Source organism: Kitasatospora sp. UYEF31, from assembly GCF_057291755.1.
In genome coordinates this window covers 1-48,461 of record NZ_JBXAWK010000049.1, presented here as the reverse complement: position 1 = coordinate 48,461, position 48,461 = coordinate 1, and the positions used below count along the sequence as shown (strand labels likewise).

Sequence of the window (48,461 nt, the reverse complement as noted above, 5' to 3'; positions counted from 1 at the left end):
TCACGATCCGGTACAACGCCACCGCGGGTCCCATTGCCTGGAAGTACGACGCACGGGCTGAGCACGCTCGTTACCAAGCCCGCCGTGCACGGGAGCGGGCACTGCGGGACGAGTACCACCGGGCGGCTTGACGGCCACAGAACGTGACCGTCAAGCCCCCGAAGGACTTATGAATCGCTGCACTAGGGCCTGTGTTGGGTCTCCCGCCGGATCAGGCCGCGTTGGCCGGCGCCGTGCGTCGCAAGGCGCCGGATCCGAACTCGTATCGGTCATACCTGGAGGATCCGGCAACGCCGCGAGGGGCGGTGCCGGGCGGCGCGGCCCCGGCGGGAGACCCAGCACAGGCCCTAGCGCGAGCCCAGGGTCTTCATCACCCGCAGCGACAGCGTCAGCGCGCGGGCCCACTGCTCGTCGCTCATGCCGAACGGCGCGGCGATCGGGATGAGCCGCTGGATCGCGACGGTCTGGCCCTCGGTGTACTTGGTGATGCCCTCGACGCCGTGGCGGCGGCCGAGGCCGGAGTCTCCCATGCCGCCCATCGGGGCGCCCGGGCTGCCGTACGCCGCCGCGTAGCCCTCGTTGACGTTGACCGTGCCGGCCTTGAGTTGCCTGCCGACGGCCATGCCCCGTTTGGCACTGCCCGTCCACACGCTGGCGTTGAGCCCGTACGACGTGGCGTTGGCCAGTTCGATCGCCTCGTCCACACTGTCGATCTTGTAGATCGACACCACCGGGCCGAAGGTCTCCTCGGCGCACAGCGTCATGTCCGCGGTGACCCCGGTCAGGACGGTCGGCGCGTAGAAGTACGGGCCTGCCTCCGGCCGGGCCTCGCCGCCGATCAGCACCGTCGCGCCCAGTTCCTTCGCCTGCTCGACGTGCCGGACGACGGTGTCCAGCTGGCGCTTGCCGGTGAGGGACCCCATGTCGGTGTCCCAGTCGTATCCGGCGGCGATCTTCATGCCCGTGATGCGGTCGAGGAAGCGCTCGATGAACGCGTCGTAGACCTTCGCGTGGACGTACATCCGCTCGATCGAGATGCACAGTTGCCCGGAGTTGGTGAAGCACGCGCGCACCGCGCCTTCGGACGTGCGCTCCAGGTCGGCGTCGTCCAGCACGATCATGGCGTTCTTGCCGCCGAGTTCGAGGGACGCGCCGATCAGCCGGGCCGCGGCCTGCTGGGCGATCTCCCTGCCGACCCGGGTGGAGCCGGTGAAGCCCACGTAGTCGGCGTTCGCGACGATCGCCGGGCCGATCACCGGGCCGTCGCCGACGACGACCTGGACGAGATTCTCCGGCAGTCCGCACTCGGTGAGCAGGTCCAGGGCCCAGAGGCAGGTCAGCGCGGTCTGGGTGTCCGGCTTCAGGACGAGGCCGTTGCCCGCGAGGAGCGCGGGGACCGCGTCGCCGACGGCCAGTGCGAAGGGATAGTTCCACGGCGAGATCAGGCCCACCACGCCCTTGGGGACGCGCAGCTCGATTGCCTTGGTGAGCACCGGCAGGGCACCCGCGCGACGGCGCGGCCGCAGGTAGCCGGACGCCCGGCGCGCATAGTGCCGGGTGGTGTTCGCGATGTCGAGGATCTCTTCGAACGCGTGCTTGCGCGCTTTGCCGGTCTCCGTCTGGATGATGTCCAGGATTTCATCCTGGCGGACCAGGAGGGCGTCGTGGAACCGCAGGAAGACGGCGGCACGGTCGCGCGGCGTGCGCTGGGCCCAGGCCTTCTGGGCCACGCGGGCGCGACTGAAGGCGGTCTGGACGTCTTCCGGAGTCGACTCGGGCATGTCAGCCACTGGTTCACCAGTGAAAGGGGCGCGAGTAGTCACCCGCGTTGGCATCGGGCCGGTGACCACGCGTCGGACGAGTCGCCCGACGGGGATCTCGGGGGTGGAGAGACCGGTTTCAGGGCGCAGCGTGTCCGTCATGCGCCCACCCTAGGCGTGGCTACTTTGCAGTAACAAGATCCGCTGATTGTGAGGTCGCGTTGATCATGGGAATCCCGCGGAGCGAAACAGGACAATTCGGGCGCACCGTCCACCGGATCCCCATGATCAACACGGCCGGGGGTGCTCAGCGCAGGTCGTGCAGCGCGGCTTCGATCGCCCGATGGAAGGTCGGGTACGCGTAGATCATGTTCAGCAGCACCGACACGGGGACCTTGGCGTGGACCGCCACTGCCAGGGCGCTCATGACCTCGCCGCCCACCGGGCCTGCTGACGACGCGCCGACCAGGGTGCCGGTTGCGCGGTCCTCGATGACCTTGATGAATCCCTCCGCGCGGTGGATCCAGCCGCGGGTGGAGCCGGCGAGATCGCTGATGCCGATCCGTACGTCCAGACCGGCGTCCCGGGCTTGACGCTCCGTCATGCCGACCGCGCCGACCTCCGGATCGGTGAACGTGACGCGGGGCAGTGCGTGGTACTCGGCGTCAGGTCCGGGTTCGCCCCGGCCGGCCGCGTGCAGGACGGACTTGGCGACGATCGCCGACTGGTACATCGCCACGTGGGTGAACGCGCCGCGCCCGGTGACATCGCCCAGCGCCCACACCGCGGAGGATGTGCCATCGGATGTGACCCGGCACTGGCCGTCGACCGGCAGCGCGCGGGCGTCGCTGTGCACGCCGATCGTGTCCGCGCCGATCGCCGCGAGGTCGGTGCGGCGGCCGGTGGCGACCAGGAGCTTCTCGGATTCGACGACGGAACCGTCGTCCAGGGTGAGGGTGAACTGCCCAGCCGCGTAGGAGACTTGCTGGGCGTGCTGGCCGACCCGTACAGCGATTTCCGCACGCTGGAACACCTCAGCCAGCAGCGCCGACGCTTCGGGGTCTTCCACCGCCAGGATGCGGTCGGAGCCCTCGATGACTGTGACTCTGGTGCCGAACCGGCTGAAGACCTGGGCCAGTTCGAGCCCGATCGCACCACCGCCGAGAACGGCGAGGGAGGCCGGTGCTTCAGTCGCCCTGACCGCCTCCTGATTGGTCCAGAACGGCGTGTCGGACAGGCCGCGCAGCGGCGGGACGAACGGGGCGGTGCCGGTGCCGATGACGATTCCGACGCGGGATTGGAAGGTCAGACTCCGGCCGGTCCCGGCGTCGTTGACTGCGACGGTGCGCGGACCGGTCAGGCGGCCGCTGCCGCGGATGAAACGCATGCCCTTGGCGGTGAGCCGGTCGACCGCGACCTTGTCGGACCAGTCGTCGGTGGCCTCGACGCGGATGCGCCGGGCCACCTGGGTCCAGTCGGGGCGTACGACGGCCGAACCGGCGAGGCCCCGGATGCGGTGCCCCTCGGTGAGCAGGTCGGCGGCGCGGACCATCATCTTCGACGGGACGCAGCCGTAGTACGGGCACTCCCCGCCGACCAGGCGCTGCTCGATCCCGACGACACTCAGCCCGGCCCCGGCGAGCAGCCCGGCGACGGCCTCGCCGCCCACACCGAGGCCGAGGACTACGACATCGACTTCTTCGAGCGGAGGCATTGAAACCCTTCTGAGCAGCGAAAATACTTCGGTTCGGGCCGGTACCCGGCCCGTGGGGCGGTCAATCGGCGCGCGTCTACCTGCCGCGGAACTCCTGCACCGCCGGGTTGAACACCGCTGCCTTCGCCGCCTCGAAGTCACCCTCGAAGGCGGCGAGGTAGATGGCGTAGTCCACGCCCGTGTTCGTGGTCACCATCAGGTCGATGGCCCGCGACGGGCGCTTCTCTGAGGTGTAGCCCTCCAAGGGGTAGCCGGTCCAGGAGAACTCGTACACCGCGGCCTTCCACCCGGCCTTGTAGTCGAACGGGGCGAGTTGCCACTTCACGTACCCGGCCCGGTCCTTGGACAGCGCTTTGTCGACGACCTTCGCGTTCCCCAGTGGGTCGTTGCCGAACTGGGTCAGGCCGATCCGCAGCAGTTGGTTCTTGTTCGGCGAGGTGTAGTCGATCTGGTCGCCGCTCACCTGGCGGGTCCAGCCGTTGGGCACGAAGAGGGAAAACCCCTTGGGGTCGGCGGTCCAGGTGTACCCGGCCCTGACCGGGCTGGTCGCGGTTGCCGTCCCCGCGGGTCCGCCCACGGCGGCCGGTACGGAACCCTGGTTCTGCGGCACACCTGTCGACGAACTGGACGTCTGCGCGCCGGGCGTCTGGTTCTGGGTCGTCGGCGCGCTGGGGGCGTTGTTCTGCGGGCCCGGGGCCACCAGACCGGGGGTGCTCGGGACGGTCGAGTCCTTGGCTTGGTTGTTGTTGTTTCCGTTGCCTTGCAAGGCAAGGGTGATCGCGACCCCGGCGGCGATGATCGCCAGCACCAGGCCGACCACCGCGAGGATCATCGGTCTCCGGGAGCCGGGGGCGGGGGCCTGTCGCGCGGCGTGGCCACCGCTGCCGCCCGGCGGCGGGCCGACCGGGTAGCCGTACGGGGCGTACGACGGGCCGCTCACGTTCGGCGGCGGAGACACGGTGCCCGGGTACGGCGTCTGGGGCGTGTGCGCCGGGTGCGCGTGGGCGCCACTGTCGTAACCGCCGGAGGACGGGATGTGCTGCGGCGGCGGGGTGTCCGACGTGCCTGTCGGCGCTGCGTAGAACTCCTGGGCGGCGGACTGCTGCTCGTGCGCCCGCGGGGAAATCCCGGTGGGCCCGGCGCCGTGCGGGATCACCGGCGGCCGCACCTGGGTGCCCTGGGCTATCCGCGCCAGGATCCCCCGGGCCTCCTCCGTGCTCATCCGCTGCCGGGGGTCCTTCCGCAGCCAGCCGTCGATCACCGGGCCGAGGGGGCCCGCGTGCCGGGGCGGGTCGTAGGTCTCCAGCATGATCGCGTTCAGGGTGCTGATCATCGACGTACGGTGGAACGGATTGCGGCCGTCCACCGCCATGTACAGCACCAACGCCAGCGACCACAGGTCGGCGGCCAGCGCCGGGGCGCGGCCCTCGGCCCGCTCGGGCGCGAGGAAGTCCGGAGTCCCGGAGAGCATCCCGGTGGGCGTGAGCGTCGCCGAGCCGACGACGGTCGCGATGCCGAAGTCGGTCAGTACGACGCGCCCGCGCGTCGTGATCAGGATGTTGCTGGGCTTGACGTCCCGGTGCAGGACCTCCTTCTCCTCCGCCGCGCACAGGGCGTCGAGGACCTTCAGGCCCATCGCGGCGGCCTCGTACGGCGGGAGGGTGCCGCGGCTGCGCAGGATCTCGTCCAGCGCCTCGGCTTCGACCAGTTCCATGACGATCCACGGGATGCCGCCGTCCTCGACCACATCGTGGATGACGATCACGTTCTCGTGGGTGACCCTGGCGGCCGTACGCGCCTCGCGCATCGTGCGCTCACGCTGGAGCTCGAGTTCCTCCTCGTCGAGATGCTCGGGGAGGCGCAGTTCCTTCACCGCCACATCGCGGTGCAGCAGTTCGTCGACCGCCCGCCACACCGTCCCCATGCCGCCGCGCCCGAGTACGGCGACCAGGCGGTAGCGACCCGAGACGATGCGGCCTTTGGTCCCGCCGATGTCGGTCAACGTGTTCTCCCCCACCTGCTGTTTTGTACCCGGCTGACTCGACTGGTGCGCGCTGTCCGGCTGTGTCCGGCTGTGTCCGGCTGTGTCCGGCCGATTCGGCCAAGGTGTCCGACGCGCACTTGAGCGACCGGCTTGGCCTACCGTCGGCCGCTCTCAGCCTAGAGACCGGCCGTAGCCGCTGAGCGGGCCGGTTCCCCCACAACTCCGCATCGGTCCCATGTCGGGTTCGACGCAGGGGAGTCCGGGTCGGATCCCGGGTAGCCCGGACAATTTGATTCGGTACGGCTTTGATTCGGTACGGCTTTGATTCGGTACGGCTTTGATTCGGTACGACTTCGAATCAGTACGGCGTAGCCGGGTTGGGGGAGGACCCGGCCTTGTTGTTGCCCGGATTGGCCGCGTTACCTCCGGCGGGGGCCCCGGAACCGCCGCCACCGTTCGCCGACGGGCTCTTCGGCGGCGGAGACGAAGCCGGGGGAGGCTTGCTGGATGCCGGAGGTTTGCTGGACGTCGGCGCACTCGACTTCGGGCTCGGCAGGCAGTTCCCGTGGCTGTCGCGGCCCCACTGGCAGTTCTTCGGCGTCGTCACGGTCGGTACGTAACCGCCACCACCCGGAACCGTGCCCGTGTTCTGCGGGGTCGGGGTGTCCCCGCCCCCGTCGTCGGCCCCGCCGGCCGGCTGCGAGGGGCTCTCGGACGCTGTGGTGCTCTCCGACGTGGCCGCGCCCGATTTGTCGGTGTCGCCTCCTGTGCCGCCACCGTTCGTCGGCTTCCACGGTGCCCAGATGAAGATCCCGGTCAGGAGCCCGATCACGACCAGCGCGCACAGCAGCGCCCGCAGTGTCCTGGTCCGCTGCCGGGACGGCAGTGGCGCGGTGGCGCCGAGACCGAACTCGGCCTGGGGCGAGTGCTGTTGTTGCTGTTGCTGCCCCTGTGTCGTCGCCGGGGTGTGCCCGTACGGAGGACCGGGCGGCGGCGCGGCCGCGTAGTGCTGTTGCGGCTGTTGCTGTTGCTGTTGTGATCCGGTGTCCCGGGTCGGGTGGCCGCCGGTGCTCCCCGGACGCGGATGGGTGCCCGAGTCGGCCGTCGACGGCTGCTGGTGGCCGTACGATCCGCTGGCGTAACCGCCGCCCCCGGCCGCAGGTGGTGGGGGCTGCTGCTGTGCCGCGAACCCCGGGTCCCCGGCCGAACCGACGGTCCCCCGCTGCCACGTCGGGATGGTTCCGGCGGTGGGCGGGTTGAGGCCCTGCGGGTTGTCGACGGTGACTTCGCCCGAGCCGTACGGGCCGGACTGCGGCAGCGGAGCGGGGATGCCGGGCCGGACTGCGACCGCGAGCAGCCGCTCCGTGGCCTCTTCGTCGGGCCGTACGGCCGGATCCTTGGTCAGCAGCGCCTCAATCGCCGGGCGCAGCGCCCCCGCGTGCCGGGGCGGGTCGGGGTCCTCGGTGAGGACGGCGTTGAGCGTGTCTATCGCGTTCGTACGGCGGAACGGCGAGCGCCCTTCGACCGCCTGATACAGCGTCACGCCGAGCGACCACAGGTCGGAGGAGGGCCCGGGGCGACGGCCCAGGGCGCGTTCGGGGGCGAGGTACTCCGGCGACCCGACGAGCATCCCGGTGGCGGTCAGCGTCTGCGACCCGACCACGGTGGCGATGCCGAAGTCGGTGAGGACCACCCGGCCCTGTGGGCCGAGGAGGATGTTGCTGGGTTTGACGTCGCGGTGCAGGACTTCGGCGTCCCGGGCGGCCTTGAGCGCCGCGACGACCTGCAGGCCGATTCCGGCGGCCTCCTCCGGGGACAGCCGCCCGTCCTCGTCGAGCACGTCACCCAGCGAGCGGGCGCGGACGAGCTCCATCACGATCCACGGCCGGTCGTTGTCCACGACCACGTCGAAGATGGTCACCACGTTGCGGTGCGAGACCCGGGCCGCGGCCCGCGCCTCACGGATCGCCCGGTCCTGCCGGATTCGCTGATCGACCTCGTCGAGGTCGTCGGGTATCCGTACTTCCTTTATCGCGACGTCGCGGTGCAGGAGTTCGTCCACCGCCTGCCACACCACGCCCATGCCGCCGCGGCCCAGTTCTTCGACCAGCCGGTAGCGTCCCGCGATCACCCGGTGCTGCGCCCCGCCGCCTGTTCCTGTCACGTCGCCCTCCCCGCGATTCCCCCTGGGGTCACGATAGGGACGGAACGGTCATCCCGGGAGTTCCCTGCGGGAAAGGAACACGGACGTAACAGGAACAGGTCGACGGGGACGGGACCGTAACTGATCGTCAGGCTTGACCGACCGGTTTTGGCGGTCGGGTCCGGGTTCGGGTCGGGTCCGGGTCGGGTCCGGGTTCGGGTCGGGTCCGGGTCGGGTCCGGGTTCGGGTCGGGTCCGGGTTCGGGTCGGGTCCGGGTCGGGTCCGGGTTCGGGTCGGTTCGGGTCCGGGCAGTCAGGCTTTGATCGTCAGCCGTTCGAGCGCGTGGTCGTAGTAGGACCCGGCGGTCACCCACAGCTCCTCGCGGCAGCGGATGGTCAGCCAGTAGCGCACTCCCCCGCCGGTCAGAGCCACAAGGTCCTTGCCGTGGAAGGCTGTTCCGTCGGGACCGTGCCAGACGTACTCCCACTCGGCGGCCTCCTGGCCGTCGTGCCGGAGGGTGCGCAGTTCCACCCGCCGGTAGTCCTCGCGACCGAATCCGTCGGGACGCTCCTGAACGCCGCGGGTGCTGCCGTGCTCGCGGTGCAGCACCGACTCCCCGGGGGACATGACGATGCCCCGGTCGACCGTGACGGTCAGCGATATCAGCCGGTCCGGGTCGGTGACGGAGATGCCGCCCTCGTCGTCGCGCGACCTCCAGCCCTCCGGTATGGGGAGGCTGAAGCCGACACTGGAGCCGCGCCGCAGGCGGGGCACCACCTGGCCGTCGACGAGCGGGCCGAGCAACAGTGCGACGCCGAGCACACCGAGGACCGGCAGCAGGTCCGGGTTCGTGTCAGTGAGGACCATCGCGCCGCCGCCGAGGACCCCGACGAGCATCGCGCCGGGCACCGCCCGCGCGATCCGCCGGTTCGGCAGGAACATCCACACGCACAGGGCGAGCCCGAGCAGCACGATTGTGTACATGCCGGCCCAGTTGCCCAGGTCGGCGAGCCAGCGGGCGGCGGCGGCGCTCGCGATCGCGAACAGCACGAGCACGGTGGCCCAGTGCCGGGACAGCCAGCGCGGCCAGCGCCTGACCTTGGACCGGAAGGTCGTGTCGGCCGCCGGCTCCTGGGGGATGCGCAGGTTGGTGACCGTGTCACCGGTGCTGCCGCGGGTGCCGTCCCGGGCTGGGGAGTCGGTCCCGCCGCTCTCCCGCAGGGCCGCCGGCGCCGCTTCCGCTTTGCGGAAGGACTGGTACGGGCTGCGACCCGGGTGGGGCTCGTGGGGCCGGTCGGACCCCGGCTTGCGGCGCGGCGCGGCGGGGGGCGGCCGTACGGCCTGGTCGTTGTGTCCTCCGCTGTGCACCACATGCCTGGTCCGCGTGCCGAGGGGGCGCAGCCGGCCGGGCCGCGTGCGGTCCCGCGGGTCCTCGGGCTGCGCCGCAGAGTGGGATTCGGCCGCCTCGACCGCGTCGAGCAGCCGCTCACGGACCCGGTCGGGCCCGGCCCGCCCGGCCGGTTTGCGGACGAGGAGGGCCCGCAGGACCGAGGCGAGCGGCCCGGCGTTGCGCAGTTCGGGGAAGCGGGCGGTGGCCACCGCCGCGAGGGTGGCCGCGTGGGTGGTCCTGCGGTAGGCCGGACGCCCTTCGGCGGCTTCGTACAGCGTCACGCCGAGCGACCACAGGTCGGCGGCCGGGCCGGGCGGCTCCCCCGCGACCTGTTCGGGGGCGAGGTACTCCGGGGAGCCGACGATGGTTTTGGTGTGGGTGATTGTGGCGCTGTCCTCGACCGAGGCCACCCCGAAGTCGGTGAGGACGACCCGGCCGTTGCGGGCGAGCAGCACGTTGGCCGGTTTCACGTCGCGGTGCAGGACCCCGGCGTCGTGGGCGGCCTCCAGCGCGCCGAGCAGCCGCAGGCCGAGCTCGGCCACCAGGCCCGGGGGCAGGGGGCCGTCCTTCTCGACCGCTTCGGCCAGGGAGGGGCCGCGGACCAGCTCCATGACGATCCACGGACGGTCGTCCTCCTCGGCGACGTCGAAGATCGTGACGACGTTGGGGTGGTCGATCCGGGCGGCGGCCCTGGCCTCGCGGAGCATGCGCGCGCACATCCTGGCGCGTTCGGCGTCGTCCACATGGCCGGGGACGCGCAGTTCCTTGACCGCGACCGACCGGCCCAGAACGTCGTCGACCGCCCGCCAGACCGTGCCCATGCCGCCGCGACCGATCACACCGACCAGTCGGTAGCGGCCCGCGATCACGCGCTGGTCGGGGTCCGGACTCGGGTCGGTCATCAGCTCGGGTCTCCCGCCTCACAGCTTCCGGGCCACCGGCCGCCCGTACGGGGTGGTCCACGGCAACACCGGAGTTGTCCTGCCATCCATCCTCAGGGCATTGCCTGACCAGGTCCACCGCTTCGGCGTTTTCCACCGGACGGCCGAGTCGCCCATCACCCGTACGGCCCGGTCCGAATGTTCTACGGAAGGCCCGTCGAAAGAAGGCTTCACAAAAACTCCGTCAGGCGAAAACTCCGTCAGGCGAGAGCGCCGTCAGACGAGAGCGCCGTCAGGTAGAAGCGCCGTCAGGCGAACGGCACGATCTCCTCGGCACCCATCCGGACAGCGTCCGCCGTGTGGTCGTCGGGCTGCTCCTGCGACTCACGCTCGGCCTCGACGCGCTTGAGGTAGTAGTCGACCTCGCGGCGCACCTGCTCGCCGGTCCAGCCCAGCGCGTCGGCCATCAGCCCCGCGCAGTCCTCGGCGGCCCGGACGCCCCGGTCGAAGGTCTCGATCGAGATGCGGGTGCGCCGGTCCAGGACGTCGTCCAGGTGCAGCGCGCCCTCGTGGGTGCACGCGTAGACCACTTCGGCGCGCAGGTAGTCGTCCGCCCCGTCGAGGGGCAGGCCCAGCTCCGGGTCCTTGGCCACCATGTCGAGGAGTACGTCGACCTGCGCGCCGTACCGGCCGAGCAGGTGTTCCACCCGTTCGGGGTGCAGCCCCGCCCGCTCACCCAGCGTGCCGCGCGCGTTCCACATGGCCTGGTAGCCCTCCGCCCCGGCCAGCGGCACGGTCTCGGTGCAGCTCCGGGCGACCCGCCGGTCCAGGCCGTGCACTGCGGCGTCAACCGCGTCGGCCGCCATCACCCGGTAGGTCGTGTACTTGCCGCCGGCCACCACCACCAGGCCGGGGACGGGGTGCGCGACCGTGTGCTCGCGGGACAGCTTGCTGGTGGCGTCGCTCTCCCCGGACAGCAGGGGCCGCAGGCCCGCGTACACACCTTCGACGTCCTCGCGGCTGAGCGGCACGGCGAGCACCTGGTTGACGTGTTCGAGGAGGTATTCGATATCCGTGCGGCTGGCCGCCGGACGGGCCTTGTCGAGGTCCCATTCGGTGTCGGTCGTGCCGATGATCCAGTGGCGGCCCCACGGGATCACGAAGAGTACGGATTTCTCCGTACGCAGGATGATCCCGGTGGACGAGTGGATGCGGTCCTTGGGGACGACGAGGTGGATGCCCTTGGACGCGCGTACGTGGAACTGGCCGCGTTCGCCGACCATCGCCTGGGTCTCGTCGGTCCACACGCCCGTGGCGTTGACCACCTGTTTCGCCCGTACGTCGAAGGTCTCGCCGGTTTCCTGGTCGCGCACATGGACGCCGACCACACGTTCGCCCTCGCGGAGGAACCCCGTCACCTTCGTACGGGAGGCCACGTGCGCGCCGTAGCCGGCGGCCGTCCGCGCCAGAGTCATCACAAACCGCGCATCGTCCACCTGCGCGTCGTAGTACTGGATCGCCCCGACCAGGTAGTCCTTGCGCAGCGCGGGCGCGGCCCGCAGCGCCTGCTTCTTCGACAGGTGCCGGTGCCGGGGCAGCCCGCGGGAGTTGCCTGAGGAGATCCCCATCGTGTCGTACAGCGCGACACCCGACCCCATGTACACCCGCTCCCACACCCGGTGCCTGAGCGGGAAGAGGAACGGCACCGGTTTGACCAGGTGCGGGGCCAGGCGTTGCAGGAGCAGACCGCGTTCCTTCAGGGCCTCCTTGACCAGCACGAAGTCCAGCATCTCCAGATAGCGCAGCCCGCCGTGGATCAGCTTGCTGGACCGACTGGAGGTGCCCGAGGCCCAGTCACCCGCCTCGATGAGCGCGGTGGACAGCCCGCGCGTCACCGCGTCCAGGGCGGTGCCCGTGCCGACGACCCCGCCGCCGACCACGACCACGTCGAGTTCACGTTCCGTCATCGCGCGCAGCGCCGCCACGCGCTCGTCCGGTCCAAGCGCTGTCGTCCGCACGTCAGGCCCCTTCTCTGTTTTTGGGTTCCGGGTACAAATGTGGCAGACCTCACGCGGCCCGCCACTCCACGGTGTGCCTGTCCGGTGGCACGAGTGCGCATCCGGACACCCCGCCGCCGCCCGAAGCGGCCAGGATCGGCCTCGACGTCCTGTCCGCGCTACGTGCCGTCCACGTCTGTGACGTCCTGCACCGGGACGTCGAACCGGCCAACGTGCTGATCAGGCCGGACGGCCGGACCGTACTCACCGGATTCGGGATCACCACGGTCGCCGGAAGTGCCACGATCACCGCGACCGACTCGCTCATCGGCTCACCGGAGTACGGCGCGCCGGAGCGCGCCCGCGGACATCAAATACATCTGCGAGCCCGCGCCGAACGGCGGAACCACCGGAGTGTGCCGCCGTTCCTGAAAACGCCGGAGGGCCCCGCCGCAGCGGGGCCCTCCGGGTGTACGGGATTACTCTCGCGTTGGAGAATTCCGTACGGAAAGACTCAGTTCGTCGGTGCGACGGTGACGCCGACCTGCTGGAACTTCTTCAGGTCGGTGTAACCGGTGGTCGACATCGCCCGGCGCAGCGCGCCGAACAGGTTCATCGAGCCGTCGGTGGCGTGCGACGGGCCGAGCAGCACCTCTTCGAGGGTGCCGACGGTGCCGAGGTCCATCCGGCGGCCGCGGGGCAGCTCGGGGTGGTGCGCCTCGGACCCCCAGTGCATGCCGGAGCCGGGGGTGTCGGAGGCGCGGGCGAGCGCCGAACCGATCATCACCGCGTCCGCGCCGCAGGCCACCGCCTTGGCCAGGTCGCCGCTGCGGCCCACGCTGCCGTCGGCGATGACGTGCACGTAACGGCCGCCGGACTCGTCGAGGTAGTCGCGGCGGGCCTCGGCCACGTCGGCGACCGCGGTCGCCATGGGCACGGCCACGCCGAGCACGCTGCGGGTTGTGTGCGCCGCGCCGCCGCCGAAGCCGACGAGGACACCGGCCGCGCCGGCCCGCATCAGGTGCAGGGCGCCCTGGTAGGTGGCGCAGCCGCCGACGATGACCGGCACGTCGAGGTCGTAGATGAACTGCTTGAGGTTCAGCGGCTCGGAACGACCGGACACGTGCTCGGCCGAGACGGTGGTGCCGCGGATGACGAAGATGTCGACGCCCGCGTCGATGACCGTCTTGGAGAACTCCGCGGTGCGCTGCGGGGACAGCGCGGCGGCGGTGATCACGCCGGAGTCGCGGATCTCCTTGATCCGGGCGCCGATCAGCTCTTCCTTGATCGGCTCGGCGTAGATCTCCTGCATGCGGCGTGTCGCGGTCGCCTCGTCGAGGTTGCGGATCTCCTCAAGGACCGCGGTGGGGTCCTCGTAGCGGGTCCACAGACCTTCGAGGTTCAGGACGCCCAGGCCGCCCATCCGGCCGACGGCGATGGCGGTCTGCGGGGAGACCACCGAGTCCATCGGGGCGGTGAGGAAAGGCAGTTCGAAGCGGTACGCGTCGATCTGCCAGGCCGTGGAGACTTCCTGCGGGTCGCGTGTCCGCCGGCTGGGGACGATCGCGACATCATCGAAGTGGTACGCGCGACGGCCGCGCTTGCCTCGACCGATCTCGACCTCAGTCACGGATACGCCTTCCTAACCTGTGGGACAGCTCTGTACAGCGGGGTGCCGTACAAGGGTAAGGGCGGCCGGACCATTGTGGTCCGGCCGCCCCGATGCTGAGATCAGCGCGCGCTGTAGTTCGGCGCTTCGACCGTCATCGTGATGTCGTGCGGGTGCGACTCCTTGAGCCCGGCCGAGGTGATGCGGACGAACCGGCCGCGCTCCTGGAGGTCGCCTACCGTCGCCGTGCCGGCGTAGCCCATCGACGCGCGCAGGCCGCCGATCAGCTGGTGCACTACCGCGCCGAGCGGGCCGCGGTAGGGCACCTGGCCCTCGATGCCCTCGGGGACGAGTTTGTCCTCGGAGAGCACGTTGTCCTGGAAGTAGCGGTCCTTGGAGTAGGAACGCGCCAGGCCGCGGGTTTGCATCGCGCCCAGCGAACCCATGCCGCGGTACGCCTTGAACTGCTTGCCGTTGATGAAGATCAGGTCGCCGGGGCTCTCCTCGGCGCCCGCGAGCAGACTGCCGAGCATGACCGTGTCGGCGCCGGCGGCGATCGCCTTGGCGATGTCGCCGGAGTACTGCAGGCCGCCGTCGCCGATCACCGGGACACCGGCGGCACGGGCCGCGAGGGACGCCTCGTAGATCGCGGTGACCTGCGGGGCGCCGACACCGGCGACCACACGGGTGGTGCAGATCGAGCCGGGGCCCACGCCGACCTTGATGCCGTCGGCACCGGCGTCGATGAGCGCCTGCGCGCCGTCCCGGGTGGCGATGTTGCCGCCGATGATGTCGATCTTGGTGTTGGCCTTGAGCTTGGCGATCATGTCCAAGACGCCGCGGGAGTGTCCGTGCGCGCTGTCCACGACCAGGAAGTCCACCCCGGCGTCGATCAGCGCCTGCGCGCGGACGTACGCCTCGTCGCCGGCGCCGATCGCGGCACCGACCACCAGACGGCCGTTGGCGTCCTTGGTCGACAGGGGGTACTGCTCGCTCTTGACGAAGTCCTTGACCGTGATCAGGCCGTGCAGCTTCCCGGCCTCGTCGATCAGTGGGAGCTTCTCCACCTTGTGGCGGCGCAGCAGTTCCATCGCCTGCGGGCCGCTGATGCCCACGTGCCCGGTGACCAGCGGCATCGGGGTCATGACCTCCCGCACGCGGCGGTTGTGGTCCACCTCGAAACGCAGGTCGCGGTTGGTGACGATGCCCAGGAGCCGGCCGGCCTCGTCGGTGACCGGGACGCCACTGATCCGGAAGCGCGCGCACAGGGCGTCGGCGTCGTGCAGGCTCGCGTCCGGACCGATGGTGATCGGGTCGATGACCATGCCGGCCTCGGACCGCTTCACCAGGTCGACCTGGCCGGCCTGGTCCTCGACCGGCATGTTGCGGTGCAGCACGCCCACACCGCCCTGGCGGGCCATGGCGATCGCCATGCGCGCCTCGGTGACGGTGTCCATCGCGGAGGACAGGAGGGGAACGCGCACGCTGATGTTGCGGCTGACCCGGGAGCTGGTGTCCACCTCGCTCGGAACCACGTCGGAAGCGCCCGGGAGCAGCAGGACGTCGTCGTAGGTCAGTCCCAGCATCGCGAACTTCTCGGGTACGCCGTCGGCCATGACAGTCATGACACCTTCCGATGTGTGTTCCGTCCGGCGCCTGCGCCATGGCCGGCGACCCGTACGGGTACGCCACAGCCGGGAACGCGCCACTGCGGAGCGAAGGTGACGGCTGACAGGGTTCGCAAGAGGAGAACGAACCCGGTAGGGCGTGGCTTCGCGGAGCAGATGGGACCGCGGGGCTCGGAGCGGGTGGGATGTGTCCCCCAATGCTACTGGGCAGCGGGGGGTCGTCCGGTCCGGACTGCGGTTCTCCGGAAGGACCGGGGGCCGGCCCGCCGGTCACAACAGGCGGGCTACGCGGTTTGTTCCGCCTCGGCCAGGGCGCGCAGCCGGTTGAGCGCGCGGTGCTGGGCGACCCGGACTGCACCCGGGCTCATGCCCATCGCCCGCCCGGTCTCCTCTGCGGACAGGCCGACGGCGATCCGCATCAGCAGCAGGTCACGCTGGTTGTCCGGGAGTCGTTCGAGGAGCCGCCGGGCGTGTGCGGCGTCACTGCGCCGCACCACCTGGTCCTCGGGCCCCGGGTGGTCGTCCACGGCTTCGGGGAGGTCGCAGGTCGGCACGGCGGCCCGGAAGGCGGCCCGCTGCACGTCCACGACCTTGTGCGCGGCGATGCCGAACACGAAGGCTTCGAACGGACGGCCCTCGTCGCGGTAGCGCGGAAGCGCGGACAGGACGGCCAGGCAGACTTCCTGGGCCACGTCGTCGGCGGCGTGCTCGGCACCCGCGACCCGGCCGAGCCGGGCCCGGCAGTAGCGCAGCACCATCGGCCGCACGTAGGCCAGGAGTTCGTCAGTGGCTTCGACGTCACCCTGCACCGCGCGCAGCACAACGGCACGCATGACGTCCACGCCGCCGTCACCGTCAGCGTGCACGCCAGCTCTCTCCGGTGTGTCCGGCATGCGCTCGGGGGTCCCGCCCATGCAATCAGTATGCCGGGCGTCGGGCCGTAACGAGTCCGGACGGCAGTCCGGAGTTCTGCGACCTCGCGGCCGCACGGCCCGACACCCCTGTGACCCGCGTCCCGGAGAGCCTTCGAAAATCTTCGAAAGCCTTCCGGACCACAAGCCGTTTGCCGGTTCAGCGCACGAGACCCCACCGGAAGCCCAGGGCGACCGCGTGTGCGCGGTCGGACGCCCCGAGCTTCTTGAAGAGCCGTCGCGCGTGGGTCTTGACCGTGTCCTCGGAGAGGAACAGCTCACGCCCGATTTCGGCGTTGCTGCGCCCGTGGCTCATGCCTTCGAGGACCTGGATCTCGCGGGCCGTGAGGGTCGGAGCGACCCCCATGTCCGCGGACCGCAGCCGTCTGGGGGCGAGCCGCCAAGTAGGGTCGGCCAGCGCCTGGGACACGGTCGCGCGCAGTTCCGCCCGCGACGCGTCCTTGTGCAGGTATCCCCGGGCCCCGGCGGCGACCGCGAGGGCCACCCCGTCGAGGTCCTCGGCCATCGTCAGCATGATGACCCGGGCGCTGGGGTCGCCGGTGAGGAGCCTGCGCACCGCCTCGACACCCCCGAGCCCCGGCATCCGGACGTCCATCAGGACAAGGTCGGACCGCTCCGCACTCCAGCGTCGCAGCACCTCCTCACCGCTGGTGGCGGTGGTTACCCGCTCGACTCCGGGGACGGTAGCGACCGCACGCCGGAGCGTCTCCCGGACGAGTGGGGAATCGTCGCAGACCAGGACGGTAGTCATCGCAGGCCTCCGCAGCAGATCCGCGTCACGTTGAGCCTCCACGCCTGTTGCATGTTCATGTCGTATATGGCCGATCCCAGGTCCGGGAGGCACCCCGGCTCGCTCTCGTCGACCGCCTCACCCACCACAACGAGCATCACTCGAAAGGGTTACGGGGGTTGTTCCAGAAGCCCCGTCCGTGTCATCCGGCACCGACGGTCCCGCGGATACCACAGCGAGCGGCCCCGAAGCGGGACACGCCGACCCGGTCAACGGGTTGGGCGGAGCGCGCGGCACCACCTCCGGAATTTCGGCGCGGACCAGGGGTCGAGTCCATACAACAAGTAGGGCCGGTTGGGCCGATTCGACCAACTTTTTCCCACATGTACGCATAAGACAGATATCTGCATGGAATTGATCACTTCGTGACGCAGTCTGGAGACCTTTCGATCGCCGGTTCTCGACGGGTACGTGTACGCACCCGTCGGCCCCGCGCCCGGCGTCCTCCATCGGCACTGGCTCCACCGGCTCCGCCTGCACGACCCGTCCGGCAACAACCCACGGAACGCCCCTGACACCCAAGGGACCAGTCATGGCAGATTTCTCCCGACTCCCCGGACCGAACGCCGACCTGTGGGACTGGCAGCTGCACGCCGCCTGCCGCGGAGTCGACAGCGCGCTGTTCTTCCACCCCGAAGGCGAGCGCGGCGCGGCGCGGATCGCCCGCGAACAGTCAGCGAAGGAAGTGTGCACCCGCTGCCCGGTACTCGAGCAGTGCGCCTCCCACGCCCTCAAGGTCCGTGAGCCCTACGGCGTGTGGGGCGGCCTCACCGAGGACGACCGGGTGGAAATGGACCTCAAACGCCGCACTCTCAACCGTAAGGAGATGGTGGGCCTCATGAAGAACACCCCCGTACGCCATTGACCCTGGCAAACCCCCACGAAGGCACCCGGGCGGCCCCGGGCACGCCGACGGCCCCGGAGCGCACAGCCAGTGCGCGCCGGGGCCGTAACGGCCGTTGTGCGGCCGGTGAGGCTGCGCTGACCCGAAGCGGGGGCCGCCTCGGAGTACGGGGCTGATCAGCCCTACAGGCCCGCCATGTCGAGCTCCCACATCTTCGGCCACTCGGTCGTACGGAAGGCGGCGTCCATGCCGCCGTCGCAGAACAGCACCGAGCCGACGAAGAACGTGGACTGGTCACCGAGCAGGAAGGCCGCCAGGTCCGCGATCTCCTCCGGGCGCCCGCCCCGCCCGGCCGGGATGACCGCCAGGAACTGCGCCATGCCGTCAGCGGTCAACGGGTCGACCTTGCCGGCCGCCGTCATCGGGGTCTCGATCAGGCCCGGTGCGATGGCGTTGAGCCGGATGCCCTGCTGGATGTACTCGGCGGACTTGGCCCGCGCGTACCAGGCCAGGGCGGCCTTCGCCGCCGGGTACGACTGCACGCCCGCGTAGTCGCCGAAGACCTCAAGACCCCTGACTGCCGCGGCGAAGTCGCCGGCGAGCAGCGCCTGGGCGACCTCCACCGGCCAGTTCGGCTGAGTGGTGGTCGAGTTCGAGCTGACCAGCACCACGGAGGGGTTCTCACCCCGCGCGAGGGCCGGGCGCAGGCCCTCGGCCAGTTCCACCGCGCCGAGGAAGTTCACCGCGAGCATGAGCTCCGCCGAGCGGCCGGTCGCCGCGGCCAGACCAGCGAACGGGATGAAGCCGTCGAGCGTGCCCGCGCACAGCTCGGTGACCGTGGCGACCGCCTCCTGGCGGCCGCCCGCGGTGCTCAGGTCGACGTTGACGTCGGAGCCCTTGAGGTCGACACCGATGACCCGGTGGCCGTCGGCCTCAAGGCGGGCCTTGGTGGCCGCGCCGAGTCCGGATGCCGCACCGGTGATCGCGTAAGTCGCCATGGTGTTCCTCACTTCAGCTCAGATGGGGGCAGGTCGGACGGGCACAGGTCAGCCGGGCACAGGTCAGCCGGGCACAGGTCGGACAGCGGCAGACCAGACAGCGGCGGATCAGTCAGGGCCAAGCCGGACAGGGCCAAGCCGGGCAGGGCCAGGCCGGACAGGGCCAGGCCGGACAGGTGCAGGCAGCCGACAGCGTACGCCGACGTATGGTCGAAAAAGGAGCAGGCCCGGCCCCCTTACGGGGACCGGGCCTGCTACTCGTTCAGCTACCGGTCGGGCTACCGGTCCGACTACTCAGCGACTAGTGCGAGTGGCCGTGGCCACCGTGACCGGCCGGTGCTTCCTCATCCGCCGGCTTCTCGACGACGAGAGCCTCGGTGGTGAGCAGCAGGGCCGCGATGGACGCGGCGTTCTGCAGCGCGGAACGGGTCACCTTGACCGGGTCGATGACGCCGGCCTGGAGCAGGTTGACGTACTCGCCGGTGGCGGCGTTGTAGCCCTCACCGATGTCCATCGCCTGAACCTTGTTGACGATGACATAGCCCTCCTGGCCCGCGTTCTCCGCGATCCAGCGCAGCGGCTCGACCATGGCGCGGCGGACGACCGACACGCCGGTGGCCTCGTCGCCGGACAGACCCAGGTTGTCGTCGAGCACCGAGGTGGCGTGCGCCAGAGCGGCGCCGCCGCCGGCGACGATGCCCTCTTCGATGGCCGCGCGGGTCGCCGAGACGGCGTCCTCAAGACGGTGCTTCTTCTCCTTGAGCTCGACCTCGGTGGCCGCGCCGACACGGATGACGCACACGCCGCCGGCCAGCTTGGCCAGGCGCTCCTGGAGCTTCTCGCGGTCCCAGTCCGAGTCGGTGTTCTCGATCTCCGACTTGATCTGCTTGACGCGGTCCGCGATGCCCTCGGCGGAACCGGCACCGTCGACGACCGTGGTGGCGTCCTTGGTGATGGTCACGCGACGGGCACTGCCGAGCACCTCAAGACCGGCCTGCTCCAGCTTGAGACCGATCTCCGGCGCGATGACCTGGCCGCCGGTGAGCACGGCCATGTCCTCCAGCATCGCCTTGCGGCGGTCGCCGAAGCCCGGGGCCTTGACCGCGACGGCGTTGAACGTGCCGCGGATCTTGTTCACGACGAGCGTGGACAGGGCCTCGCCCTCGACGTCCTCGGCCACGATCAGCAGCGGCTTGGAGCCGCCGGCACCGATGACCTTCTCAAGCAGCGGCAGCAGGTCGGCGAGTGCGCCGATCTTGCCCTGGTGAATCAGGATGTACGGGTCTTCCAGGATCGCTTCCATGCGCTCCTGGTCGGTGACCATGTACGGCGACAGGTAGCCCTTGTCGAACTGCAGGCCCTCGGTGAACTCCAGCTCGAGGCCCATGGTGTTCGACTCTTCGATGGTGATGACACCATCCTTGCCGACCTTGTCCATGGCCTCGGCGATGAGCTCGCCGATCTTGCGGTCCTGCGCGGAGAGCGCGGCGACGTTGGCCACGTCTTCCTTGCCGTCGACCTCGCGGGCGGTCTTGAGGAGCTCGTCGGAGACCGCGGCCACGGCCGCGTCGATGCCCTTCTTCAGACCCGTCGGGGTCGCGCCGGCCGCGACGTTGCGCAGGCCTTCGCGTACGAGGGCCTGGGCCAGGACGGTCGCGGTGGTGGTGCCGTCACCCGCGATGTCGTTGGTCTTGGTGGCGACCTCCTTGGCGAGCTGCGCGCCAAGGTTCTCGTACGGGTCGGTGAGCTCGATCTCACGGGCGATGGTCACACCATCGTTGGTGATGGTCGGCGCGCCGAACTTCTTGTCGATGACGACGTTGCGGCCCTTGGGGCCGAGCGTCACCTTGACCGCGTCGGCGAGCGCGTTGACACCGCGCTCCAGGGAGCGGCGGGCGTGCTCGTCGAACTGCAGGATCTTCGCCATGGGAAAATCAGTCCTTACCGGTACGAAAGCGTCCTCGCTGATACCGGGCTCCAACGTATTGCGAGCCCGGAAAAGCTGTGAAAAAGAACTGCGCCCCGGTCCCCGGGCCGTGGCCTGGGCACCGGGGCGCAGTCAGGTACTACCGAGTTCTAGGAACTCACTTCTCGATGATCGCGAGAACGTCGCGCGCCGAGAGGACGAGGTATTCCTCGCCGTTGTACTTCACCTCGGTGCCGCCGTACTTGCTGTAAAGAACGACGTCACCGACCTTGACGTCGAGCGGAAGACGCTGACCGTCTTCGAAGCGACCCGGACCGACGGCCAGGACGACGCCCTCCTGGGGCTTCTCCTTGGCAGTGTCCGGAATAACCAGGCCGGAGGCCGTGGTCTGCTCGGCTTCGAGCGTCTGGACCACAATGCGGTCCTCGAGCGGCTTGATGGCAACCTTGGTGCTGGTCGTCATGTCGACCTCCCCCTTCGGAGAATCACGGGGTGATGGCTTGGGTGGCGACGTGGAACAGGCCCGTCGTCGCGGGTGCCGGACCATCACATCGCATTGGCACACTCACGGGGAGAGTGCCAGTGGAGACATTAGGACGCGGTTAGCACTCCGTCAACCAGAGTGCCAGAACGCGGCGCGTCTTGACTGCCTTCCCTACGGGCAACGAACCAGGTGGATCAAGCATTCCCGACCCGCCCGACAGACTTCCCCTGTGTGCCGCCACGGGACTGTCGGACCGCACCGTCACCACAGGTGGGGACAGGCGAGAATGGTCCTGTGGCCACCGAAGACCGTGCCGACGACCGTACGGTCGAGGCGTTCCAGACCCTGCTGACCGACGAGGGGCAGGGCCTGCTGGCCGCGCTCAAAGATTTCACCCAGGGCGAAGAGATCGGCCTCGCCACCCGGCTGCGCCGGGACCACGCCCCCGACCGCGTCGCCACCGCCATGGCCCAGGCCCGGCTGCGGCAGCGGGCCAGGGTGAAGTTCGGCACGGACGCCGACCGCATGTACTTCACGCCCAACGGCGTCGAGCAGTCCACCAGGTCGTCGGTGGCCGCGCACCGGGCGGACCGGCTCGCCGCGGCCGGTGTGTCGAAACTCGCCGACCTGTGCTGCGGCATCGGCGGTGACGCCCTCGCGGTCGCCCGCCGGGGCATCGACGTGCTTGCGGTCGATCTCGACCCGCTGTCCTGCGCGGTGGCTCGCGCCAACGCCCTGGCGTTCGGCCTCCAGGGCCGGATCACCGTCGTGCGGGCGGATGTGACGACCGTCGACGTCGACGGCTGCGACGCCGCCTTCCTGGACCCGGCCCGGCGCGGGGCCCGCGGCCGGATCTTCGATCCGGAGTCCTACTCGCCGCCGCTGTCCTTCCTTGACGATCTCGTACGGAAGATCCCCCGCGGCGCTGCGAAGGTCGCCCCGGGCATCCCGCACGAGGCCGTCCCCGAGGGCTTCGAAGCCGAGTGGGTGTCCGACTGCGGCGACGTGAAGGAGGCCGTGCTGTGGTGGGGCTCCCTGGCGACCGTGCCGCTGCGGGCCACCCTGCTGCCCACGGGCACCACGCTGACCGCCCAGCGGGCCCGCCAGGCCCCCGTCGGACCCGTCCGCCGCTACCTCTACGAGCCGGACGGCGCGGCGATCCGGGCGCATCTGGTCGCCGAGGTAGCCGAGACCGTGGAGGGCACGCTGGTCGACGAGACGATCGCGTACGTGACCTCCGACCGACTCGTCCGCACACCGTTGGCGACCCCGTACGAGATCACCGACGTGCTGCCGTTCGGGATGAAGAAGCTCAAGGCGCTGCTGCGGGAGCGGCGCGTGGGCAACCTGACGGTCAAGAAGCGCGGCTCGGCGGTGGAGCCCGAAGAGGTCCGCCGCCAGGTGAAGCCGTCGGGTCCGAACGCCGCGACGGTGATCCTGACCCGAGTGGCGGGGGCCCCGACGATGATCGTCGCCCAGCCGGTACCCGACTGACCCCAGCGCCCCGAGCGCGCCCGGAGGGCGCGGCCCGACCGGGCGACGCGCGGGCGCCGAACGACGACTGAGCGCAGCGAAGACGGCGTGAGGAAAACGCCCGCGCTTGGAGCCCGGCAACAACACAGCGAGGGCGCGCAGCGCCCCGAGCGCGCCCGGAGGGCGCGGCCCGACCGGGCGACGCGCGGGCGCCGAACGACGACTGAGCGCAGCGAAGACGGCGTGAGGAAAACGCCCGCGCTTGGAGCCCGGCAACAACACAGCGAGGGCGCGCAGCGCCCCGAGCGCGCCCGGAGGGCGCGGCCCGACCGGGCGACGCGCGGGCGCCGAACGACGACTGAGCGCAGCGAAGACGGCGTGAGGAAAACGCCCGCGCTTGGAGCCCGGCATCAGAACAACCCGCGCTTGGAGCCCGGCAACAACACAGCTCAACCGATGTAGTCGTCCAACTTCGCGACGGTGAACCCCTGCTCCTGGATCTTCCGGAACAGGTTGCCCATCATCCCGGTCATCGTCTCCTCGTTCTTGAGGTCCTTCAGGCCGCGGAAGTGGGCCAGGATGATGTCCCCTGGCTGCAGCTTCTTGCTGGCGTCGACGTACTGCATGTCGTGGATCTGCATCGACTCGCGCCACAGGACGACCGCGCCGACGCCACAGGACCCGGCGACCTTCAGCGTGGTGTCGTTGGAGTTCCCGTACGGCGGCCGCAGCAGCGTGGGCCGCTTGCCGAACTCCTGCGCGATGCGGTCTTGTTGCCCGCAGATCTCCTTGCGTTGTTTGGCTTCGTCGACCGCGCGCAGGTTCGGGTGGGTGAGGGTGTGGTTCTGCACGGTGTTGCCCAGTGCCTGCAACTGCTTGAAGTGGTCCGGGTTCTGTCGCACGTAACTGTCCGTGAGGAACATCGTGACCGGGATGTTCAGGTCTTTGAGCATCTCGACGAACTTCGGGTCCTTCTCCGCACCGTCGTCGATCGTCACGAACACGATCTTCTGGTCGGTGGGGATGCTCTTGATCACCGGCGGATTCGCGGTGTCGGCCTTGACCGGCTTGACCGCCGGCGGCGGTGGAGCGGGCGCGAACGGCTTGAGGTCCCACTTCGAAGCGGCTGCGGCGGCGTCGCCTCCAGAGGCGCCCGTGCCCGGCCGCGGCGCGGCAGAAGACCCCGGCTTGCCCGGAGTCGCGGCGGAATCGCCCGAAGCCTGGTTCTTCGGACCGGAGGAGTCGGCCCCGGAGTCGCCCGAGGAACACCCGGTCAGCGCAACGGCGGTGATGACTCCGATCAGCAGCGCGCACGCCGCGGACCTGGAACGTCGTAGGTTCGCCACGTTTGTGCTCCTTGTCAACGTCAACCGCGACGTCAGATCCGGTCGCCAGCCGATCGAACTACTGCATAAATCAAAGGTGTTCCTACCGAGCAGGATACGATCACCGATCACCCCACGGGTGGTTGGGGGAACTTTCCCGGACACGTTGGGGCACCTGGGGTACGGAAGCTGTTGCCAGACGATTCCAGGGTGCAGACTTCGTCCTTGAGAACATGGCGCGTGCGGCGGCGCGACGCCATGAGCCACCTCCCGACCCGCCCCCGGCCTGCGGATTAGGCCTCCTCACCGGGGTGCGGGCCGGGTTCTCACCCAGACTCCACCAAACAGGTCCTCACCGGACTATCCGGTCGAAACTCCACGCGTGCGGCGGTCGGGAGACAAGCTCCGCGGGCGCTTCGGGGAGCGGTTGGGGCACCCCCGGCCACAGGCTGATGACGACGACACGCTCTACACCGTCCTGCACGGAACTGAACACTTCGTGACGCTCCGCGCCGACGAGCGTCGGCAGGGCGCTCTCATAGACCCAGTCAACCAGCTCGGCGGCCCGGCCTTCGGCTGCGCGGGCCTCCCACATCTGCGCTGTGCTCATGCCGGGCTCCACGCAGGGACGTCGCCCGGTCGCTGGCTCACGCCTGGGGCACCGTGATCGGCATCGACGAGTCGGCCGGGATGAGCATCGAGGACGGCGCCCGGTTGCGGGACACCATCTCCGCGCCGAGCGCGGCCACCATCGCGCCGTTGTCCGTGCACAGCGCGGGCCTCGGCACCCGGAGCACGATCCCGGCCTTGTCGCAGCGTTCCTGGGCCATCGCGCGCAGCCTCGTGTTCGCCGCGACACCGCCGCCGAGCAGCAGGTGGTCGGAGCCGCGCTCCTTGCAGGCCGCGATGGCCTTCTTCGTCAGCACGTCGACGACGGCCTCCTGGAAGGACGCGGCGACGTCGGCCACCGGCACCGGCTCCCCGGCCCGCTGCTTCGCCTCGACCCAGCGGGCCACGGAGGTCTTGAGCCCGGAGAAGGAGAAGTCGTACGGAGCGTCCCTCGGCCCGGTCAGCCCGCGCGGGAAACGGACCGCCTTCGGGTTGCCCTCCCGGGCCGTGCGGTCGATCACCGGGCCGCCGGGGAAGCCGAGGCCGAGCACCCGGGCGACCTTGTCGAAGGCCTCCCCGGCCGCGTCGTCGATGGTCGCGCCGAGTTCCCGGACGTCCGTCGTCACGTCGGGCACGAAGAGCAGCGAGGAGTGCCCGCCGGAGACCAGCAGGGCCATCGTCGGTTCGGGCAGCCTGCCGTGCTCCAGCTGGTCCACACACACGTGCGCGGCCAGGTGGTTGACGCCGTACAGCGGCTTGTCGAGCGCCGCGGCGTAGCCCTTGGCCGCGGCCACGCCGACCAGGAGCGCGCCGGCCAGGCCCGGACCGGAGGTGACCGCGATGGCGTCGATGTCGTCCATCGTCACTCCGGCCTCCTTGAGCGCCCGGCGCACGGTCGGCACCATCGCCTCCAGGTGTGCCCGGGAGGCGACCTCCGGCACCACCCCGCCGAAGCGGGCGTGCTGGTCGACGCTGGAGGCGATCGCGTCGGCGAGCAGGGTGGTCCCCCGGACGATGCCGACGCCCGTCTCGTCGCAGGACGTCTCGATGCCGAGTACAAGCGGCTCGTCAGGCACCTTCGGGGTTTCCTTCCGACTGGGTGTTCGTGTAGTCGTTCAGATCGCAGCCCATGATCAGCGCGTCCACGTTGGCGGGCTGGTAGTAGCCGCGCCGGATGCCCAACGGCTCGAAGCCGAACCGCTCGTAGAGCCGTTTCGCGGGGGCGTTGTCCACCCTGACTTCGAGCAGTACGGAGGAGCAGCCGCGCCGGGTCGCCTCGTGTAGGAGTTCGGCGAGCAGCACTGCTCCCAGGCCGCGGCCCCGCTGGTCCGCCCGTACGCCGATGGTCTGGACCTCGGCCTCGCTGACGGCCGCGGACAGGCCGGCGTAGCCGACGATGTCCCCTCCGGCGTCCTCGGCCACGACGTAGTGGCGGGTGCCCGTCTTCGGGTCGGCCTCCGCCAGCTCGGACCAGAACATGCCCGCCGACCAGGCGTCCTCCGGGAACAGTTCGTGCTCCAGTTCGAGGAGTCGGTCCAGGTCCCACCAGCGCAGTGGTCTCAGCGGGGCAGGGGCGCTCATGCCGGTCATTCTACGACCGCGGCGCGGAGGCCCCTGACGTCGTCGTGCACACTTTGACGAACGGGTGGCATGTCTGTTTACCGCGATGGAGAACCATTCGCCGCTTTCGGCCATCATTACTTGGCGGGGCGGGTTTTCCCCCGTTGCACGACCTTCCGCGGCACCGTTCACCGTGCCCGGCGACGCCTTGAGGAGAACCAGCTGTGGGACCTGCCGGTACGCCGTTCATGTGGCTGACGGTGCTGCTTGTGGTCATAGCCGTGACCGCGACAGTGCTCCTTTGGCCACGCCTGGCCGGTTCCGGACCGGCGCGCGTCGGCGGGCGGGTGGGGCTGATCATGGGCGCCCAACTGTTCGCCGCCCTGATGGCGTTGATCATCGTGAACAAGACGCTCGGGCCGTTCTTCGTGACCTGGAAAGACCTGTTCGGCCAGGACGTCGGCGCTATCAGCCAGGCGCAGAGCGGTGGCGCACCGTCCACCCCCGGCAACCCGGGCAGTTCCAGCGGTGCGGCGGGTGAACAGGCCCCGAAGATCCGCACCGGCACCCAGAAGTTCGAGCCCGGCAAGGGCGGCTTCAAGACCACGGACTTCACCGGGCCCAAGTCGCACCTCAAGGACCAGGTCGACGTCTACACCCCGCCGCAGTACGACGATCCGGCCTGGAAGGGCAAAGAGTTCCCGGTGGTGATGCTGTTCCACGGCATCCCGGGCACCAACTCCGGCTGGTACGGCGACGGCGCGCTGGCGGTGGGCCACCAGCTCGAACCACTGTTCAAGAGCGGCAAGCTGCAGCCGATGGTCCTGGTCATCGCCTCGATCGGCAACCAGTCGACCAACACCGAGTGCTCCAACGTCCCGGGCAAGGGCGACCGGGCCACGTGGCTGGCCGAGGACGTCCGCACGATGATGCTGGAGAACTTCCGGGTGTCGGCCGACCCGAAGAAGTGGGCCGGGCTCGGCTACTCCACCGGTGGCTTCTGCGGGGCGAAGCTGCCGCTGCAGTACCCCCAGGCGTTCCACTACGGCATGAGCATCGCCGGTGACGACTTCAAGGGCGACCCGTCGGCGATCGGCGACAAGGACCTGCGGCTGAAGAACAGCCCGATCTGGATGCTGGAGAACACCAAGCCCGCGCCGGACGTGAAGCTGTGGCTGATGTCCAGCAAGGAGGACCAGGTCGGCCGGACCGCCTACGCCGAGGAACTGGCCGCCGCCGCGCAGCGGGCGGGTGTACCCGCCCAGTCCTTCACGGTCCCCAAGGGCGGCCACCTGACCGCCGTGTGGAAGCAGCTGATCATCCCGGCCTTCGAGTGGCTGAACGGGCAGTTGCCCAAGCCGTAAAGCAGAGTTCTACGGCGCGGGGAAGGCCGGCGGGGTGACGCTCTTGTAGCCCGCCGGCTCCTTCGCGTCGGGGCGGCGCAGGTACAACGGCTCGACGGGGAGCAGGTCCTCACCCCGGCGGAGCAGTTCGGCCGCGTACGTGGCCATCGCGGCGGCGTCCGGGTGCTCGGGGCCCCGGACAACAGCGAAGGACTCCGGGTAGAGCAACGCCCCGGCGCCGACTGCGGGCAGTCCGGCGATCCGGTCGGCGATCTCGGCGGCCCTGTCCACGCTGGGGCCTTCGGTGCGGGTCCGCGGGTCCGTGTAGCGCGCCCAGTAGACCTCTTTGCGCCGCGCGTCGGTGGCCGCGATGAACGGCCCGTCGGGGACGGTGCCGTCCCGGCCCGCCGCGAAGGCCAGCGCGTCCAGGGTGCAGACGCCGTGTACGGGGATCCCGAGCGCGTCGGCCATCGCCTTGCCGGTCATCAGCCCGACCCGCAGGCCGGTGTACGGACCGGGGCCGACGCCGACCACGATGTCGGTCAGGTCGGCGTAGGTGCGGCCCGCCCGCGCCAGGACCTCAGTGATGGCGGGGGTCAGGAGTTCACCCTGTCGGCGGGCGTCGATCTGGGTGGAGTCGGCGATGACCGAGGTCCCGTCGTGCAGGGCGACGGTCACGGCGGGGGTGGCGGTGTCAAAGGCGAGGAGCAGCACGGGATCAGGATATCGCCCGTCCCGGAGTCGTACCGGCGTGGATCTCACCCCGGGACCCGTGTGCGTGGAGCGCCGGCCGCACCAGCCGCGGCGGGCCTGATCCTGCCCGGAGGCCGCCGTTGCTGGCACGATGGGTGCCGAACACACGGACGGCAGCGGGCACGACGGCCGCAGCGGACAGCGAGGGCGGAGCGAGATGGCGAAGCGGGAGCCCAAGCCGGGCCGGACGGTGGCAGTGATCACCGTGCTGGCGCTGGCCGGTGTGGGCGCGTTGGCGGCGCAGGCCGCGAATTCGGCCCCGGACAACCGGAAGGCCGCGCTGACCGGCCCCCAGTCCCCGACGCCGCAGGCGCCGGGGCAGAGCGCACCACCGGTGCCGCCGCCGGCGCCGCCGGCACCGGTGGTCCCGAAGGATTCGGGGCAGGGCAAACGGGTGGTCTACTCGCTGGGCGAGAGCCGGGTGTGGCTGGTGGACGTGGGCGGCGTAGTGCTGCGGACGTTCCCGGTCGTGCCGGGCACGGTGTCGGCGGTGGCCGGCAAGTTCCGGGTGTCGACCAAGCAGGAAGGCCCGATGCGGGGCAGCGACGGCCTCACCATCAAGTATTCGGTGAAGTTCGCGGCCAGCGCGGCCGGGCTGCCGATCGGTTTCGCCGGTACGGACACCCCGCTGGACAAGATCGTCCCGCCGTCGGCAGCGCCCAGCGCCTCAGCGAGCGGCACGCGCAAGTCCTCGACGCCTCCGCCCGCCTCGAACAAGCCGAAGAGCGGCGGTGTGCGGGAGGGCGCGGAGGACGGAAAGGCGCTGTACGAGTTCATCCAGATCGGTGATTCGGTCGTGGTCATCACCTGATCCGGAGCTCGAAGGCGAGCCCGGTCCTGAGCTCGCAACTGAGTCCGGTCCTGACCCCGAGTCCCAGTCCGAGCCCCAGTCAGACCCCGAGTCCGAGTCCGATCCGGGGCGACATGCCCGGTTCAGTCGCACCTCCTCCGAATTATCCACATATCATCAACATGATGATCATTCGGGAGGCAGGTGCTGACGCACCGGGGAAGCGGTGACGCGTGGCGATGGGACCGATGGGACCGACAGGCCCTGATGGCTCGGACGAGGTCGTTCCGGCCGCTCCGGTGGAGGACGGCCGCCCCCGGCGCCGCTTCATCGACTACCCGCGGAGCAAGGGCCGCCGGGGGCTGCGCTGGCTGCCGTCGGTCAAGCACATCCTGACCCTCGCGCTGCTGGCCTTCGCCGGCGGTTTCGCCGCGCTCGGCATCGTGTACGCGGTCACCCCGGTACCGCAGACGATCAACGCCAGCGCCGCCACCCAGAGCAACGTGTGGCTGTGGAGCGACGGCACCGAGATCACCCGGACGGGGAAGCAGAACCGGCAGAACATCCCCCTGTCCGCGGTGCCGCTGCCCGTCCAGCGCGCGGTGCTGGCCGCGGAGAACCGCAGCTTCTACAACGACTCGGGCATCTCCGTGAAGGGCACCACCCGCGCACTCCTCGCGGCGCTGACCGGCGGGGCCACCCAGGGCGGTTCGACGATCACCCAGCAGTACGTGAAGAACGTCTACCTGACGCAGGAGCAGACCTACTCCCGGAAGCTCAAGGAAGCGGTCATCGCGATCAAGCTCGACCGCACCGTGTCCAAGGACGACATCCTTGAGGGCTACCTGAACAGCAGTTACTTCGGGCGCCGGGCGTACGGCATCGAGGCCGCCGCACAGGCCTACTACGGCAAGGACATCGGCCAGATCAACGCGGCCGAGGGCGCCTACCTGGCGACGCTCCTGCAACTGCCCAGCGCGTACGACGTCAAGAACACCAGTGCCAAGTGGCGGCAGGCCGCCCTGAACCGCTGGAACTACGCCCTCGACGGCATGGTCAAGGAGAAGTGGCTGACACCGCAGGACCGGGCCGCGATCCAGTTCCCCGAGCCCATCGACGAGAAGCCGCAGTCGGGGCTCGACGGGGTCAAGGGCTACCTGGTCGGGATGGCCAAGAAGGAACTCACCGACAAGAAGGTGATCGACGACAAGCGCTTCAACCTGGGCGGCTACACGATCAAGACCACCTTCGACAAGAAAATGACCGACCAGCTCTACACGACGGTCGCCGACTGGCGTAAGAAGACGCTCCGCGACACCGGCAACGACCAGTACGTCAAGGTGGCCGCGTCGTCGATCGAGCCCGGCACCGGGAAGGTCCGGGCGATCTACGGCGGTACGGACTTCGTCAAGGAGTTCGTGGACGCCGCGACCCGACGGGACATCCAGGCCGGTTCGACGTTCAAGCCCTTCGTCCTGACCGCCGCCCTGGCCGACGGGACCGAGCGGGACGGCCGGAAGCAGAAGGTCACCCCGGACACCGTGTACAACGGCAACTCCGGGGTGATCATCAGGCAGCAGAACGGCAAGCCGGTGATCAGCGGCAACAAGCCGTGGGTGCTCAACAATGAGGACGGCGCGAACTACGGCCAGATCACCCTGACCCGGGCGATGGAAGTGTCCTCGAACACCGCGTACGCCCAGCTCGGCATGGATGTCGGCACGGACAAGGTGGTGGACAGCGCCCATGAGCTCGGGCTGCCGGAGAACACACCGGACCTGGACCCGAACGCCTCGGTTTCGCTCGGCACTTCGACTCCCAGTGCCGTCGACATGGCCGGGGCGTACGCGACCTTGGCCGCCCAGGGCAAGCGGGTCGATACGCACTCCGTGGAAGAGGTCACCCTAGACGGCGACAAGGTCGACCTCCCGGAGGTGAAGACCAAGGACGCCGTCGACAAGGACGTCGCCAACCAGGTCACCGGGGTCCTCCAAGGTGTTGTCCAGAACGGCTCGGGGCGTGCCTCCCAGGCGCTCGGCCGGCCCGCGGCGGGCAAGACCGGCACCACCGACGACAACCTGTCTGCCTGGTTCATCGGCTACACCCCGCAACTGTCCACTTCAGTCGGGCTGTTCAGCGAGGACCGCAATTCGAAGCGGCTGACACTGCGCGGGACCGGCGGCGGCAGCCGGGTCAACGGTGGCGGGTATCCCGCCCAGTTGTGGACCACGTATATGAAGGCGGCGCTCAGCAACCTGCCCGTCCAGGATCTCCCTTCGGCGCCGAACACCTCCGGCTCCGATGACGAAGGCGAGTCCACCCCGGACCCGGTCGCGTCCCCTACACCGGAATCCCCGCCGAACACCCCGGACGCGTCCAGGACCCCGGGCACCCGGTCGCCGGACCCCGCGACCAGCCGGCCGCCGCGTGAGTCGAACACGCCCGGCGCCAGCTCCGGCGGAACGGGTTCCAGCACCACCGGCGGCACCACCGGCGGCACCACCGGCGGCACCACCGGCGGCACGTCCAGCGGCACGTCCAGCGGATCCAGCGCCGGGACCAGTTCCGGGGCGAACAGCGGCACTTCGTCAGGTTCCGACGCAGGGACGAGCAGCGGCACGACGGCCGGCGGCAACGGCGGCACAACCGGGACCAGTTCCGGGGCGAACAGCGGCACTTCGTCGGGCTCCGACGCCGGGACGAGCAGCGGCACGTCCTCCGGCAGCACCGCGGGCACCGGGACCACCTCAGGCGCGGCAGGCCGGGCGATGCCCCCGGTGCCACAACCTCCGCCGACACTCTGACGGCTGCGGGCCGAGCAACCGGCAGAGCGGATAAGGCAGTTCGGGCGGGTCACGGTGAATTCACCGCGGCCCGCCCGAACTGTCCCCCCCAGCCCCCCCAGCCGCTCACGCGGTCACGCGGTCACGCCAGGCTGTCGAGGCCCGCGTCGGCCCACCGCCCGCCGACGCCACGCAGCCTGACCACCCGTACATCGTCTTCCCGCAGGTCGTCGCCCTCGGCCCGGTCGATGAGCACCAGGAGCCGCTGCTCGGACAGTTCCTCGACCCGGCCCTCGCCCCACTCGACCACCGTGACGGCTTCATCGAGTGAGGTGTCGAGGTCCAGGTCGTCGATCTCCGACACGAGGTCCGTGCCTTCGCCGATCCGGTAAGCGTCCACGTGCACGAGTGCCGGTCCTCCACCCAGCGACGGGTGCGTACGGGCGATCACGAAGGTCGGGGAGGTCACCGCGCCGCGCACCCCCAGACCGGCCCCGATGCCCCGGGTCAACGTGGTCTTCCCGGCCCCGAGCCCGCCGGACAGGATCAGCAGGTCCCCGGCGCGCAGCAGTTTGGCGAGCCTGCGGCCGAAGCCCTGCATGTCATCGCCGCTGGTGACGGTCACGTCGACCGCCGTCGTCACACGCTCATCCACAGCTTTGTGCTCCATCGACGTCTTGTACGGACTGCTCCGCGGCCCGGGTCAGCAGTGTGCGCAGCGCCGCGTTCACGGCGGCGGGGTGTTCCAGCGGCGTCAGGTGGCCCGAGTCGGCCACCAGCAGGAGTTCGGCCCCTGTGACGGCCTCGGCTATGGCCTCGCCGTGCGTGGCCGGGGCCATGAGGTCCTTGTCACCGGCCACGACCAGGACCGGCACCCGGTCGAGGACCGGCAGTGCGGCGAGCTTGTCGTGCGATTCGAAGGTCGGGAAGAACTCCGCGATGACATCGATCGGGGTCGAGGAGATCATCCGGTCGACGAACCTGAGGAGTGTCGGGTCCACCTTCGAGGCGAAGGAATACCGCTCGGTGAACAGCACCACCAGGTCGCGGGCGGCCCGGCGGCCGGCTTCCACGAACTGGGCCCGGCGACCCAGCACGCCGAGCACGCCGGGGGCGACCCTGTGCAGCATCCGGGCCCCGGCCGCGGGGATGCCCAGAGTGACTGTGGCCCACTTCCCGGCTGAGGTGTTCAGCAGGGCGACGCCGGTGATCCGGGTGCCGAAGAGTTCGGGGCGCTGGTCGGCCAGGGCCATGATCGTCATGCCGCCCATGGAGTGGCCGAAGAGGACCATCGGGCCGTGGGGCACCAGTTGTTCGAGGACTGCGTAGAGGTCCTCGCCGAGCTGGTCGATGTTCGCCGTCTCCGGTGTGCCGCGTCCGGACCGGCCGTGGCTGCGCTGGTCGAAGAGGACGAGCCGGTGGTCGGCGAACTCCTGCCGCTGGAAGTGCCAGGCGTCCTGGTTGAGCGTGTAGCCGTGGACGAGCACGATGGTCAGCGGCGCGTCCCGGTCGCCGTCGACTTCGGCGTACAGCTCCACACCGTCCGGCGCGGTGACCACGTGCGGTTCACCGCGCAGCGTGCCGAAGTCGGTCAGTGCGTCGAGTTGCAGTTCGGCACGGCGGCGGAACGCCCTGCCCACCGTCATCCGCTCGACGGCGACCCCGGCGGCGGCTCCGGCCGCCAGGACGCCCACCGCTGCCCCGAAGATCCCCGCGCGGCGACCGACCGCCCGGCCGTTGACCGTGACCACTAGGCCCCCTCGTCGAGATATGTGCGCGGCACCCGGGTGCTGATCCGGGTGACGACTTCGTAGCCGATCGTCCCGGTGGCGCGTCCCCAGTCTTCAGCCGTCGGCTCGCCCTGGTCGCCGGGGCCGAAGAGCAGGACTTCGTCACCGACGGCGGCCTTGTCGTCGCCCAGGTCGACCACGAACTGGTCCATGGCCACCCGTCCGGCGACTGTCCGGAGCTTGCCGCCGATGAGGACCTGCCCGGTGTTGCTGGCCGCCCGCGGGATGCCGTCGCCGTAACCCACGGGGACGAGCCCCAGGGTGGTCTCCCGCTCCGCCGTCCAGTGGTGTCCGTACGAGACGCCGTGGCCTGCCGGGACCTGCTTGACCTGCGCGAGTTCGGCGGTCAGGGTCATCGCCGGCCTGAGCCCGAAGCCGCCGAGCTCCGGGATGGGCGAGACGCCGTAGGTGGCCAGGCCGCAGCGGACCAGGTCGAAGTGTGTGTCGGGCCGGGTCAGCGCGGCCGGCGAGTTCGCCAGGTGCCGCACTTCGGGGGTGATTCCGGCGTTTTCCGCGTACGTGAGGACTTCGTGGAACCTGGCGAGTTGCGCGTCGATGGAGGGATGCCCTGGTTCGTCGGCGCACGCGAAGTGCGACCACAGGCCGACGACTGCGACCAGGCCCCCGGCCTGCGCTTTCAATGACTCGGTGACCAGTTCGGCCCAGTCGTGCGGCTGTGCGCCGTTGCGGCCCAGGCCGGTGTCGGCTTTGAGGTGGATCCGGGCAGTTCGGCCTGTTACTCGCGCGGCCTGTTCGACTTTCCGGAGGGCCCACAGGCCGCTGACCGAAATGTCGATGTCCTCCCGTAGGACGTCTTCGAAGGGGTCTTCGGCGGTCCACAGCCAGCACAGCACCCTGCCCGCGTCACCGGCGGCGCGGAGCGCCAGGGCCTCCTGCGGGGTGGCCGTCCCGAGCCACGTCGCACCGGCCTCGCGGGCCGCCTTGGCGCACGGCACCATCCCGTGCCCGTACGCATCGGCCTTCACCACCGCCATGACCTGCGCAGCACCGACCCTCGAACGCATCCGCCGGATGTTGAACCGGATCGCGTCGAGGTTGATTCGGGCTTCGACGCGCATCGGTGCAGCGGTCCTTTCGAAGGCGGGCAGACATTCCAGTATCTCAGGCGGCGGAGTCTGCCGACCGACTAACCGAGCGCCATGCGCCAGGGATCGCGGTGATGAGCTCCACAGCGGTGACCGGAGCGCCGTCCGCAGCCCGGCGCCCGGCGAGTCCGTGCAGATAGGCGGCCACCGTGGCCGCGTCGAAGGGTTCGAGCCCGGCGGCAAGCAGGGACCCGGCCAGACCGGACAGCACATCGCCGCTCCCGGCGGTGGCGAGCCACGGTGTTCCGGTCGGATTGACCCGCACCCGGCCCGTGGGATCGGCGATCACCGTGGTGCTGCCCTTGAGCAGTACGGTCGAGCGGTACTCCGCCGCCAGCCGGACCGCGTAGTGCAGCCGCCGTCGTTCGACGTGCGCACGGTCGGCCTGCTCGCCGACCGCTTCGAGCAGCCGGACGGCCTCTCCGGCGTGCGGGGTCAACAACGAGCACGGCGTACGGTTCAGAGCCTTGCGCCCGGCCGCGGCCAGGAGTGTGAGGCCGTCCGCGTCGATCAGCACCGGCACGTTCTGGGCCAGCACCCGGGCGAACCGCGCCCCGGCCGCCGGGCCCGTGTCCAGACCGGACCCGACCACCCAGGCCTGCACACGTCCCGCGTCCTGCGGGCCACCGGAAGTCGCCAGTGTCTCGGGATAGTCAGCGAGTACGGATTCCGTCACCGCCTGCGGTCCGCTGAATCGCACCGCACCCGCGCCACCGCGCAGCGCGGCGCCGACGGCCAGCCGCGCCGCACCCGGGTAGCGCTCCGAGCCGGCACACACGCCCACCACCCCACGCTGGTACTTGTCGCTCTCCCTGGTGGGTCCAGGCACCAGCCGGTTGATATCGGCGTCCTCGGGGACGGAAAGGACGGGTTCCGGAAGATATTGACCGAGGCCGATGTCGATGAGCCTGACTTCGCCGGCGTACGAGGCCGCCGGGTCGACGAGGAGACCGGGCTTGTACGCGCCGAAGGTGACCGTGCTGTCGGCCCGTACGGCATACCCCACGACCATGCCGGAATCGGCGTCGATCCCACTGGGCAGGTCCACCGCGATCATGGGCACGCCGCGGACGCCTGCCAGGAGATCAACCGCAGCGGGCCGCAGCCCCCCTTGGCCGCCGATGCCCACGATGCCGTCCACCACGAGGTCGGGCCGCCGGGAGCCGTCCCACAGCTCTGCGGTGGCGACCCGGCCACCCGCCGCCCGCAGCGCCGCCAGCCCGCCCTCGTGCACCCGGTCCGGGCTCAGCAGCACCGCCTCCACCCGCGCCCCGCGCCGGGCCAGCAGAGCGCCCGCGTACAACGCGTCCCCGCCGTTGTCGCCGCTCCCGACGAGCAGCATCACACGCTTGCCGTACGTACGGCCCAGGACCTCACGGCACACCGCCGCCAGCCCGTGCGCGGCCCGCTGCATCAACGTGCCCGCGGGCAGTGTCGCCAGGAGCGCGGTCTCCGCCGCCCGGATCTGTTCGACGCTGTACGCACGCTTCATTCCGTACGGTCCCTTCGGCACTGACCCGGACTCCGGCGGTTCAACGGCTCACCCTTCCGCGATGACAACGGCTGACGCAATGCCCGCATCGTGACTGAGCGACACATGCCAGCTCTTGACGCTGAGTTCGGCGGCCCGCGCGGCGACCGTGCCGGTGACGGTCAGCAACGGCTGCCCGGACTCCAAGGTGGACACCTCGGCGTCGAGCCAGCGCAGCCCCCTGGGGGCGCCGAGCGCCTTCGCCAGGGCCTCCTTGGCGGCGAACCGGGCCGCGAGTGAGGCGACACCACGTTCCTGACCTGGCCGGACGTACCGCTCGCCGTCGGTGAAAAGCCGGTCGGCCAGTCCGGGGGTACGCCGCAGCGACTCCCCGAACCGGCCGATGTCCGCCACGTCGATGCCCACACCAATGATCACGGGATCGAGCGTAGTCCGTACCCCGGCGTCAGCACCCGTGCTTGTGCCAGGGCCCCCAGACCGCGAAGGACATGCCCCGCTTCGACTGGATGTTGACGAACAGGGTGTGTCCGTCGGGGCCGAACGTCGCGCCCGCGAACTCCGCGCCCGGATCTCCCGCGACCGGCTCCATGCGGGCCAGGTCGGAGACGCGCCCGTCGACGGTGAGGGTGCGCAGGAAGTTGTCGCCGTCGCCGTCCTCGCACAGGATCAGCGTGCCCTGCGGGCTGTACGTGACGTTGTCCGGCAGGTCGAGGACCTGCGACGAGGGCGATTCGTACACCAGGCGCAGTTTGCGGTCGTGCACGTCGTACGCCCACACCTGGCCGCGCCCGTCACCGAAGCCGTCGGGGGCCACGTCGCCGACGGCGGTCGCGCCGCCCTGGGTGGATACGAAGTAGACAGTCCCGCGGTGGTGAATCGATCCTTCAAGGCGCGAGAAGAACGCCGCGCCCTTGGCCAGGCCCTGCCCGCTGACCGCGTGGGAGGCGTCGTCGTTCGAGGTGCCGGGCCCGAAGGTGGGGTCCGGGTTGTCGATGTCGACCCAGGTGACGTCGTACGCGACGCCCTTGCGCTGAGCCTTGGAGAGATCCAAGCCTGGACGGCCCTTGACGGCGAGCATCTGGAGCTTCCCGCCGTCCTTGAGCTTTCCGGCCACCCAGGGACTGACCGGCGGCAGGTACCGGTAGAAGCCCGAGGGGTTCGCGAAGTTGTCCTCGGTCAGGTAGACCGCACCGGTGCTCGGCTCGAAGGCCACTGACTCGTGCGCGAACCTTCCCGCGGACCGGATCGGCTTGCGCTCCGACGGGCGGTCGAGGGGCACCTCGAAGATGTACCCGTGCTTCTGCGTCAGCTTGTCATTGGGCTGGCCGGTGAAGTCCGGCGGCAGGTCGGGCCCGTTGACCGTCTCCTCGCAGGTGACCCAGGAACCCCACGGCATCGGGCCGCCGTTGCAGTTCAGCTGGGTGCCGCTGAGGCTGACGCCGCTGCGCTTGACCTGCCCGTAGTTGTCGACGGTCAGGGTGACGGTGCCGCCACCGCTCATCGGGTCGTACGCCTTCGACTTGTCGCCGAACGCGCCGACCGGACCGCCCACCTCGTGGTTGCGGACCAGCACGGTGTCCCCGCCGCGCCCGCGGAAGGCAGCCATGCCGTCGTGCTTGCCGGGCGTGGGCGTCCCGTCGCTCAGCGGCGAGCCCGCCTCGTTGAAGGACCGGTACTGGAACCCCTCGGGCAGGTGCAGCCGGACCTTCCCGTCCCGCGCGTCGGTGACGGGCTTCAGCGGGCCGTAGCCGGACGTCCCCCGACCAGGTGTCTTACCGCGCTCAGTGGCGTATGCGGGGGCGATGAGCCCCTGGAAAGGCCCGGCGAGGGCTGCGGTCCCGACGGCGACCGCAGCGCTCCTGGCCATAAAACGACGACGTTCCACGTGTTGGATTCCCCTTGGAGGTGACTGCCCGGACCGGATGCCGGGACTGATCAACCTAGATGTGGGGAAACGGGCCTGACCAGGACGATCGCGGGACAAAACGGCGAAGGGCCGTTACAACTTGGCACACAGGTCGACTTATCACCGTTGCGCACACACTGCGCTCACCACTCTTGACGGAGCGTCAGAATCACTGTCGCGGGGAGTCGCCCGGACAAGCAGAACGGATGGTTTCCGCACCCCGGCGAAACCGGAGTGCGGAAGCCACCCGTAGTACTGCGGACCAGCGGGCCTACTCCACCGTCACCGACTTGGCGAGGTTGCGCGGCTGGTCCACCTCGTGGCCCTTGACCGTCGCCAGTTCGCACGCGAAGACCTGGAGCGGCACCGTGGCCACCAGCGGCTGCAGCAGCACCGGCGTCTGCGGCACCCGGATCAGGTGGTCGGCGTACGGGACCACCGCCTCGTCGCCCTCCTCCGCGATGACGATGGTCATCGCGCCACGTGCCCGGATCTCCTGGATGTTGGACACGATCTTGTCGTGGATGACACTGCGGCCACGCGGCGACGGGACGACCACCACAACCGGCAGGCCCTCCTCGATCAACGCGATCGGGCCGTGCTTGAGCTCGCCCGCGGCGAAGCCCTCAGCGTGCATGTACGCCAGCTCCTTGAGCTTGAGCGCGCCCTCCATCGCCACCGGGTAGCCCACGTGACGGCCGAGGAACAGCACCGAGGTGGCGTCCTTCAGCGACCGCGCCAACTCGCGGACCGGCTCCATGGTCTCCAGCACCTGGTCGACCTTCTCCGGCATGCCGGCGAGTTGGTCGATGACCTCCAGGATCTCGTCGCCCCACTTGGTCCCGCGGACCTGGCCGAGGTAGAGCGCCACCAGGTAGCAGGCCACCAGCTGGGTCAGGAACGCCTTGGTCGACGCGACGGCGACCTCGGGCCCGGCGTGCGTGTACAGCACCGCGTCGGCCTCGCGCGGCATCGTCGAGCCGTTGGTGTTGCAGATGGTCAGCACCTTGGCGCCCTGCTCGCGGGCGTGCCGCTGAGCCATCAGGGTGTCCATCGTCTCGCCGGACTGCGAGATGGTGATGACCAGCGTCTGCTTGTCGAGGATGGGGTCGCGGTAGCGGAACTCGCTGGCCACCTCGACCTCGCAGGGGATGCGGGTCCAGTGCTCGATCGCGTACTTGGCGATCAGACCGGCGTTGTACGACGTGCCGCAGGCGATGATGACGATCTTGTCGATCTCGCGCAGCGTCTCGGCCGGGATGTTCACCTCGTCGAGGGTGAGCTTCCCGTCCACGCCGAGCCGGCCCAGGAGGGTGTCCGCGACAGCCTTGGGCTGCTCGGCGATCTCCTTGAGCATGAAGTAGTCGTAGCCGTCCTTCTCGGCGGCCGACGCGTCCCAGTCCACGTGGTACTCGCGGATGGCGCCCGGCAGACCGTCGAAGCCGGTGACGGTGATGCCGTCCCGGCGCAGCTCGACGACCTGGTCCTGACCCAGCTCCACAGCCTCGCGGGTGTGCGCGATGAACGCGGCCACATCCGAGGCCAGGAAGTTCTCGCCGTCGCCGCGGCCCACGACCAGCGGCGAGTTACGGCGCGCGGCCACCACCACGTCCGGGCTGTCCGCGTGCACGGCCACCAGGGTGAACGCGCCCTGGAGCTTGCGGCACACCCGGCGCATGGCCTCGGCGAGATCGCCGTCGGCCGGGCCGCCCTGCTCCCCGGTCAGCTTCGTGAACTCCTCGTTGAGGAGGTGCGCCACCGTCTCCGTGTCCGTCTCGGACAACAGGGTGTGACCGCGACCGGACAGCTCCTGGCGCAGTTGCGCGAAGTTCTCGATGATGCCGTTGTGCACCACCGCGACCTTGCCCGCGTTGTCCAGGTGGGGGTGCGCGTTCGCGTCGTTCGGTGCCCCGTGGGTTGCCCAGCGGGTGTGACCGATGCCGACGGTGCCGCCCTCCGGGAGCGGCGCGGCCTCCAAGACCTTCTCCAGGTTGGCGAGTTTGCCCGCCTTTTTCTCGGCCACCAGCGTGCCGTCTGCGATCAGTGCCACACCGGCTGAGTCGTACCCGCGGTACTCCAGTCGGCGCAGTCCTTCGATGACGACGTCGAGCGCCGATTTTCTGCCTACGTAACCCACAATCCCGCACATGACGCAAAGCGTAGATGCTGCTCCAGGTTGCGATCACCGCCGCGGAGGTCCACTTGTGCGATAAACCGGCACGTCAGTTACAAAGATCACGTACGGCCCGCGCGGGGAGCGCGGCCGGATCACGTACGGCCCGCCCGCAGCAGGTCTGGGCATGCCGGGGACAATGGTCACGTGCACACCACCAGCCAGGCACTCACCACGGCCGACTCCCGGCCTGCTCACACCCACGGAGCGGCCCCGGGCCGGGATCTTTCCCCGTACGTCGAACTCGACCGTGAAGCGTGGAGCGCCCTGCGGGCCAACACCCCGCTGCCGCTGACCGCCGACGAACTCGAACGACTGCGCGGTCTGGGTGACGTCGTCGACCTGGCCGAGGTCGAAGAGGTCTACCTGCCGATGTCGCGCCTGCTGAACCTCTACGTGGGGGCGACCCGCGGCCTGGGCCAGGCACTGACGACCTTCCTCGGTTCCTCCCAGCGTCGTCCCACCCCGTTCATCATCGGGGTGGCCGGCAGTGTCGCGGTGGGCAAGTCCACCACCGCCCGCATCCTGAAGAACCTCCTGGCCCGCTGGCCGGACCACCCGCATGTGGAGCTCATCACCACCGACGGCTTCCTGCATCCGAACGCCGAACTGACGCGCCGCGGCATCATGCACCGCAAGGGCTTCCCGGAGTCCTACGACCGCCGGGCCCTGGTGCGTTTCGTCGCCGACGTGAAAGCAGGCAAGGCGGAGGTGTCCGCGCCGGTCTACTCGCACCTGGTGTACGACATCGTGCCGGGCGAGAAGGTGACCGTACGGCAGCCGGACATCCTGATCGTCGAGGGCCTGAACGTGCTCCAGCCACCACAGCTGGGCGGTGACGGCCGGCCGCGTCTGGCGGTGTCCGACTTCTTCGACTTCAGTGTGTACGTGGACGCCCGCCCCGACGACATCCGCCGCTGGTACCTCGCCCGGTTCCTGAAGCTGCGTCAGACCGCGTTCCGGGACCCGCAGTCGTACTTCCGCAAGTACGCGGAGATGACCCAGGACGAAGCCGTGGAGTACGCCCGCAACATCTGGCGGGACATCAACGGGCTGAACCTGACGGAGAACGTCCAGCCCACCCGCGGCCGGGCCACCCTGGTGCTGACCAAGGGCCCGGACCACTCGGTCCGCAGGCTGCGGCTGCGCAAACTCTGATCCGTCGCCACCTTCCCCCCGGACGGCACGATCAAGTCGGTCAAGCCGGTGAACTGACAGACCGTCGTACGGAAAAGGCCCCGGAAACACCCTTGGTTTCCAAGGGTTGGCGCCTCCAGGGCCTTTCCGTACGGGAACTGTCTTAGATCCCCAGGGTCTTACGGACGACCTCGGCCAGCTCCTGCGCTTCGCGCTCGGCCTGCTCCTGGGTCGCGGCCTCCACCATCACCCGGACCAGCGGCTCGGTGCCCGACGGACGCAGCAGCACCCGCCCGGTATCGCCGAGGCGGGCCTCCGAGACGGCCACCGCTTCGGTCAGCTCCGGCGTAATGGTGACCTTCGTCCGGTCGACTCCACCGACGTTGATCAGCACCTGCGGCAGCTTGTGCATCGCCGCGGCGAGCTCGTGCAGCGGCTTCCCCGTCTCCGCGACCCGGGACAGCAGGTGAAGCGCCGTCAGCAGGCCGTCACCGGTCGTCGCGTGCGCGGACATGATCAGGTGCCCGGACTGCTCACCGCCCAGCGAGAACCCGCCGGCCGTCATGGACTCCAGGACGTACCGGTCGCCGACCGCCGTCTCAAGCATCGGGATCCCGGCGTCGCGCATCGCCAGTTTGAGCCCCAGGTTCGACATCACCGTGGCGACCAGGGTGTCCTTGTGCAGCTTGCCCTGGTCGCGCATCGCGATCGCGAGTACGGCCATGATCTGGTCGCCGTCGACGATGTCACCGCGGGCGTCCACGGCCAGGCAGCGGTCGGCGTCGCCGTCGTGCCCGATCCCGGCGTCCGCGCCGTGGTGCAGCACCGCGGCCTGGAGGTCGCCCAGGTGCGTGGAGCCGCAACTGTCGTTGATGTTGAGACCGTCGGGTTCGCTGTGGATCGCGATGACCTCGGCGCCGGCCCGGCGCAGGGCGTCCGGAGAGGTCTTGGACGCCGCGCCGTTGGCGCAGTCCACGACGATCTTCAGACCGTCCAGGCCGTGCGGCAGCGACGCCAGGACGTGCTCGACGTAGCGGGCCCCGCCTTCGGGGTGGTCCTGGACCCGGCCGACCGCAGCGCCCACCGGGCGGTTCCAGTCGGTGCCGAGCAGTGCCTCGATCTCGTCCTCGACGCTGTCGGGCAGCTTGTTGCCGCCGCGGGCGAAGAACTTGATGCCGTTGTCGGGCATGGCGTTGTGGCTGGCGGACAGCATGACGCCCAGGTCGGCGCCGGACAGTGCGGTCAGGAACGCCACCGCGGGAGTGGGCAGGACACCGGCCCGGTACACGTCCACCCCGGCCCCGGCGAGACCGGCGACCACGGCGGCTTCGAGGAATTCACCCGAGGCCCGCGGGTCACGGCCGACCACCGCGAACGGGCGGCGCCCATGGCCTTCCTGTCGCTGTCTGCCGAGCACCCGGGCGGCGGCGACCGCCAGTTCCAGGGCCAGTTCCGCGGTCAGCCGGCCGTTGGCCAGGCCGCGGACCCCGTCCGTTCCGAACAGTCGTCCCATGCTGGAACCTCCCGCATACATGCAAATCGACGGTCACCCGGCACAGCCGGGCAGGCGGCCGTGACCGGGCCCCGGCCGCTGAGGAGCCGGGTAAGAGCACTGAAACCCGGTTCCTGCGCAAGCGCACAGGACCGGGCCGGAAATGCAAAGAACCCCGCAGGCACAGGACGTGCCCCGGGGTTCGAAGCCGAGCTGCGGCCCGACGGAGAACAGCACCACAAGGGTGTCTCCGCGGGGCCGCAGACAGGGGTTTAGCGCTTGCTGTACTGCGGAGCCTTACGGGCCTTCTTGAGACCGGCCTTCTTGCGCTCGACGGCGCGGGCGTCACGCTCGAGGAATCCGGCCTTCTTGAGCGCCGGACGGTTCAGCTCCTCGTCGACCTGGTTCAGCGAGCGGGCAACGCCCAGGCGCAGCGCGCCGGCCTGGCCGGAGGTGCCGCCGCCGTGGATCCGGGCGATGACGTCGTACTTGCCGTCAAGCTCGAGGATCTTGAAGGGCTCGTTGACGATCTGCTGGTGCACCTTGTTCGGGAAGTAACCCTCGATGGTGCGACCGTTGATCTTCCACTTGCCGGTGCCCGGCATGATGCGGACACGGGCGACGGCCTCCTTGCGGCGACCGGTGGCAGCGGCCGGCTGCGGCTCGCCGAAGCGGGACGCGAGCGACTCGGAGGTGTACGAGTCGAGGGTGACCTCTTCGGTCTCCTCGACGACAACCTCGACGGGGACCTCAAGGGTCTCAACCGGGGTCTCGGTGACGACAGTCTCTTCAGACACAGCCACAGTTCCTTTCAGCGTTTCGTGACGTCAGGCAGTGGCCGTGACTTAAAGGGTGACCTGCTGGGAGACCTGGGTGATCTCGTAGGGCACCGGCGACTGCGCCTGGTGCGGGTGCTCATTGCCTGCGTAGACCTTGAGCTTCGAGATCATCTGGCGACCCAGGGTGTTCTTGGGAAGCATGCCCTTGATGGCCTTCTCGACGGCCTTCTCGGGGTTCTTCTCAAGCAGCTCGTCGTAGCGGACCGAGCGGAGGCCGCCCGGGTGACCGGAGTGGCGGTAAGCCAGCTTCTGGGTCCGCTTGTTACCGGTCAGGTGCACCTTGGACGCGTTGATGATGATGACAAAGTCACCCATGTCCATGTGCGCCGCGTAAACCGGCTTGTGCTTGCCGCGCAGGAGCGCGGCACTCTGAGTGGACAGACGGCCGAGCACGACATCGGTCGCGTCGATGACGTGCCACTGACGCTGGACGTCGCCGGGCTTAGGGCTGTACGTGCGCACGGTCGTAGCCTTCGCTTCTTCGTGGGGGTATGTGCTGACGGGTGCCGACTGGTGGAGTTGGGTGTCCCTCAAACGAGTGAGGCACCCTTCCTGAGATTCCAGGGTTTCCAGCGGCCCGGCGTACCGACTCCACTTCTGAAGCAAGCCAATACGCACAACGAACGGGCAGAATACCGGAGATCCTGGCTGCCGGTCAAAACTGGCGGCGGGAACCCCCGATTACCAATCCCTACCATCGTCAATGTTAACCCGCCCGGCGGAGTGCTTTAAGCTCTCCGGCCATGAACGGCGAGGACCGGGGGCCCACGACCCCCGACACAAGCGCGGTACCGCCCGGGTCGTACGCCCATTCGGAGCCGGACTGGGAAGCCCTAGCCGACGCCGAAGTCGCCCGGGTGCGGCGCAGAAGACGGTTGTCGCAGGTCGGCGGTGCCGTGCTCGGAGCTGTGACCCTCGGCGGGCTGGTGGCCGGCGGCATCGGCCTCTCACCGCCGGGAAGTGACCATCCGGACACTGCCGTCACGGACCGCGCGGCGGCGTCACCGGGTCCATCGGATCCATCAGGTCCATCAGGTCCATCAGGTCCATCAGGTCCATCAGGTCCATCAGGTCCATCAGGTCCATCAGGTCCATCAGGTCCACCGGAGAATTCCGTACCACCCGGTCCCCCGCCGCCCACCTGGTCGCAGGTGCTGGCCGACCCGGCGCTGGACAGCAAGCCGTTCATCCCGCAGACGCTGTTCCCGACGGTCGAGGTGACCGTGGACGGCCGCCGGTACACCGGAACCGCCGGTGACATCACCGACGGCTGTGGCCTCCCTGCGGCCGGCGGTCTGGGCCCGCTGTTCAGCGCGCACGGCTGCACGCGCCTGGTCAGGGCGACACTGACCGGGCCCGACGGAGTCGCCCTGACCATCGGCGTCGCCGCGTTCCCCGACGCCGCCCAGGCGACGGCAGCCCTGGCCGCATACGTAAGCACCGCGGACAAGGGCGCTGTCTCCGCGCTGGACGGCGGCCCGGTGAAAGGACTCTGCCCGACGGACCCGGGAGTGCGGTGCGGACGTTCCTCCGCCGCACCCCTGGGCCGCTACCTGACCTTCACCGTCGTCGGCCACCGCGACGGCAGTCCCGTCACGACCGCGGAATGGGACCGTACGGACTCCTCCGCCTCGCTGGCCGCCGGGGACCTGCAGAAGTTCGTCAACGCCGCCCTGCGGCGACGCGGCGAACAGGCGGTCCGGCAGATCACCGGCCGGATCTAGAAACCGCTGGGAAACTTATGGCAGTACGGACAGGACAACCGGCTCGTCACGCATGTTCCGCGCCTGCAGGACCCGGGCCGCCAACATGTCGTCGGCCGGGTAGGCGACCTCCTCAAGGGTCAGCCCCTGCGCCGGTGCCACGTGTACCCCCGAGTCGCGCACCCCCCGGACCAGGACCTCACCGGGCCACTCCACGGGGCGGCGTCCCTCACCCACGGCCAGATGCGCGCCCACCAGTGCGCGGACCATGTTGTGGCAGAACGCGTCGGCCCGCACCGAACCGACGACCAGGGGACGGAACCCGGGCCCGGCGTCCGTGTCGGCCGGGGTCTCCCTGCTCCATGAGAAGTGCTGCAGGCAGCGGATGGTCGTCGCGCCTTCCCGCTTCTTGCAGTAGGCCGCGAAGTCCCTTTCCCCAAGCAGGAGTTGGGCCGCCCGATTCATCCGGTCGACGTCCAGCGGCCGGTTGTTCCACGTCACGTGGCCGCGCCGCAGCGGGTCCACGCCACCCGGGTGGTCACTGATGCGGTACGCGTACCGCCGCCACATCGCGGCGAAGCGCGCGTCGAACCCGGGCGGGGCCACAGTGACGGCCCGGACCCGGACATCCTTCGGCAGCGCACCGGACACCCGCCGCAGCAGGACACCGCCGTACTGCTCCCACACAGTGGGGTCCAGGTCGACGTGGGCGACCTGCCCACGAGCGTGGACGCCGGTGTCGGTCCTCCCGGCAACCGTCAGCCGCGTGGAGCCCGCAGGCAGCCGCAGGACAGTGTCCAGGGCGTCTTCCAGAGTCGCCTGTACGGTCCGCAAGCCGGACGTGGCCGGCTGGCGGGCCCAGCCGGAGAAATCGGTGCCGTCGTACGCCAGGTCGATCCGGACCCGGACCCCCGGCTTGTCCGTCAACGCAGCCATGGTTCCTTCTTCACGCTTCTTGGGACTTCGCGGAACAGCTTCACGCTTCTTCAGATACGGCTACGGGCCCGCTCCCCGTGAAGGGGAAGCGGGCCCGTAAAGATCAGAAAGACGCTCAGGCGTCGGGTTCACCCCCGCTCGCGCGGGGCAGCCGTCAGGCCTTTCCGATCCTGGGAACTACTTGGCTTCCTCGGCCTTGTCCTCAGCCGGAGCCTCGGTCTCTTCGACCTTGGTCTCCGGGGCCGCGACGGCCTCCTGCTCCTTGACGGAGCGCTTGGTGGCAGCCTCGGCCTCGCCGACCGCGGTCTGCGCCACGGTCAGGGCCTCGACGAGCTCGATGACAGCCATGGGGGCGTTGTCGCCCTTACGGTTGCCGATCTTCGTGATGCGGGTGTAACCACCGGGGCGGTTCGTGTAGCGACCGGCGATCTCAGTGAAGAGCTCGTGCAGGATCGCGATGTCACGGATCGTCTTGCGAACCTGGCGACGGTTGTGGATGTCGCCCTTCTTCGCCTTCGTGATCAGACGCTCGGCGACCGGGCGCAGGCGACGTGCCTTCGCCTCGGTGGTGGTGATCCGGCCGTGCTCGAAGAGCGAGGTGGCCAGGTTGGCCAGCATCAGCTTCTCGTGCGCGGCGGATCCGCCCATACGCTTTCCCTTGGCGGGCTGCGGCATGGTCTTCCTCTTTCTCTACTACTGCCTCGGCCGTATCAGGTACCGGGGCAGTCACCGGCCGTGTCAGGTACCGGTGGGTGTCCCGCCGGACCGAACGGCCCGACGGGGAAGCACTGCTGACGGATCAACAGTCACTTAGTACTGCTCGGTCTCAGCACCGTGCCGATCCGGGGAGCGACCCCCGGACCCCCACGTGCCGCGACCGTGGCTCAGTACTGCTCGGTCTCAGCGAAGCCGTGGTCGTCCTCGTCGCCGAAGCTGTCAGCAGCGGCGGTCGGGTCGAATCCGGGCGGGCTGTCCTTGAGGGCCAGACCCATGCCGACGAGCTTCGCCTTGACCTCGTCGATGGACTTCGCACCGAAGTTGCGGATGTCCAGGAGGTCCGCCTCGGAGCGGGCCACGAGCTCGCCCACCGAGTGGATGCCCTCGCGCTTGAGGCAGTTGTACGAGCGGACCGTGAGCTCGAGCTCCTCGATCGGCAGCGCCAGATCGGCGGCCAGGGCCGCGTCAGTCGGCGACGGGCCCATGTCGATGCCCTCGGCGTCGACGTTGAGCTCGCGGGCCAGACCGAACAGCTCGACCAGGGTCTTACCGGCCGACGCCATGGCGTCACGGGGACGCATGGCCGGCTTGGTCTCGACGTCCACGATCAACTTGTCGAAGTCGGTGCGCTGCTCGACACGGGTCGCCTCAACCTTGTACGTGACCTTGAGCACCGGCGAGTAGATGGAGTCGACCGGGATACGGCCGATCTCCTGGCCTGCCTGCTTGTTCTGCACCGCGGAGACGTAGCCGCGACCGCGCTCGACGGTCAGCTCCATCTCCAGCTTGCCCTTGCTGTTCAGCGTGGCGAGGAGCAGCTCGGGGTTGTGCACCTCGACACCGGCCGGGGGCGCGATGTCGGCGGCGGTGACCTCACCCGGGCCCTGCTTGCGCAGGTACATCACGACCGGCTCGTCGATCTCCGAGGAGACGACCAGCTGCTTGATGTTGAGGATGAGGTCGGTCACGTCCTCCTTGACGCCCGGCACGGTGGTGAACTCGTGCAGGACACCGTCGATGCGGATGCTGGTGACAGCAGCGCCGGGGATCGACGACAGGAGGGTGCGGCGCAGGGAGTTGCCGAGCGTGTAGCCGAAACCGGGCTCGAGGGGCTCGATGACGAACCGCGAGCGGTACTCGTCGACGACGTCCTCGGTCAGCGTGGGGCGCTGAGCAATAAGCATTGAGTGATCCTCCAGGATCAGGTTGTTCTCCGACGACCACTATTTGACGCCGGTACTGCACAAGGGTACGGGCGGACCGGCTCCCGTGAAGGAGACCGGCCCGCCCGAGCCTTTGTTTTCGGGGCTACCGCTCCGGAATCCCGAGGGACCGCCCGGAGCGGAGCTCCATCATCATGTCGCTACTACTTGGAGTAGAGCTCCACGATGAGCTGCTCCTGACTGGGTCTGCGTGGGGGACGACCCCCACACCCCCGGCCAGGTGGCGGCTC

The 48,461-nt window shown here is 69.7% G+C and carries 40 protein-coding genes; 8 read left to right on the top strand and 32 right to left on the bottom strand.

What is annotated here, in order from left to right:
• Window positions 1-347: 347 nt before the first annotated feature.
• The 6 genes from AC0Z36_RS22235 to AC0Z36_RS22210 form a co-directional block, all read right to left on the bottom strand.
• Window positions 348-1,922 carry a succinic semialdehyde dehydrogenase gene (locus tag AC0Z36_RS22235; RefSeq protein ID WP_485464763.1) on the bottom strand — a complete coding sequence of 525 codons (1,575 nt, stop codon included), beginning with the start codon at window positions 1,920-1,922 and terminating at the stop codon, window positions 348-350.
• Window positions 1,923-2,067: 145 nt separating this feature from the next.
• Window positions 2,068-3,474 (bottom strand): dihydrolipoyl dehydrogenase family protein, encoded by a 1,407-nt coding sequence (locus AC0Z36_RS22230; RefSeq protein ID WP_485464762.1) that lies wholly within the window; start codon window positions 3,472-3,474, stop codon window positions 2,068-2,070.
• A 76-nt stretch (window positions 3,475-3,550) separates the two neighbouring features.
• On the bottom strand, window positions 3,551-5,491 hold the full coding sequence (locus tag AC0Z36_RS22225; RefSeq protein ID WP_485464761.1) for a serine/threonine-protein kinase: 1,941 nt from the start codon (window positions 5,489-5,491) through the stop codon (window positions 3,551-3,553).
• Window positions 5,492-5,816: 325 nt separating this feature from the next.
• Window positions 5,817-7,622, bottom strand: coding sequence for a serine/threonine-protein kinase (locus AC0Z36_RS22220; RefSeq protein WP_485464760.1), 1,806 nt, complete (start codon window positions 7,620-7,622; stop codon window positions 5,817-5,819).
• A 291-nt stretch (window positions 7,623-7,913) separates the two neighbouring features.
• Window positions 7,914-9,893 (bottom strand): serine/threonine-protein kinase, encoded by a 1,980-nt coding sequence (locus AC0Z36_RS22215; protein WP_485464759.1) that lies wholly within the window; start codon window positions 9,891-9,893, stop codon window positions 7,914-7,916.
• Window positions 9,894-10,180: 287 nt separating this feature from the next.
• The gene (locus AC0Z36_RS22210) at window positions 10,181-11,890 is read right to left on the bottom strand and encodes a glycerol-3-phosphate dehydrogenase/oxidase (protein ID WP_485464758.1); all 1,710 of its coding nucleotides are present in this window, start codon (window positions 11,888-11,890) and stop codon (window positions 10,181-10,183) included.
• Between the two features lie 71 nt (window positions 11,891-11,961).
• Between AC0Z36_RS22210 and AC0Z36_RS22205 the strand changes: the two genes are divergently transcribed.
• A complete protein-coding gene (locus AC0Z36_RS22205; protein WP_485464757.1) occupies window positions 11,962-12,441 on the top strand; it encodes a protein kinase domain-containing protein in 480 nt (159 codons plus the stop codon).
• Here AC0Z36_RS22205 and AC0Z36_RS22200 read toward each other — a convergent pair.
• From AC0Z36_RS22200 to AC0Z36_RS22185, 4 genes are all read right to left on the bottom strand, one after another.
• Window positions 12,384-13,499: a GuaB3 family IMP dehydrogenase-related protein gene (locus AC0Z36_RS22200; protein WP_485464756.1), complete on the bottom strand. Its 1,116-nt coding sequence runs from the start codon at window positions 13,497-13,499 to the stop codon at window positions 12,384-12,386. The genes AC0Z36_RS22205 and AC0Z36_RS22200 overlap by 58 nt on opposite strands.
• 101 nt (window positions 13,500-13,600) lie before the next feature.
• Window positions 13,601-15,103 (bottom strand): IMP dehydrogenase, encoded by a 1,503-nt coding sequence (gene guaB, locus AC0Z36_RS22195; RefSeq protein ID WP_485464755.1) that lies wholly within the window; start codon window positions 15,101-15,103, stop codon window positions 13,601-13,603.
• 287 nt (window positions 15,104-15,390) lie between these two features.
• Window positions 15,391-15,999: an RNA polymerase sigma factor ShbA gene (shbA, locus tag AC0Z36_RS22190; protein ID WP_485464764.1), complete on the bottom strand. Its 609-nt coding sequence runs from the start codon at window positions 15,997-15,999 to the stop codon at window positions 15,391-15,393.
• Window positions 16,000-16,177: 178 nt separating this feature from the next.
• Window positions 16,178-16,789 (bottom strand): response regulator transcription factor, encoded by a 612-nt coding sequence (locus tag AC0Z36_RS22185; protein WP_485464754.1) that lies wholly within the window; start codon window positions 16,787-16,789, stop codon window positions 16,178-16,180.
• Window positions 16,790-17,360: 571 nt separating this feature from the next.
• On the opposite strand from AC0Z36_RS22185, the gene AC0Z36_RS22180 reads away from it, so the two are divergent.
• Window positions 17,361-17,693 (top strand): WhiB family transcriptional regulator, encoded by a 333-nt coding sequence (locus AC0Z36_RS22180; RefSeq protein WP_485464753.1) that lies wholly within the window; start codon window positions 17,361-17,363, stop codon window positions 17,691-17,693.
• 161 nt (window positions 17,694-17,854) lie between these two features.
• Here AC0Z36_RS22180 and AC0Z36_RS22175 read toward each other — a convergent pair whose 3' ends face one another.
• The 3 genes from AC0Z36_RS22175 to groES form a co-directional block, all read right to left on the bottom strand.
• The gene (locus AC0Z36_RS22175; RefSeq protein ID WP_485464752.1) at window positions 17,855-18,670 is read right to left on the bottom strand and encodes an SDR family oxidoreductase; all 816 of its coding nucleotides are present in this window, start codon (window positions 18,668-18,670) and stop codon (window positions 17,855-17,857) included.
• A gap of 301 nt (window positions 18,671-18,971) precedes the next feature.
• Window positions 18,972-20,597, bottom strand: a complete 1,626-nt coding sequence (gene groL, locus AC0Z36_RS22170; protein WP_485464751.1) for a chaperonin GroEL — start codon at window positions 20,595-20,597, stop codon at window positions 18,972-18,974.
• Between the two features lie 157 nt (window positions 20,598-20,754).
• The gene (gene groES, locus AC0Z36_RS22165; RefSeq protein ID WP_485464750.1) at window positions 20,755-21,060 is read right to left on the bottom strand and encodes a co-chaperone GroES; all 306 of its coding nucleotides are present in this window, start codon (window positions 21,058-21,060) and stop codon (window positions 20,755-20,757) included.
• 315 nt (window positions 21,061-21,375) lie between these two features.
• On the opposite strand from groES, the gene AC0Z36_RS22160 reads away from it, so the two are divergent.
• Window positions 21,376-22,575, top strand: coding sequence for a class I SAM-dependent methyltransferase (locus tag AC0Z36_RS22160; protein WP_485464749.1), 1,200 nt, complete (start codon window positions 21,376-21,378; stop codon window positions 22,573-22,575).
• Window positions 22,576-23,003: 428 nt separating this feature from the next.
• Here AC0Z36_RS22160 and AC0Z36_RS22155 read toward each other — a convergent pair whose 3' ends face one another.
• From AC0Z36_RS22155 to rimI, 4 genes are all read right to left on the bottom strand, one after another.
• Complete coding sequence (locus AC0Z36_RS22155; RefSeq protein ID WP_485464748.1) at window positions 23,004-23,900, bottom strand: polysaccharide deacetylase family protein; 897 nt, start codon at window positions 23,898-23,900, stop codon at window positions 23,004-23,006.
• A gap of 331 nt (window positions 23,901-24,231) precedes the next feature.
• On the bottom strand, window positions 24,232-24,489 hold the full coding sequence (locus AC0Z36_RS22150; RefSeq protein WP_485464747.1) for a hypothetical protein: 258 nt from the start codon (window positions 24,487-24,489) through the stop codon (window positions 24,232-24,234).
• Between the two features lie 37 nt (window positions 24,490-24,526).
• Window positions 24,527-25,564: a tRNA (adenosine(37)-N6)-threonylcarbamoyltransferase complex transferase subunit TsaD gene (gene tsaD / locus AC0Z36_RS22145; RefSeq protein ID WP_485464746.1), complete on the bottom strand. Its 1,038-nt coding sequence runs from the start codon at window positions 25,562-25,564 to the stop codon at window positions 24,527-24,529.
• Entirely contained in the window at window positions 25,557-26,069 is a 513-nt protein-coding gene (gene rimI / locus AC0Z36_RS22140; RefSeq protein WP_485464745.1) for a ribosomal protein S18-alanine N-acetyltransferase, read from the bottom strand. Before rimI ends, tsaD begins: the two co-directional genes overlap by 8 nt.
• Window positions 26,070-26,272: 203 nt before the next feature.
• Here rimI and AC0Z36_RS22135 point away from each other — a divergent pair, with 203 nt between their 5' ends.
• Window positions 26,273-27,412 (top strand): alpha/beta hydrolase, encoded by a 1,140-nt coding sequence (locus tag AC0Z36_RS22135; RefSeq protein WP_485464744.1) that lies wholly within the window; start codon window positions 26,273-26,275, stop codon window positions 27,410-27,412.
• A 9-nt stretch (window positions 27,413-27,421) separates the two neighbouring features.
• Here the strand turns inward: AC0Z36_RS22135 and tsaB are convergent, their stop codons facing one another.
• Window positions 27,422-28,105 carry a tRNA (adenosine(37)-N6)-threonylcarbamoyltransferase complex dimerization subunit type 1 TsaB gene (tsaB, locus tag AC0Z36_RS22130; protein WP_485464743.1) on the bottom strand — a complete coding sequence of 228 codons (684 nt, stop codon included), beginning with the start codon at window positions 28,103-28,105 and terminating at the stop codon, window positions 27,422-27,424.
• 130 nt (window positions 28,106-28,235) lie between these two features.
• Here tsaB and AC0Z36_RS22125 point away from each other — a divergent pair, with 130 nt between their 5' ends.
• Together AC0Z36_RS22125 and AC0Z36_RS22120 are read left to right on the top strand one after the other, a co-directional pair.
• The gene (locus AC0Z36_RS22125; protein WP_485464742.1) at window positions 28,236-28,955 is read left to right on the top strand and encodes a hypothetical protein; all 720 of its coding nucleotides are present in this window, start codon (window positions 28,236-28,238) and stop codon (window positions 28,953-28,955) included.
• A gap of 227 nt (window positions 28,956-29,182) precedes the next feature.
• Complete coding sequence (locus AC0Z36_RS22120) at window positions 29,183-31,738, top strand: transglycosylase domain-containing protein (RefSeq protein ID WP_485464741.1); 2,556 nt, start codon at window positions 29,183-29,185, stop codon at window positions 31,736-31,738.
• A 121-nt stretch (window positions 31,739-31,859) separates the two neighbouring features.
• On the opposite strand, the gene tsaE is transcribed toward AC0Z36_RS22120, so the two are convergent.
• The 7 genes from tsaE to glmS form a co-directional block, all read right to left on the bottom strand.
• Entirely contained in the window at window positions 31,860-32,387 is a 528-nt protein-coding gene (gene tsaE / locus AC0Z36_RS22115; protein ID WP_485464740.1) for a tRNA (adenosine(37)-N6)-threonylcarbamoyltransferase complex ATPase subunit type 1 TsaE, read from the bottom strand.
• On the bottom strand, window positions 32,365-33,468 hold the full coding sequence (locus tag AC0Z36_RS22110) for an alpha/beta fold hydrolase (protein ID WP_485464739.1): 1,104 nt from the start codon (window positions 33,466-33,468) through the stop codon (window positions 32,365-32,367). The genes tsaE and AC0Z36_RS22110 overlap by 23 nt, the downstream gene beginning before the upstream one ends.
• On the bottom strand, window positions 33,468-34,586 hold the full coding sequence (alr, locus tag AC0Z36_RS22105) for an alanine racemase (RefSeq protein WP_485464738.1): 1,119 nt from the start codon (window positions 34,584-34,586) through the stop codon (window positions 33,468-33,470). The genes AC0Z36_RS22110 and alr overlap by 1 nt, the downstream gene beginning before the upstream one ends.
• A gap of 43 nt (window positions 34,587-34,629) precedes the next feature.
• Window positions 34,630-36,105 (bottom strand): NAD(P)H-hydrate dehydratase, encoded by a 1,476-nt coding sequence (locus AC0Z36_RS22100; RefSeq protein WP_485464737.1) that lies wholly within the window; start codon window positions 36,103-36,105, stop codon window positions 34,630-34,632.
• Window positions 36,106-36,153: 48 nt separating this feature from the next.
• Entirely contained in the window at window positions 36,154-36,522 is a 369-nt protein-coding gene (locus AC0Z36_RS22095) for a holo-ACP synthase (RefSeq protein WP_485464736.1), read from the bottom strand.
• A gap of 28 nt (window positions 36,523-36,550) precedes the next feature.
• Window positions 36,551-37,972 (bottom strand): alkaline phosphatase PhoX, encoded by a 1,422-nt coding sequence (locus AC0Z36_RS22090; protein WP_485464735.1) that lies wholly within the window; start codon window positions 37,970-37,972, stop codon window positions 36,551-36,553.
• A gap of 310 nt (window positions 37,973-38,282) precedes the next feature.
• Window positions 38,283-40,160, bottom strand: coding sequence for a glutamine--fructose-6-phosphate transaminase (isomerizing) (gene glmS / locus AC0Z36_RS22085; protein WP_485464734.1), 1,878 nt, complete (start codon window positions 40,158-40,160; stop codon window positions 38,283-38,285).
• A gap of 171 nt (window positions 40,161-40,331) precedes the next feature.
• Here glmS and coaA point away from each other — a divergent pair, with 171 nt between their 5' ends.
• Window positions 40,332-41,342: a type I pantothenate kinase gene (coaA, locus tag AC0Z36_RS22080; RefSeq protein WP_485464733.1), complete on the top strand. Its 1,011-nt coding sequence runs from the start codon at window positions 40,332-40,334 to the stop codon at window positions 41,340-41,342.
• Window positions 41,343-41,484: 142 nt separating this feature from the next.
• Here the strand turns inward: coaA and glmM are convergent, their stop codons facing one another.
• The 4 genes from glmM to AC0Z36_RS22060 all read right to left on the bottom strand — a co-directional run bounded on the left by glmM (window position 41,485) and on the right by AC0Z36_RS22060 (window position 44,756).
• A complete protein-coding gene (gene glmM, locus AC0Z36_RS22075; protein ID WP_485464732.1) occupies window positions 41,485-42,834 on the bottom strand; it encodes a phosphoglucosamine mutase in 1,350 nt (449 codons plus the stop codon).
• A gap of 251 nt (window positions 42,835-43,085) precedes the next feature.
• Window positions 43,086-43,610: a 30S ribosomal protein S9 gene (rpsI, locus tag AC0Z36_RS22070; RefSeq protein WP_485464731.1), complete on the bottom strand. Its 525-nt coding sequence runs from the start codon at window positions 43,608-43,610 to the stop codon at window positions 43,086-43,088.
• A gap of 48 nt (window positions 43,611-43,658) precedes the next feature.
• Window positions 43,659-44,114: a 50S ribosomal protein L13 gene (gene rplM / locus AC0Z36_RS22065; protein ID WP_485464730.1), complete on the bottom strand. Its 456-nt coding sequence runs from the start codon at window positions 44,112-44,114 to the stop codon at window positions 43,659-43,661.
• 519 nt (window positions 44,115-44,633) lie between these two features.
• The gene (locus AC0Z36_RS22060) at window positions 44,634-44,756 is read right to left on the bottom strand and encodes a hypothetical protein (RefSeq protein ID WP_485464729.1); all 123 of its coding nucleotides are present in this window, start codon (window positions 44,754-44,756) and stop codon (window positions 44,634-44,636) included.
• A 47-nt stretch (window positions 44,757-44,803) separates the two neighbouring features.
• Between AC0Z36_RS22060 and AC0Z36_RS22055 the strand changes: the two genes are divergently transcribed.
• Entirely contained in the window at window positions 44,804-45,376 is a 573-nt protein-coding gene (locus AC0Z36_RS22055) for a hypothetical protein (RefSeq protein ID WP_485464728.1), read from the top strand.
• Between the two features lie 15 nt (window positions 45,377-45,391).
• On the opposite strand, the gene AC0Z36_RS22050 is transcribed toward AC0Z36_RS22055, so the two are convergent.
• The 3 genes from AC0Z36_RS22050 to AC0Z36_RS22040 all read right to left on the bottom strand — a co-directional run bounded on the left by AC0Z36_RS22050 (window position 45,392) and on the right by AC0Z36_RS22040 (window position 48,192).
• The gene (locus AC0Z36_RS22050) at window positions 45,392-46,291 is read right to left on the bottom strand and encodes a tRNA pseudouridine synthase A (RefSeq protein WP_485464727.1); all 900 of its coding nucleotides are present in this window, start codon (window positions 46,289-46,291) and stop codon (window positions 45,392-45,394) included.
• Between the two features lie 177 nt (window positions 46,292-46,468).
• On the bottom strand, window positions 46,469-46,966 hold the full coding sequence (rplQ, locus tag AC0Z36_RS22045) for a 50S ribosomal protein L17 (RefSeq protein ID WP_485464726.1): 498 nt from the start codon (window positions 46,964-46,966) through the stop codon (window positions 46,469-46,471).
• A 209-nt stretch (window positions 46,967-47,175) separates the two neighbouring features.
• The gene (locus AC0Z36_RS22040) at window positions 47,176-48,192 is read right to left on the bottom strand and encodes a DNA-directed RNA polymerase subunit alpha (protein WP_485464725.1); all 1,017 of its coding nucleotides are present in this window, start codon (window positions 48,190-48,192) and stop codon (window positions 47,176-47,178) included.
• Window positions 48,193-48,461 lie beyond the last annotated feature (269 nt).

Bases quoted from the DNA above. Each gene is read 5' to 3' on its own strand.
- AC0Z36_RS22235 (WP_485464763.1), bottom strand. From the start codon at position 1,922: ATGACGGACACGCTGCGCCCTGAAACCGGTCTCTCCACCCCCGAGATC.
- AC0Z36_RS22230 (WP_485464762.1), bottom strand. From the start codon at position 3,474: ATGCCTCCGCTCGAAGAAGTCGATGTCGTAGTCCTCGGCCTCGGTGTG.
- AC0Z36_RS22215 (WP_485464759.1), bottom strand. From the start codon at position 9,893: ATGACCGACCCGAGTCCGGACCCCGACCAGCGCGTGATCGCGGGCCGC.
- guaB (WP_485464755.1), bottom strand. From the start codon at position 15,103: ATGACTGTCATGGCCGACGGCGTACCCGAGAAGTTCGCGATGCTGGGA.
- shbA (WP_485464764.1), bottom strand. From the start codon at position 15,999: ATGCCGGACACACCGGAGAGAGCTGGCGTGCACGCTGACGGTGACGGC.
- AC0Z36_RS22185 (WP_485464754.1), bottom strand. From the start codon at position 16,789: ATGACTACCGTCCTGGTCTGCGACGATTCCCCACTCGTCCGGGAGACG.
- AC0Z36_RS22180 (WP_485464753.1), top strand. From the start codon at position 17,361: ATGGCAGATTTCTCCCGACTCCCCGGACCGAACGCCGACCTGTGGGAC.
- AC0Z36_RS22175 (WP_485464752.1), bottom strand. From the start codon at position 18,670: ATGGCGACTTACGCGATCACCGGTGCGGCATCCGGACTCGGCGCGGCC.
- groL (WP_485464751.1), bottom strand. From the start codon at position 20,597: ATGGCGAAGATCCTGCAGTTCGACGAGCACGCCCGCCGCTCCCTGGAG.
- groES (WP_485464750.1), bottom strand. From the start codon at position 21,060: ATGACGACCAGCACCAAGGTTGCCATCAAGCCGCTCGAGGACCGCATT.
- AC0Z36_RS22150 (WP_485464747.1), bottom strand. From the start codon at position 24,489: ATGAGCACAGCGCAGATGTGGGAGGCCCGCGCAGCCGAAGGCCGGGCC.
- rimI (WP_485464745.1), bottom strand. From the start codon at position 26,069: ATGAGCGCCCCTGCCCCGCTGAGACCACTGCGCTGGTGGGACCTGGAC.
- AC0Z36_RS22125 (WP_485464742.1), top strand. From the start codon at position 28,236: ATGGGTGCCGAACACACGGACGGCAGCGGGCACGACGGCCGCAGCGGA.
- AC0Z36_RS22120 (WP_485464741.1), top strand. From the start codon at position 29,183: ATGGGACCGACAGGCCCTGATGGCTCGGACGAGGTCGTTCCGGCCGCT.
- tsaE (WP_485464740.1), bottom strand. From the start codon at position 32,387: ATGGAGCACAAAGCTGTGGATGAGCGTGTGACGACGGCGGTCGACGTG.
- alr (WP_485464738.1), bottom strand. From the start codon at position 34,586: ATGCGCGTCGAAGCCCGAATCAACCTCGACGCGATCCGGTTCAACATC.
- AC0Z36_RS22100 (WP_485464737.1), bottom strand. From the start codon at position 36,105: ATGAAGCGTGCGTACAGCGTCGAACAGATCCGGGCGGCGGAGACCGCG.
- AC0Z36_RS22090 (WP_485464735.1), bottom strand. From the start codon at position 37,972: ATGGCCAGGAGCGCTGCGGTCGCCGTCGGGACCGCAGCCCTCGCCGGG.
- glmS (WP_485464734.1), bottom strand. From the start codon at position 40,160: ATGTGCGGGATTGTGGGTTACGTAGGCAGAAAATCGGCGCTCGACGTC.
- glmM (WP_485464732.1), bottom strand. From the start codon at position 42,834: ATGGGACGACTGTTCGGAACGGACGGGGTCCGCGGCCTGGCCAACGGC.
- AC0Z36_RS22050 (WP_485464727.1), bottom strand. From the start codon at position 46,291: ATGGCTGCGTTGACGGACAAGCCGGGGGTCCGGGTCCGGATCGACCTG.
- rplQ (WP_485464726.1), bottom strand. From the start codon at position 46,966: ATGCCGCAGCCCGCCAAGGGAAAGCGTATGGGCGGATCCGCCGCGCAC.
- AC0Z36_RS22040 (WP_485464725.1), bottom strand. From the start codon at position 48,192: ATGCTTATTGCTCAGCGCCCCACGCTGACCGAGGACGTCGTCGACGAG.